Source organism: Frondihabitans sucicola (assembly GCF_030296615.1).
GTDB classification, from domain to species: Bacteria; Actinomycetota; Actinomycetes; order Actinomycetales; family Microbacteriaceae; genus Frondihabitans; species Frondihabitans sucicola.
Map to the genome: position 1 here is coordinate 1,975,651 of NZ_AP027732.1, position 55,853 is coordinate 2,031,503.

At 69.1% G+C, this 55,853-nt stretch carries 51 protein-coding genes, 1 tRNA gene and 8 pseudogenes (1 of these 60 running past the window's edge); 41 read left to right on the top strand and 19 right to left on the bottom strand.

The features are described 5' to 3' along the window. Positions 1–75: 75 nt before the first annotated feature. Positions 76–1,275 carry an aminotransferase class I/II-fold pyridoxal phosphate-dependent enzyme gene (locus tag QUE79_RS10185; protein ID WP_286346554.1) on the bottom strand — a complete coding sequence of 400 codons (1,200 nt, stop codon included), beginning with the start codon at positions 1,273–1,275 and terminating at the stop codon, positions 76–78. Between the two features lie 163 nt (positions 1,276–1,438). Between QUE79_RS10185 and QUE79_RS10190 the strand changes: the two genes are divergently transcribed. The 6 genes and pseudogenes from QUE79_RS10190 to QUE79_RS10215 all read left to right on the top strand — a co-directional run bounded on the left by QUE79_RS10190 (position 1,439) and on the right by QUE79_RS10215 (position 7,912). Then, positions 1,439–3,379 carry a trypsin-like peptidase domain-containing protein gene (locus QUE79_RS10190; protein ID WP_286346555.1) on the top strand — a complete coding sequence of 647 codons (1,941 nt, stop codon included), beginning with the start codon at positions 1,439–1,441 and terminating at the stop codon, positions 3,377–3,379. A gap of 74 nt (positions 3,380–3,453) precedes the next feature. Then, a complete protein-coding gene (locus tag QUE79_RS10195) occupies positions 3,454–4,497 on the top strand; it encodes a glycosyltransferase family 2 protein (protein ID WP_286346556.1) in 1,044 nt (347 codons plus the stop codon). A 64-nt stretch (positions 4,498–4,561) separates the two neighbouring features. Further along, a complete protein-coding gene (locus tag QUE79_RS10200; RefSeq protein WP_286346557.1) occupies positions 4,562–5,302 on the top strand; it encodes a CDP-alcohol phosphatidyltransferase family protein in 741 nt (246 codons plus the stop codon). Next, positions 5,299–6,181: pseudogene (locus tag QUE79_RS10205) on the top strand (glycosyltransferase family 2 protein). Before QUE79_RS10200 ends, QUE79_RS10205 begins: the two are co-directional and overlap by 4 nt. Before the next feature lie 46 nt (positions 6,182–6,227). After that, the gene (locus QUE79_RS10210; protein ID WP_286346558.1) at positions 6,228–7,517 is read left to right on the top strand and encodes a CDP-glycerol glycerophosphotransferase family protein; all 1,290 of its coding nucleotides are present in this window, start codon (positions 6,228–6,230) and stop codon (positions 7,515–7,517) included. A gap of 86 nt (positions 7,518–7,603) precedes the next feature. Next, positions 7,604–7,912, top strand: coding sequence for a helix-turn-helix domain-containing protein (locus tag QUE79_RS10215; RefSeq protein ID WP_286346559.1), 309 nt, complete (start codon positions 7,604–7,606; stop codon positions 7,910–7,912). Positions 7,913–8,037: 125 nt separating this feature from the next. Here QUE79_RS10215 and QUE79_RS10220 read toward each other — a convergent pair whose 3' ends face one another. From QUE79_RS10220 to QUE79_RS10240, 5 genes and pseudogenes are all read right to left on the bottom strand, one after another. Continuing rightward, a complete protein-coding gene (locus tag QUE79_RS10220) occupies positions 8,038–8,319 on the bottom strand; it encodes a hypothetical protein (RefSeq protein ID WP_286346560.1) in 282 nt (93 codons plus the stop codon). A 186-nt stretch (positions 8,320–8,505) separates the two neighbouring features. After that, the gene (locus QUE79_RS10225) at positions 8,506–9,342 is read right to left on the bottom strand and encodes a hypothetical protein (RefSeq protein WP_286346561.1); all 837 of its coding nucleotides are present in this window, start codon (positions 9,340–9,342) and stop codon (positions 8,506–8,508) included. Between the two features lie 10 nt (positions 9,343–9,352). Then, a complete protein-coding gene (locus tag QUE79_RS10230) occupies positions 9,353–10,114 on the bottom strand; it encodes an ABC transporter ATP-binding protein (protein ID WP_286346562.1) in 762 nt (253 codons plus the stop codon). Next, positions 10,114–10,871 (bottom strand): annotated as a pseudogene (locus tag QUE79_RS10235) (ABC transporter permease). Before QUE79_RS10235 ends, QUE79_RS10230 begins: the two are co-directional and overlap by 1 nt. Positions 10,872–10,998: 127 nt before the next feature. After that, the gene (locus QUE79_RS10240) at positions 10,999–11,691 is read right to left on the bottom strand and encodes a phosphocholine cytidylyltransferase family protein (protein WP_286346563.1); all 693 of its coding nucleotides are present in this window, start codon (positions 11,689–11,691) and stop codon (positions 10,999–11,001) included. A gap of 258 nt (positions 11,692–11,949) precedes the next feature. On the opposite strand from QUE79_RS10240, the gene QUE79_RS25490 reads away from it, so the two are divergent. The 3 genes from QUE79_RS25490 to QUE79_RS10255 are packed head-to-tail and all read left to right on the top strand — an operon-like array spanning position 11,950 to position 15,912. Then, positions 11,950–14,049 carry an ABC transporter ATP-binding protein gene (locus QUE79_RS25490; RefSeq protein ID WP_350271681.1) on the top strand — a complete coding sequence of 700 codons (2,100 nt, stop codon included), beginning with the start codon at positions 11,950–11,952 and terminating at the stop codon, positions 14,047–14,049. Further along, positions 14,025–15,590 (top strand): ABC transporter permease, encoded by a 1,566-nt coding sequence (locus QUE79_RS10250; RefSeq protein ID WP_286346564.1) that lies wholly within the window; start codon positions 14,025–14,027, stop codon positions 15,588–15,590. Before QUE79_RS25490 ends, QUE79_RS10250 begins: the two co-directional genes overlap by 25 nt. Before the next feature lie 46 nt (positions 15,591–15,636). Further along, positions 15,637–15,912, top strand: a complete 276-nt coding sequence (locus QUE79_RS10255) for a DUF3039 domain-containing protein (protein WP_286346565.1) — start codon at positions 15,637–15,639, stop codon at positions 15,910–15,912. 18 nt (positions 15,913–15,930) lie between these two features. Here QUE79_RS10255 and QUE79_RS10260 read toward each other — a convergent pair. After that, positions 15,931–17,180 (bottom strand): annotated as a pseudogene (locus tag QUE79_RS10260) (nicotinate phosphoribosyltransferase). Between the two features lie 124 nt (positions 17,181–17,304). Between QUE79_RS10260 and murI the strand changes: the two are divergent. From murI to QUE79_RS10275, 3 genes are read left to right on the top strand one after another with little or no spacing between them, the layout of a single operon-like run. Continuing rightward, entirely contained in the window at positions 17,305–18,156 is an 852-nt protein-coding gene (gene murI / locus QUE79_RS10265) for a glutamate racemase (protein ID WP_286346566.1), read from the top strand. A 47-nt stretch (positions 18,157–18,203) separates the two neighbouring features. Next, on the top strand, positions 18,204–18,938 hold the full coding sequence (gene rph, locus QUE79_RS10270) for a ribonuclease PH (protein WP_286346567.1): 735 nt from the start codon (positions 18,204–18,206) through the stop codon (positions 18,936–18,938). Then, entirely contained in the window at positions 18,935–19,564 is a 630-nt protein-coding gene (locus tag QUE79_RS10275) for a non-canonical purine NTP pyrophosphatase (RefSeq protein WP_286346568.1), read from the top strand. Before rph ends, QUE79_RS10275 begins: the two co-directional genes overlap by 4 nt. 129 nt (positions 19,565–19,693) lie before the next feature. On the opposite strand, the gene QUE79_RS10280 is transcribed toward QUE79_RS10275, so the two are convergent. Continuing rightward, positions 19,694–20,359: a DedA family protein gene (locus QUE79_RS10280; RefSeq protein ID WP_286346569.1), complete on the bottom strand. Its 666-nt coding sequence runs from the start codon at positions 20,357–20,359 to the stop codon at positions 19,694–19,696. A 248-nt stretch (positions 20,360–20,607) separates the two neighbouring features. Here QUE79_RS10280 and QUE79_RS10285 point away from each other — a divergent pair, with 248 nt between their 5' ends. Beyond that, positions 20,608–21,303 (top strand): hypothetical protein, encoded by a 696-nt coding sequence (locus QUE79_RS10285; protein ID WP_286346570.1) that lies wholly within the window; start codon positions 20,608–20,610, stop codon positions 21,301–21,303. 9 nt (positions 21,304–21,312) lie between these two features. Here QUE79_RS10285 and QUE79_RS10290 read toward each other — a convergent pair. Both QUE79_RS10290 and QUE79_RS10295 read right to left on the bottom strand, forming a co-directional pair. Continuing rightward, positions 21,313–21,397 (bottom strand) — tRNA-Leu (locus QUE79_RS10290). Positions 21,398–21,432: 35 nt separating this feature from the next. After that, positions 21,433–22,692, bottom strand: a complete 1,260-nt coding sequence (locus QUE79_RS10295) for an MFS transporter (protein WP_286346571.1) — start codon at positions 22,690–22,692, stop codon at positions 21,433–21,435. Between the two features lie 38 nt (positions 22,693–22,730). Between QUE79_RS10295 and mnmA the strand changes: the two genes are divergently transcribed. From mnmA to QUE79_RS10340, 9 genes and pseudogenes are all read left to right on the top strand, one after another. Further along, positions 22,731–23,852, top strand: coding sequence for a tRNA 2-thiouridine(34) synthase MnmA (gene mnmA, locus QUE79_RS10300; protein WP_286346572.1), 1,122 nt, complete (start codon positions 22,731–22,733; stop codon positions 23,850–23,852). An 8-nt stretch (positions 23,853–23,860) separates the two neighbouring features. Next, positions 23,861–26,188: an NAD-dependent DNA ligase LigA gene (gene ligA / locus QUE79_RS10305; protein ID WP_286346573.1), complete on the top strand. Its 2,328-nt coding sequence runs from the start codon at positions 23,861–23,863 to the stop codon at positions 26,186–26,188. A 181-nt stretch (positions 26,189–26,369) separates the two neighbouring features. Further along, positions 26,370–27,059, top strand: coding sequence for a hypothetical protein (locus QUE79_RS10310; RefSeq protein WP_286346574.1), 690 nt, complete (start codon positions 26,370–26,372; stop codon positions 27,057–27,059). Next, the gene (locus tag QUE79_RS10315; RefSeq protein ID WP_286346575.1) at positions 27,002–27,814 is read left to right on the top strand and encodes an alpha/beta hydrolase; all 813 of its coding nucleotides are present in this window, start codon (positions 27,002–27,004) and stop codon (positions 27,812–27,814) included. The genes QUE79_RS10310 and QUE79_RS10315 overlap by 58 nt, the downstream gene beginning before the upstream one ends. Positions 27,815–27,953: 139 nt before the next feature. Continuing rightward, positions 27,954–28,253 carry an Asp-tRNA(Asn)/Glu-tRNA(Gln) amidotransferase subunit GatC gene (gene gatC, locus QUE79_RS10320; RefSeq protein ID WP_286346576.1) on the top strand — a complete coding sequence of 100 codons (300 nt, stop codon included), beginning with the start codon at positions 27,954–27,956 and terminating at the stop codon, positions 28,251–28,253. Further along, positions 28,250–29,793: pseudogene (gatA, locus tag QUE79_RS10325) on the top strand (Asp-tRNA(Asn)/Glu-tRNA(Gln) amidotransferase subunit GatA). The gene gatC and the pseudogene gatA overlap by 4 nt, the downstream one beginning before the upstream one ends. After that, positions 29,793–31,293, top strand: a pseudogene (gene gatB, locus QUE79_RS10330) (Asp-tRNA(Asn)/Glu-tRNA(Gln) amidotransferase subunit GatB). Before gatA ends, gatB begins: the two co-directional pseudogenes overlap by 1 nt. Positions 31,294–31,309: 16 nt before the next feature. Next, complete coding sequence (locus QUE79_RS10335; protein WP_286346577.1) at positions 31,310–31,876, top strand: hypothetical protein; 567 nt, start codon at positions 31,310–31,312, stop codon at positions 31,874–31,876. Then, positions 31,863–32,711 (top strand): DUF3097 domain-containing protein, encoded by an 849-nt coding sequence (locus tag QUE79_RS10340; RefSeq protein ID WP_286346578.1) that lies wholly within the window; start codon positions 31,863–31,865, stop codon positions 32,709–32,711. The genes QUE79_RS10335 and QUE79_RS10340 overlap by 14 nt, the downstream gene beginning before the upstream one ends. A gap of 72 nt (positions 32,712–32,783) precedes the next feature. On the opposite strand, the gene QUE79_RS10345 is transcribed toward QUE79_RS10340, so the two are convergent. Further along, positions 32,784–33,794, bottom strand: coding sequence for an SGNH/GDSL hydrolase family protein (locus QUE79_RS10345; protein ID WP_286346579.1), 1,011 nt, complete (start codon positions 33,792–33,794; stop codon positions 32,784–32,786). A gap of 253 nt (positions 33,795–34,047) precedes the next feature. Here QUE79_RS10345 and QUE79_RS10350 point away from each other — a divergent pair, with 253 nt between their 5' ends. The 4 genes from QUE79_RS10350 to QUE79_RS10365 all read left to right on the top strand — a co-directional run bounded on the left by QUE79_RS10350 (position 34,048) and on the right by QUE79_RS10365 (position 36,396). Then, on the top strand, positions 34,048–34,467 hold the full coding sequence (locus QUE79_RS10350) for a VOC family protein (RefSeq protein ID WP_286346580.1): 420 nt from the start codon (positions 34,048–34,050) through the stop codon (positions 34,465–34,467). A 101-nt stretch (positions 34,468–34,568) separates the two neighbouring features. Further along, positions 34,569–35,150, top strand: coding sequence for a winged helix-turn-helix domain-containing protein (locus QUE79_RS10355; protein WP_286346581.1), 582 nt, complete (start codon positions 34,569–34,571; stop codon positions 35,148–35,150). Then, a complete protein-coding gene (locus QUE79_RS10360; RefSeq protein WP_286346582.1) occupies positions 35,150–36,202 on the top strand; it encodes an MFS transporter in 1,053 nt (350 codons plus the stop codon). Before QUE79_RS10355 ends, QUE79_RS10360 begins: the two co-directional genes overlap by 1 nt. Positions 36,203–36,252: 50 nt before the next feature. Next, positions 36,253–36,396, top strand: coding sequence for a hypothetical protein (locus QUE79_RS10365; protein ID WP_286346583.1), 144 nt, complete (start codon positions 36,253–36,255; stop codon positions 36,394–36,396). 44 nt (positions 36,397–36,440) lie between these two features. On the opposite strand, the gene QUE79_RS10370 is transcribed toward QUE79_RS10365, so the two are convergent. Then, positions 36,441–36,617, bottom strand: coding sequence for a hypothetical protein (locus QUE79_RS10370; protein ID WP_286346584.1), 177 nt, complete (start codon positions 36,615–36,617; stop codon positions 36,441–36,443). Between the two features lie 108 nt (positions 36,618–36,725). Between QUE79_RS10370 and QUE79_RS10375 the strand changes: the two genes are divergently transcribed. Continuing rightward, a complete protein-coding gene (locus QUE79_RS10375; RefSeq protein ID WP_350271682.1) occupies positions 36,726–37,280 on the top strand; it encodes a spermidine/putrescine ABC transporter substrate-binding protein in 555 nt (184 codons plus the stop codon). 106 nt (positions 37,281–37,386) lie between these two features. Beyond that, positions 37,387–37,779, top strand: coding sequence for a DUF3054 domain-containing protein (locus QUE79_RS10380; RefSeq protein WP_286346585.1), 393 nt, complete (start codon positions 37,387–37,389; stop codon positions 37,777–37,779). 43 nt (positions 37,780–37,822) lie between these two features. On the opposite strand, the gene QUE79_RS10385 is transcribed toward QUE79_RS10380, so the two are convergent. Further along, on the bottom strand, positions 37,823–38,143 hold the full coding sequence (locus tag QUE79_RS10385) for a DUF7882 family protein (protein WP_286346586.1): 321 nt from the start codon (positions 38,141–38,143) through the stop codon (positions 37,823–37,825). A gap of 175 nt (positions 38,144–38,318) precedes the next feature. On the opposite strand from QUE79_RS10385, the pseudogene QUE79_RS10390 reads away from it, so the two are divergent. From QUE79_RS10390 to QUE79_RS10405, 4 genes and pseudogenes are all read left to right on the top strand, one after another. Continuing rightward, positions 38,319–38,408 (top strand): annotated as a pseudogene (locus tag QUE79_RS10390) (oxidoreductase); the annotation flags it as partial. After that, positions 38,399–39,319, top strand: a complete 921-nt coding sequence (locus tag QUE79_RS10395) for an SDR family oxidoreductase (RefSeq protein ID WP_286346587.1) — start codon at positions 38,399–38,401, stop codon at positions 39,317–39,319. The pseudogene QUE79_RS10390 and the gene QUE79_RS10395, both read left to right, overlap by 10 nt. Next, entirely contained in the window at positions 39,316–40,785 is a 1,470-nt protein-coding gene (locus tag QUE79_RS10400) for a phytoene desaturase family protein (RefSeq protein WP_286346588.1), read from the top strand. Before QUE79_RS10395 ends, QUE79_RS10400 begins: the two co-directional genes overlap by 4 nt. Continuing rightward, on the top strand, positions 40,785–41,234 hold the full coding sequence (locus QUE79_RS10405) for an SRPBCC family protein (protein ID WP_286346589.1): 450 nt from the start codon (positions 40,785–40,787) through the stop codon (positions 41,232–41,234). Before QUE79_RS10400 ends, QUE79_RS10405 begins: the two co-directional genes overlap by 1 nt. 108 nt (positions 41,235–41,342) lie before the next feature. On the opposite strand, the pseudogene QUE79_RS10410 reads toward QUE79_RS10405, so the two are convergent. Continuing rightward, positions 41,343–43,024 (bottom strand): annotated as a pseudogene (locus QUE79_RS10410) (long-chain-fatty-acid--CoA ligase). A gap of 97 nt (positions 43,025–43,121) precedes the next feature. Here QUE79_RS10410 and QUE79_RS10415 point away from each other — a divergent pair. The 3 genes and pseudogenes from QUE79_RS10415 to QUE79_RS10425 all read left to right on the top strand — a co-directional run bounded on the left by QUE79_RS10415 (position 43,122) and on the right by QUE79_RS10425 (position 45,675). Next, positions 43,122–43,940, top strand: a complete 819-nt coding sequence (locus QUE79_RS10415) for an SDR family oxidoreductase (protein ID WP_286346590.1) — start codon at positions 43,122–43,124, stop codon at positions 43,938–43,940. Between the two features lie 207 nt (positions 43,941–44,147). Then, positions 44,148–44,920, top strand: a pseudogene (locus QUE79_RS10420) (oxygenase MpaB family protein). Further along, the gene (locus QUE79_RS10425; protein WP_286346591.1) at positions 44,917–45,675 is read left to right on the top strand and encodes an SDR family oxidoreductase; all 759 of its coding nucleotides are present in this window, start codon (positions 44,917–44,919) and stop codon (positions 45,673–45,675) included. Before QUE79_RS10420 ends, QUE79_RS10425 begins: the two are co-directional and overlap by 4 nt. 6 nt (positions 45,676–45,681) lie before the next feature. On the opposite strand, the gene QUE79_RS10430 is transcribed toward QUE79_RS10425, so the two are convergent. The 3 genes from QUE79_RS10430 to QUE79_RS10440 all read right to left on the bottom strand — a co-directional run bounded on the left by QUE79_RS10430 (position 45,682) and on the right by QUE79_RS10440 (position 48,620). After that, positions 45,682–46,170 (bottom strand): Rho termination factor N-terminal domain-containing protein, encoded by a 489-nt coding sequence (locus QUE79_RS10430; RefSeq protein ID WP_286346592.1) that lies wholly within the window; start codon positions 46,168–46,170, stop codon positions 45,682–45,684. Between the two features lie 100 nt (positions 46,171–46,270). Beyond that, positions 46,271–47,974, bottom strand: a complete 1,704-nt coding sequence (locus tag QUE79_RS10435; RefSeq protein ID WP_286346593.1) for a long-chain-fatty-acid--CoA ligase — start codon at positions 47,972–47,974, stop codon at positions 46,271–46,273. A gap of 88 nt (positions 47,975–48,062) precedes the next feature. Then, entirely contained in the window at positions 48,063–48,620 is a 558-nt protein-coding gene (locus tag QUE79_RS10440) for a TIGR03086 family metal-binding protein (RefSeq protein WP_286346594.1), read from the bottom strand. Positions 48,621–48,741: 121 nt separating this feature from the next. Between QUE79_RS10440 and QUE79_RS10445 the strand changes: the two genes are divergently transcribed. Continuing rightward, positions 48,742–49,077, top strand: a complete 336-nt coding sequence (locus QUE79_RS10445; protein WP_286346595.1) for a DUF6412 domain-containing protein — start codon at positions 48,742–48,744, stop codon at positions 49,075–49,077. 66 nt (positions 49,078–49,143) lie between these two features. Further along, on the top strand, positions 49,144–49,851 hold the full coding sequence (locus tag QUE79_RS10450; RefSeq protein ID WP_286346596.1) for a YidC/Oxa1 family membrane protein insertase: 708 nt from the start codon (positions 49,144–49,146) through the stop codon (positions 49,849–49,851). A gap of 132 nt (positions 49,852–49,983) precedes the next feature. On the opposite strand, the gene QUE79_RS10455 is transcribed toward QUE79_RS10450, so the two are convergent. Together QUE79_RS10455 and QUE79_RS10460 are read right to left on the bottom strand one after the other, a co-directional pair. Next, positions 49,984–50,541: a YceI family protein gene (locus tag QUE79_RS10455; protein WP_286346597.1), complete on the bottom strand. Its 558-nt coding sequence runs from the start codon at positions 50,539–50,541 to the stop codon at positions 49,984–49,986. 140 nt (positions 50,542–50,681) lie between these two features. Beyond that, positions 50,682–51,686, bottom strand: a complete 1,005-nt coding sequence (locus QUE79_RS10460) for an aldo/keto reductase family protein (RefSeq protein ID WP_286346598.1) — start codon at positions 51,684–51,686, stop codon at positions 50,682–50,684. 124 nt (positions 51,687–51,810) lie between these two features. Between QUE79_RS10460 and QUE79_RS10465 the strand changes: the two genes are divergently transcribed. The 4 genes from QUE79_RS10465 to QUE79_RS10480 form a co-directional block, all read left to right on the top strand. Next, positions 51,811–52,890: a glycosyltransferase family 2 protein gene (locus QUE79_RS10465; RefSeq protein WP_286346599.1), complete on the top strand. Its 1,080-nt coding sequence runs from the start codon at positions 51,811–51,813 to the stop codon at positions 52,888–52,890. Then, positions 52,815–53,324, top strand: coding sequence for a hypothetical protein (locus QUE79_RS10470; protein WP_286346600.1), 510 nt, complete (start codon positions 52,815–52,817; stop codon positions 53,322–53,324). Before QUE79_RS10465 ends, QUE79_RS10470 begins: the two co-directional genes overlap by 76 nt. Continuing rightward, positions 53,321–55,312 (top strand): ArnT family glycosyltransferase, encoded by a 1,992-nt coding sequence (locus QUE79_RS10475; protein WP_286346601.1) that lies wholly within the window; start codon positions 53,321–53,323, stop codon positions 55,310–55,312. Before QUE79_RS10470 ends, QUE79_RS10475 begins: the two co-directional genes overlap by 4 nt. Positions 55,313–55,410: 98 nt before the next feature. Next, positions 55,411–55,853 carry the 5' portion of a DUF4397 domain-containing protein gene (locus tag QUE79_RS10480; protein WP_286346602.1) on the top strand. Its footprint extends 409 nt past the window's final position, so 443 of the gene's 852 nt are visible here — the first part of the coding sequence; it begins with the start codon at positions 55,411–55,413; its stop codon lies off the right edge, out of view.

Sequence of the window (55,853 nt, forward strand, 5' to 3'; positions counted from 1 at the left end):
GGCGGGCGGGCAGGCAGGCAGGCAGACAGACAGGCGGGCGGGGCGCGACAGGCAGACGCGCGACCGGGCGGCCGCCTACGGGCGCAGGGCGGCCAGCTGCGCCGACGCCTGCTCGAGGACCTCGATGCGCTTGCAGAAGGCGAAGCGCACGCGCGACGACAGCTCGGCGGCGAGGTCGGGGTGGCAGAAGGCGCTGATGGGCACGCCGACCACACCGGCGAGCTCGGGCAGGCGCCGGCACAGATCGACGGCGTCGTCGAAGCCGAGCGGCGCGGCGTCGGCGACGACGAAGTACGAGCCGGCCGGATGCGAGACCTCGAAACCCGCCGCGGTGAGACCGGCGCTCAACAGATCGCGCTTCTGCTGCAGCGTGGCAGCAATGCCCTGGAAGTAGCTGTCGGGAAGCCCGAGGCCGACGGCGATCGCCGGCTGGAAGGGTGCACCGTTCACGAAGGTCAGGAACTGCTTGACGGCCAGGATCTGGGTCACGAGTTCGGCCGGAGCGGTCAACCAGCCGATCTTCCATCCGGTTGTGGAGAACGTCTTGCCGCCCGACGAGATGGTGACCGTCCGGGATCCTGCGCCCGGAAGCGTTGCGATGGGCGTGTGGGCCCGACCGTCGAACAGGAGGTGCTCGTAGACCTCGTCCGAGACGATGACGGCGTCGTGCTGCTCGGCGAGTTCGACGATCAGCGCCTTCGTCTCGGGGGAGAGGACGGTGCCGGTCGGGTTGTGCGGATCATTGAGCAGGATCACCCGCGTGCGGTCGGTGATCGCGCGCCGGAGTTCGTCGTGATCGACGGCGAAGTCGGGCCCGCGCAGTGCGACCGTGCGGTGTTCGCCGCGTGCCAGGCCGATGACGGCGCCGTAGGAGTCGTAGAACGGCTCGAGGGTGACCACCTCGTCGCCGGCGTCGACGAGCGCCAGGAGCGTCGCGGCGAGGGCCTCGGTCGCTCCGGCGGTGACCAAGACCTCGCTGCCCGGGTCGGGACGGAGACCGTAGAAGCGCTCCTGATGGGTCGCGACGGCCTCGAGCAGGATCGGCATGCCTCGCCCGGGCGGGTACTGGTTGACGCCATCCGTGATGGCCTTCTTGGCGGCTTCGAGGACTTCGACGGGGCCGTCCTCGTCAGGGAACCCCTGCCCGAGGTTGATGGACGACGTCGACGTGGCGAGCGCCGACATCTCGGCGAAGATCGTCGGCGCCAGTCGGCCGGCCGGGTCGAGGAGCATGGCGCCGCGGGCGGCGCGCTCCCAAGGGGCGAGTGTCGTCATGGTGTCCTCGTGCGCTGGGGGTGTTCGTCCACCGTAACCCTCCCCTCTCGGCTGGCCCTTACGGTGCCCGCCTATGATGTGACACCAGATCGCTCACCGGTTCACCGTGCCTCCATTCGGATTCACGGCGCGCACAGGTGAGGCTTGAAAGGAGCACTCGCGGATGACAGAGACCCCTGGCCGTGACGTCAACCCGGACGACGTCAATCCGGACGACGCCAACCCCGAAGGCGTCGACGCGGATGGCGTGAAGCCCGCTGACGAGACCTCCGGCGACGGGAGCCGAGTCGACGAGCCCCGCTCCGACGAGCCCCGCCAGGGCGCCGTCCACGGCGACTGGCAGGCGCCCCACGCGAGCGCCCGGCAGACCGGCAAGCAGCCCGCGGCCGAACCGGCCGCCGAGCAGCCCCCGGCCGGACCCTCGGCCGAGCACTCCTCCGTCGAGCCCACGGTCGACCAGCCCGCTTCTGCCGAGCACGAGACCGCCGAGTACCCCTCCGACTCGCAGCCGACCCAGGAGTACCCCTCCGACTCGCAGCCGACCCAGGAGTACCCCTCCGAGGCGCCGCGCGGCTCCGATGCCGCCTCTTCGGGCTGGGGAGTCCCTCCGGTCGGCGCTCCTCCGCTCCCGGGTGAGGCGCCCACGCCGCTCGCCGATGCGCACTCGGGCGATGTTCCCCCGACCGATGCCGCGTCGCACAGCGGTCTGCACCGCGCCCCCGCCTCGCTCGACCACGCCGCCTACGCCGGCGCGAACTCGGCGGCCTTCGGTAGCCTCGGCCGACCCGATTCCGGAGACGCCGCTTCCGCGACTCCGGAGGGCACCGGCTTCACCGGCGGCCCGTCCGGCTACAGCTACGACTCGAGCAACGCCGCCGCTGCCGGCGGCTGGTCCGCTCCCGTCGCGCCCCGCCCCCGCAAGCGCGGCCTCGGCGCACTCGTCGCCGTCGCCGTCGTCGCCGCCGTGATCGGTGCCCTCGTCGCCACCGGCGGCTACGCGCTTCTCGGCTCGCGCCCGAGCACGGCCGAGGGCGGCACCCCGAGCAACCTCACGATCGGCCACTACGACGACGCGACCGTCGTGACGGCCGTCGCAGCCAAGGCGACCCCGTCCGTCGTGACGATCGACGTCGCGTCCGGAACCTCCGAGGGCACGGGGTCCGGCGTGGTCCTGACCTCGGACGGCTACATCGTGACCAACACCCACGTCGTGACCCTCGACGGCGCCAGCGCGACCGGCACGGTGCGGGTCACGACGTCCAGCGGTCGCATCTATGCGGGCAAGATCATCGGCACCGACCCGCTGGTCGACCTCGCCGTGATCAAGATCGACGCGACGGGGATGACCCCCATCGAGTTCGCGAACTCGTCGAAGCTCAACGTCGGCGACACGGCGGTGGCCATTGGCGCACCGCTGGGTCTGTCCAACACGGTGACCGACGGCATCGTCTCGACGCTCGACCGCAGCATCTCGGTCGCGTCCTCGGCGGCGCCCAGCACGGGCGGCGATTCGAGCGACTCGCAGGACAACAACGGCCAGGGCCCGTTCAGCTTCGACAACGGTTCGGGCCCGTCGAGCGGCACCAGCAACCTGATCTCCCTTCCCGTGATCCAGACCGACGCCTCGATCAACCCGGGTAACTCGGGTGGTGCTCTGCTCGACTCCAAGGGCAAGCTCATCGGCATCAACGTCGCGATCGCGAGTGCGAGCGCGTCGAGTGACTCGGGGGCGCAGTCGGGCAGTATCGGCGTCGGTTTCTCGATCCCCGCCAACCTCGTCAAGCGCGTTGCCAACGACATCAAAGACACCGGCTCGGCGACCCACGGGCTGCTCGGAGCCTCCGTCGGCGACGCCACGAGCGACACGACCGCGAGCCACACCGGGGCGCTCATCAAGTCGCTCACCTCCAGTGGCGCGGCCGAGAAGGCCGGGCTGAGGGCTGGTGACGTCGTGACGCAGTTCGACGGCAACTCCGTCACGGGCGCGACCGACCTCACCGCTCAGGTGCGAACGCTGGCCGGAGGCGACACCGGGTCGCTCACGTACATCCGCGACGGCAACACCAAGACGACCACGGTGACCCTGGGCACCCTGAAAGGCTGAGTCGTCCTGGTAAGCTCGTCCGGATCTCCGCGGACGGCAGTCGGCCCACCGCGCACCCGACGCCACAGGATCAGATGAGCTCACAAGACAGCCGTACCGTCGGTGTGTCCTATGTGATGCCCGTCCTCAACGAGGTGCGCGAAATCCGGTCCGCCGTCGAGAGCCTGATCGCTCAAGATCACGAGGGCCCGTTCGAAGTCATCCTCGCTCTGGGGCCCAGCGTCGACGGCACCAACGAGGTCGTCGCCGAGATGGCGGCCGAAGACAGCAGGATCCGCAGCATCCCCAACCCGGTCGGGTCGACTCCGGCCGGTCTCAACGTCGCAATCCTGGCCTCGCGGTACCCCGTGACGGTGCGCGTCGATGCGCACTCGGTCCTGCCGCCCGACTACACGCGGATCGCCGTCGAGACGCTCCTGCGGAGCGGGGCGGACAACGTCGGAGGCATCATGCGCGCCGAGGGCCGCACCCCCTTCGAGAAGGCCGTGGCGCGCGCCTACGGCAGCCGCGTGGGGCTCGGTGGCACCCCGCACCACGTCGGCGGCAAGGAGGGCCCCGCCGAGACGGCCTACCTCGGCGTCTTCCAGCGGCACCGCCTGATCGAGGTCGGGCTGTTCGACGAGAACATCAAGCGCGGGCAAGACTGGGAGCTCAACCGTCGCCTGCGCAGCACCGGCGGCACCGTGTGGTTCACGCCGCACCTCACCGTCACCTACCGTCCGCGCCCCAGTCTCCGGAAGCTCGTGCGGCAGTTCGTCGCCACGGGCATCTGGCGAGGCGAACTGGTTCGCCGGTTCGCGTTCGCCAACTCCCTGCGCTACCTCGTGCCCCCGGTCATGGTGCTCGGTGTGGTGATCGGCCTCGTCGTCGGTCTGATCGGTGTCGTGGGCGCCATGCTCGGCACGGCCCTCGCCTGGCTGCTGATCGGCTTCGTGATCCCCGCGGTCTACGTCGTCTTCGTGGTCGCGGCGACGCTCGTCTCCGCCCGCGACGAGGGCGTCCGAACGCGGCTGTGGTTTCTCGTAGTCTTGCCCTGCATCCATTTCGGATGGGGGATCGGCTTCGTCGCCGGGTTCTCGAAGCTGACCAAGAACATCACCGCGCACGTCGGAAGGTAAGAATGCCGTCGCCCACGCGTCCCTCGTCGATCGCCGAGCTGAAGCGCGTTGCGCAACCCCCGAGGTGCGCAGCCGCGCCAACGCCGAGCACTGGACCGCCTCGCTCTACCTGCGCAACCTCTCGCCGTATCTCACCTGGGTCTTCCTCAAGACGAGCATCACGGCGAACGGGGTGACCGGCTTCATGATCCTGGCCGGCTGGGCCACCGCCTTCTCGCTCCTCATTCCCGGCCTCGTCGGCCCGGCGCTCGCTCTCGTGCTCGGCCAGCTGCAGATGCTCATCGACTGCTGCGATGGTGAGGTCGCGCGCTGGCGCGGCACGTCGTCTCCGGCCGGCGTCTTCCTCGACAAGGTCGGGCACTACACGACCGAAGCGCTGATCCCCGTCATGCTCGGAATCCGGGCTGCAGGGTTCCCGTTCCAGGCCCCTGCCGACTTCCTCTGGACCACGCTGGGTCTCGCCCTCGCCCTCATCATCGTGCTGAACAAGGCGCTCAACGACATGGTCCACGTCGCTCGGGCGAACGCGGGGCTGACGAAACTCGAAGACAAACGCGGCGGCGCGACCGTGCCGAGCGGTCGTCTCCTCGCGCGGCTGCGAAGCGCCTCCCGATTCGTGCCGTTCCACCGGCTCTATCACTCGGTGGAACTCACCATCATCATCTTCGCGATCTCATTGCTCGGGCTCGCGATCGGTCAGGTGTCTGCGGATCGCATCCTCGTCTCGGTCCTGCTGCCGCTGTCGTTCCTGGCCCTCGTCGGCCACTTCATCGCCATCATGTCGTCGAAGAGGGTGCGCTCCTGAGCCCGTCCGCTTCGAGGCGACCCTCGATCGGCGTGGTCAGTCTCACCCAGGGGCGCCGGCCGGCCGAGCTCCGCGTCGGCCTCGAGTCGCTCCTGGCCCAGGAGGGCGTCGATCTCGACATCGTCTGCGTCGGCAACGGAGCCGACCCGGGAGAACTGCCGGCGGCCGTGCGTCGACTGGTGCTGCCGGACAACGCGGGAATCCCGGCCGGCCGCAACCGCGGTGCCGAGATCGTCGAAGGCGACTACATCTTCTTCCTCGACGACGATGCGGCCGTGCCCTCGTCGACGTTCTTGAAAGACGCGGTCAGGATGCTCGTGGAGACCGGTGACATCGGCCTCCTTCAGCCGCGGGTCACCGATCCCGCCGGGGCTGCGGATCCGCGGCGCTGGACGCCGCGCCTCCGCAAAGGCAGCCCGACCGACTCGAGTGATGTCTTCTCGGTCTGGGAGGGCGCCACCCTGCTGCCGCGCGACGTGTTCGACGCCTGTGGGGGTGGGGGAGCCGTACTTCTACGCCCATGAGGGCATCGAGCTCGCGTGGCGCGTGTGGGCGCAGGGAAAACGGGTCTGGTACGCCGGTGACCTGATCGCGAACCACCCGGCCATCGATCCTGCCCGCCACAGCCAGTACTACCGACTGAACGCCCGGAACCGTGTCTGGCTGGCCAAGCGCAATCTGCCGTGGCCGCTCGTTCCGCTCTATGTCGGCTCGTGGACGGGCGTGCAGGTGCTGCGGTGGGCCCGGCATCCCGATCGCCTCAGACCGTGGTTCGAGGGCTTCCGGGAAGGCTGGGCCACGTCGCCCGGCGGTCGCCACTCGATGGGATGGAGCACCGTGGTCCGTATGACCCGAGCAGGTCGGCCACCGCTGCTCTGACTCTGTTCTTCCGTCACCTCACCCCAGCTGGAAAGGACAACACGCCGTGTCCCTCACCCGTGACCTCGGCCTCGCCTTCGGCCTCGTGCGCCGTGCCTGGATCTCGCGCGGCAGGCGCCGCGCTCTCGCCGCTCGCGATACCAGCGGGAAGTCGCCGATGCCGGGGTCGGTGCAGGTGGCGGTCTACTTCGCTGACGGGCCCGTGAATCTCTACCAGATCAGGCAGTGGTACGCGCCGCTGGCCCACCTGGCCGAGACGCACCCCGTCGCGATCGTGGTGCGCAGCCCGGCGACGATGCTCGCCCTGCTCGACGAGTCGCCCGTCCCGGTGGTCTACGCGCGCCAGGTCGTCGACCTCGAGGCTTTCGTCGAGTCGCATCCCCTCGCGATGACCCTCTACGTCAACCAGAACTCGCGGAACTTCCAGATGATGCGGTACGGACGCATGTGGCACGTCTTCGTCAATCACGGCGAGAGCGACAAGATGTACATGACGACCAACCAGTTCAAGGCGTACGACTACGCGTTCGTGGCGGGAAAGGCCGCGCTGCAGCGGCTCGGCGCGAAACTGTGGGACTACGACCTCGACAAGCGCGCCATCATGATCGGTCGTCCTCAAGCGGACCACTTCGCCGGCCGGCTGCCCTACGAACCCGACGAACGTGTCGTGGTGCTCTACGCCCCCACCTGGGAGGGAGACCGCCCGGCAGCTGCCTACGGGTCGATCGCCAGTCATGCGGCTCTCGTGCCGGCTCTCCTCGCGACGGGCAAGCACCGCGTGATCTATCGGCCGCACCCGCGCAGCGGCGTCGTCGACCCTGTCTACAAGGCCGCTCACGAAGCGACGGTGCGGGCGATCGCGGAGGCCAATCGACGGGACCCGAAGGCCTCTCACGTCTACGACGACGGCCCCGATCTCGGCTGGCAGCTCGCCGCAGCCGACGTCGCCGTCACCGACATCTCGGCGATGGTCTACGACCGTCTCGCCACCGGAAGGCCGCTCCTGATCGCCCGACCGTCGTCGCCCGACGCCGACGTCGACGAGACGGGCTACCTGGGGGCGGCGGAGTGGCTGCCGGCCGAACAGGCCGGCAACATCGTCGAGCACGTGTCGCGGGTTCTGGAAGACGAGGAGGCGCGCGCTCGCCTCGACTTCTGGGCGGAGCATCACTTCGGAGATACGACGCCCGGAGTGGCGACCCGTCGTTTCGAGGCGGCAGTGGACCTCCTGGTCGACCGCTGGGCCGAATTCGAGCGCCTTTCTCCGGTCGAGTCGGAGCCGGTCGGCGGCGTCGTCGACGATGACAAGCCCATCGTGGACGACACAGACCTCTAGGCTGATCAGGTCTCTACGCCCAGGGTTTAAATCACCCCGGTCCGTGGAATCTGGACGTATGTCATGGGGCGGCACAACCATGAGGTATGCCGCAACCCACCTCCGAGGCCGCTCGACTCTTCGGGGAGCGCGTGCGTGCCGAGCGGTTGCGGCTCGGCCTCAGCCAGGACGAGGTCGCGCACCTCGCGGGGATGAACGTCTCGAACTACGGCAAGATCGAGCGCGGCATCGGCAACCCGGTCTTGCACACGATCGTGCGCCTGGGCGCTGTGCTCGGAAGCGACCCGGCGGCGTTCGTCACCGGGATCGGCGCGGACACGCTTCCGCCGGTGCTCGAGACTTTCAGCGCCGTGGACTACGTGCGCGAGCAGCGCAGGAGACGGAGCAGCAGGTAGCTCGGCCCTCTGCCCGAGACCGCGCCGCCTCCCTCCCGGCCCCGGAGGCCCCGGAGGCCGCGGTGGCCGCGGAGGCCCCGGAGGCCGCGGAGGCCGCGGACGCCCCGGAGGCCTCGGCGGCATCATCAGAAGCTGAAGCGCCACAGGTACTCCTCGCCGTCCGGCCGCAACCAGCTGACCACGGCCACCGTGCCGAGGCTGAGATCGACCCCGACGACGGTCACCGTGACGGACGCCCCGGGTGTCAGCAGCGGGACGAAGACGGGCACGAGATGCCCGGGCCCGAGGAGGCTGACGCGCAGCCCGCGGACATTTTCGTCGCCGACGTGGACGAGGCGATAGAGGCGGGGCGCGTGCTGACGATCGATCCAGAAGGGGACGGCGTAGGCCGGTGGGTGACTGCTCATGGCGACGAACTTAGGAGGGGCGTCCGACGTCGCGATCGCGAGGCTGTGAGGGAGCGTTTTTCTGTGGAGAACGTACCGATTCTGGCCGATTGTGGAAAGAGTGCGAAGGGTCTCAGCTCGTCCGGACCCGAGTCGCCGACCCGCCGCCGTCGACCCTGGTCGCCGCCTCTGGCCCGAGTCGGCGCCTCAGCGCCGAGACTTCTTTGCCGGCAACTCCAGCGGGAACCGTGCCGGCGCCTGCCCGAAGGCGGTTCGCGAGCTCGTGACGACCTTGCGGCCGAGCGTGTGGTTGCCGACCCCGCCGATCACCGCACCGATGCCGAAGGGGATCGCTCGTCCGACGATCGTGGCACCCTGTGACTTGACGAAGCGGCTGACGAACTGTTTGCGCACGAGATCCGAGACCCCGGACATCGCCGCCTTCGGAAGCCGCTGGGCGACGAGGTCACCCCAGAAGGCCTGGCGGGCCGGACCTTTGCCGATGGCCTCTCCGGCGAGCTGTTTGACGAGATCGGCGCCGGGTCCGCCGAGCATCATCGCCATGACGATGGTGCGCGCGCGCTCGGGGTCGGTGACCGCGATTCCGTGCACCTCGGTGACGGACTGCGCGTAGAGGGCGCTCGCCTCGAGGAAGTAGGCGGTCTCCGCGCCGGAGAGCGCGAGCGAGATGCCGATCCCGATGCCGGGAATGACGGCGCTGGCACCGACGGCGGCACCGCCTGTGGTCACCGCTGCCAGGTACTCGCGCTCGAGGGTGCGGAGGATCTGGGCGGGCGTGTGGTCGGGGTGCCGACGGCGCAGCATCCTGACGTGCGACTCGACGACGGGGTGCTGGACCGTGAGCACCCGGTTGAGGCTCCTCTGCCAGCGCGGGCTCTCGGTGTCGTGGGTCAGAGCACTGCCGACCTCGCGCAGTTCATCGCCCCGCACGGGGAGCGCTCGCTCGAGTGCGGTGGTACCGCTCGCCTCGGAAGGGGAATCGGAGGAGTCGTCGACCGGAGTCGGGTGCTTGTCGCGTCGCATCCTGCGGACACTACGCCTTCGTCTTGGGAGCCAGGTCGGCGTTGTATCGGTCGAGTGCTTGATCGATCGGGCCGTCGAACACCAGGGAGCCCTTGTTCAGGTACAGGCCGCGCGTGCAGAACCGTCGCAGGTCTTTCTCGTTGTGCGAGACGAAGAAGAGGGTGCGACCGCCGGCCAGCATCTCCTCGATGCGTCCGTAGCACTTCTCGCGGAACGATCGGTCGCCCACGGCGAGCACCTCGTCGACCAGGATGATCGGTTCGTCGAGTCGTGAGATCACCGCGAACGCGATCCTGACCTTCATGCCGCTGGACAGGTGCTTGTACGGCGTATCGACGAAGGCGGCGATCTCGGCGAAGTCGATGATCTCGTCGAAGCCCGCGTCGATCTCGGCGCGACTCATGCCGTGCAGGCCCGCCGTCAGATAGACGTTGTCGCGGACGCTCAGGTCGCCGACGAAACCGCCGGTGATCTCGATCAGGGGAGCGACGCCCTCGTGGACGGAGATCTTGCCCTCGTCGGGCAGCACGACCTCTGCCACGAGCTTGAGGAGGGTCGATTTGCCCTGGCCGTTGCGACCGACGACACCGATCGCCTCGCCGGGCTGCACGTCGAAGGACACGTTGCGCAGCGCCCAGAACTCGCCCGGCCGCGTGCGTCGACTGCTGTCGGCGAAGAGGTCTTTGAACGAGCGCCGGGCGCGGCGATTGCGGCGGAACCGGATGCCCGCGTCGGCCACGCGGATGACGGGAGGGACAGCGGAGACGACCATCAGATCTCCTTCAGCACGGCGCGCTCGCAGGCGCGGAAGACGAGGATCCCGACCGCGAGCACGATGAAGCAGAGGACACCGCCGATGACGACCTCGTCGAAGCGCAGCTGATCCGGGAAGAAGGCGGCCCGGTAGAGGCCGAAGATGCCGCTCAAGGGGTTGAAGGCCGCGGCGAAGTGCAGCGACTCGGGCAGGTTCTTGGTGCCGTAGATGATCGGCGACGCATAGAAGAGGAAGCGCAGGATCAGCTTCACCGCCCTCTCGAGGTCGCGGAAGAACACGACAAGCGGCGCGATGATCAGCCCGAGGCCCGTGATGAGGACCCCTTGCAGCACGATGGCGAGAGGAAGTAGACGACCTGCCAGTGCACGTGCGCTCCCGTGACGAGGGCGAAGAATGCCAGCACGGGCAGGCTGAACAGGAACTCGATGCCCTTCGACGCCACGATCCGATTCACCCAGATGGTGCGGGGGATCTTCGTCGAGCGGACCAGCTTGGCGTCGGACGTGAACGCCTTGGTGGCGTCGGAGACGGCGCCGTTGAACCACTGCCACGCGAGGATTCCGCTCAGCAGGAAGACGATGTAGGGCGTCTCGCCCACATCACGGTGGAAGACCTTCGTGAAGACGAAGTAGTAGATCGCGCTCATGAGGAGCGGATCGAGGATCGACCAGAGATAGCCGAGGGCGCTCGTCGAGTAGCGGACCTTGAGGTCGCGACTCGTCAGCAGCCAGAGCACCTGACGGTACCGTCGCACTCCCGTGGCACGGGGCCGCCGGGCGCTATCGGTTCTGACGGAAACTGCGGTCACGGGTGTCCTCTACGTTCAGGGACATCCGGCCGATCGGGCTCGAGGTACCGGGCCCGCTGCAGGTCGCTCGGTATCAGACGAAGAGGTTCGCCCGCTCGAGGTCTTCGGCGAAGTCGACCTCGACGGCGTAGAGATCGGAGATGTCCACCGGTACGAAGCGTAGGCCATTCTGCTCGATGCCCAGCTCGATGCCGCGCTCGAAGTAGTCCTGGTTGTCGACTCGGCCCAGCTGGCGGACGAGCGTCTGCTTGTCGGCCTTCGACACGTAGTTGATGCCGACGGCTTCACCCAGGCCGTGCTTGACCTGCTTGGAGAGTTCGTCGATGAAGCCCTCGGCGTCGACGGTGTACTTGACCTCTTCGTCGGAGACGCTGGAGGTGTTGACCGACACGAACGACTGCTCGGACGCGATGAAGGGAGCGGCGCGTTTGAGGGCGGCAGGATCGAAGACCACGTCGCCGTTCATCCAGACGACACCGCTCGAGCCGGTCGCCTTGAGGGCGCGCATGAGGCTCTTCGAGGTGTTGGTCTGGTCGTACTGCTCGTTGTAGACGAAGCTCGCGGTGGGGAAGGCCTCGACGATGTGCTCGTACTTGTAGCCGACGACGACGGTGATCTTCACGTCGGCACCGAACGCTTCGCGGATGTTCTCCATCTGCTGCTGCATGATGGTGCGGCCGTCGGCCAGCTCGGTCAGGCATTTGGGCAGCGAACGGCCGAGGCGGGTGCCCATGCCTGCGGCCAGGATCACGATCTGCGTGCTCACGGTTGTCTCCTTGTGGATTGGTCCGTGTCGGGGAACTACATCGTTTGTTCACCGGCCGTTGGTCTTCCTCTGGAAGACTGACGACCGACCTCGACGGACGTTATGGGTCTCGGACACGTCACTGTGCGGGTCCAGCCTACGGGAAGTCCCCGAATCGGGGGACGAATCCACAGCTAGTCGTTGTCTTTTCGTGACATGGCGTTCGTGACATGCGGTCGCGGTCGAGGGCTCCCGGAAGACGGTTGGTACGGTTGGGCGATGACCGAAGCCGAGCGTACCGGTGGGCACGAGCCCACGCGGGTAGACCAACTCGGAAGGCCGGTCGGCGACGACGCCGAGCCGACGACGGCTACCCGGGAGGAACAACTCGTGGCAGCGCAGCAGGGGGACGATTTGAGCAACACCGACGGAGCGCGAGCCTCGATCGACGGGCCGGAAGCACCGGATGGCGCGGTGACCGATCGACCTGCCGTCGGGGGACAAGAGCCCGAGGGCGAGTCCTCCCCTTCGTCGACGCCGCCCAAGGCCTCCGCTCGATCCGGAACCGCCCGGGCAGTGACGCCGAAGTCGGCGACGCCGAAGTCGGCCGCTGCCAAGGCGGCCGCCGCCAAGACGACGTCCTCCGCCAAGAAGACGACGCCCGCGAGATCGACGGCGGCAAAAAAGCCCGCGACGACGCGGTCGACCACGACCGCTCGAAGCAACCCCGCCCGAACCACGGCGGCGGCGAAGGCCGCAGAAGAGACACGCGCCGATCTGGCCGCGACCGATGTCGAGACGCCCGTCGGCGAGACCCAGGCGCCGCCCCTGTCGGGCGACGACGCCGCAGCGACGACTCCGGCGCCGAAGACGGCTGCGACCCGCAAACCCCCGGCTCCGCGACGCCGGACGTCTCCGGCGTCGGCCACCACGACCGGTGCGGCAGACACGAAGGGCGCAGGATCCCGCCCCGCGTCGTCCCGCACTCCGACCACGCAGCCCGCAGCGCGCCGAACCGCCGCGGCGAAGGCCGCCGAAGCCACCGTCCCAGAGCCCGTCGAGGCCGAGGCGCCCGAGGCGGAGGCGCCCGAGGCGGAGGCCTCCGTGCGTGAGGTGCCCGAGGCGAAACCAGAGGCGCACGAGTCAGAGGCGACCGAAGCTCCTCCGGGGGCCGAGCTCCGCGACCCGTCCTCCGAGCCCGCCGAATCCTCCTCCGAGCCCGCCGAATCCTCCTCCGGGGGCGACGGTACCGGTGCCGGCACGACAGCGCGGCTGTCGTCCTGGTGGAAGTCGGCGCGCTCGAAGGTCCAGGAACGCCTCGACGAAGCGCGCGCGTCCGCCGCGGTCTCGCCGCCGTCCACGACTCGGGAGCGGGTCGCTGGGCCGGCCTCTCCGGTCGAACCCGAGCCCGAGCGCGCGGCGCAGCCCGAGCCCGAGGAACGATCCGAGCGCGCGGCGCAGCCCGAGCCCGCGGCACGACCCGAGCGCGCGGAGCAGCCAGAGCCCCCGGCAGAGCCCGAGCCCCCGGCGCAGTCCGAGCCAGCGCCCCAGACGCCGGTCAGAGCCACGGCGCCGAAGAGCGAACCCACCGATTCCGAGGTGCCGGCCGACGCTCCCGTCGTCCTCTCCATCTCGGGCCTGGTCAAGCGCTACGGGTCGACCACGGCCGTGGAGAACGTCAACCTCGACGTCAGAGCCGGGTCCTTCTACGGGATCGTGGGGCCGAACGGCGCCGGCAAGACGACGACGCTGTCCATCGCCACCGGCCTGCTGCGCCCGGACGCCGGGACGGTCACCATCCTCGGAACAGACGTCTGGAGCACGAAGGACGCCGCGAAGGCCAAGCGCTCGCTCGGTGTCCTTCCCGACCGCCTTCGACTCTTCGACAAGCTCACGGGCGCCCAGTATCTCTACTACGCGGGGCTGCTCCGCGGCCTCGACGGTGCCACCGCGCGCAAGCGGTCCGCCGACCTCGCCAACGCCTTCGGTCTCCACGACGCTCTCGGGCGCCTCGTCAGCGACTACTCGGTCGGCATGACGAAGAAGGTCGCCCTGGCTGCGGCGATCATCCACTCTCCCCGCGTCCTGGTGCTCGACGAGCCGTTCGAGTCGGTCGACCCGGTCTCCGCCGCGACCGTCACCGAGATCCTGCAGCGCTACGTGCGAGGCGGAGGAACAGTGCTGCTCTCGAGCCACAGCATGGATCTCGTCGAGCGGATCTGCGATTCGGTCGCCGTGATCGTCGACGGGCACGTTCTCGCGCAGGGCACGGTCAACGAGGTTCGCGCCGGGCGCTCCCTGCAGGAGCGCTTCGTCGAGCTCGCCGGCGGGGGAGCCGCAACGGAGGGGATGGAATGGTTGCACACCTTCTCCGACTGAGGCTCTTCTCGATCGCGAATCGCGTGCGGTTCGGCCTTCGCCCCGCGTTCTGGACCGTCGTGGTCCTGCTCGTCGTGCTCGTGGCGTCGACCGTCGTCGCTCAGCTTGCGAGCGAATTGCGCTTCGACGCTCTCGGCGAGGTCCAGGCGCTGGTGGTCGGCGGCGGCTCGCTTCTGCTGGTGGCCTTCTTCGTGGCGCCGTTCACGCAGTCGAGGCCGGCCTGGAGCGATCCGCGGCGCCTGTTCGGGTACGGGTTCACGACCGATGCCGCAGCGTCGGGGCTCGCGCTCGCCGGAGCGATCGGCCTTCCCGCCCTCTCGCTCGTGATCCTGGCCACCGGCTACGTCCGCTCGTGGAGCGAGGGCACGGCCGTCGCCTGGCTGGCGGTCCTGGCGGCGGTCCTGGCCGGTGTGACCGCGCTCCTGTTGGCGCTCGTGGCGTCCACGCTCAACTCGATGATCACGACGCGGCGTTCGAGAGACCTGTTGGTCGCCGGCGCCGTCCTGGTCGCGATCCTGCTCGTCCCGCTGGTGATCGACCTGGTCCGGGTGCTCCTTCCCGGTGGCTACCGCGGCTCGGGCTTCGCGACGTCGGCTCTCGCCTGGACTCCGTTCGGTGCCGCTCTCGCCCTGCCGGGCCACGCCGCTGCCGGTCAGACCGGGCGCGTCGTCCTCGAACTCCTGATCGCCCTCGTCTCGGTCGCCCTGCTCTGGTGGGCGTGGCGGTCGCTGGTGCAGCGGGCCCTGCATCAGCCGCCCGCGCCCGCCGTCGACAACGACCGCGTGGCGCTCGGCTGGTTCGACTTCACTCGGGGAACCCCGGCCGGGGCCGTGGCTGCACGAAGCCTCACCTACTGGGCTCGGGACGCCCGCTACCGGTGGTCACTCGTGATCCTGCCGTTCCTGCCCCTGCTCGTGGTCCCGCTGGGGATTGCGGGGGTCAACTGGAGTCTTCTTGCCCTCGTCCCGGTGCCGGCGATGTGCCTGCTGCTCGGCTTCCTCCCGCACAACGACGTCGCCTACGACAACACCGCGCTCTGGCTGCACATCGCCACCAACACCAAGGGCCTGCCCGACCGATTGGGCCGGTTGGCGCCGCCGCTCGTCATCGGCATCCCGCTGAGCGTCATCGGTTCGCTGGTGGCGGTGTGGCTCCACGGCGACTTCGCTGCCTTCGGCGCGGAGTTCGGCGTGTGCCTGTCGCTGCTGCTGTGCGGTCTCGGCCTGTCCAGCGTGGTCTCCGCTGCGCTGCCCTACGCCGCGGTGCGCCCGGGAGACGACCCGTTCCAGCAGCCCCAGTCGACCGGGTCCGCCTCCGGGTGGTCGCAGTCGCTGATGTTCGGCGGGGCTCTGCTGCTGTCGGTCCCGACCGGCTGGCTCGCCGTGCTGGCGACCGTCGGCGGCCGCGCCGATCTCACGATGGCGGCGCTGATGACGGGGATCGTGACCGGCGTCGTGATCCTGCTCGCCGGTCTCCTCGTCGGAAGCAGGATCTTCGCGCGCCGCGCACCGGAACTCCTCGCGTTCGCCCTCCGCAGCTGATCGCCCGAGGCCTGGCGCTCGGGTCCACGCGGCGTACCATGGATCCATGAGTGACACAGGTTTCGGAGGCGACGTCCAGGGCGGCGGCACGGATGTTCTCGATCGCGAGCTCGAGAAGCTCCTCACCGAGGAGAACATCGATCCCGGCGACCACGAGCGGTTCTCGCACTACGTGCCGAAGAACAAGATCATGGAGTCGGCGCTGAGCGGCAAGCCCGTCAAGGCGCTGTGCGGCAAGAAATGGACCCCGGGTCGCGACCCGGAGAAGTTCCCGGTCTGCCCGACTTGCAAAGAGATCTACGAGAAGATGAAGGCGGAGTAACTCGCTCTTCTCGCGGGCTCACTCGTAGCGGGTCGGGATGATCGGCTCGCCACGCCCCAGGCTGAAAGCCGCCGGGGGCAGTTCTCCGACGGCGGCGGCACGGTGCTCACGTGCCGCGAGCACCCCTCCGGCCCGGTCCAGCGCTCGTCGACGACTCCGTCGGTGACCAGCTGAACGAGGAGGGTGCGCTCCGAGGGTCCGACGTCGTGATTGCCGACCCGAACGATCTCCTCGGAGGCTGTTCCGGCGCGGCGAGCTCGGACCGCGAATTTCCGGCCGCCGACGGTCGCCTTCTCGGCGGATTTCTTCCCGACGGACACCCACTCGCCGTGGTCGTCGTGGTGGGCGACGAGCTTGAAGACCATCGATGCGGCGGGATGCCCAGAACCCGTGACCACGGAGGTCCCGACGCCGTAGCTGTCGACCGGAGCCGCGCGAAGCGCCGCGATGGTGAATTCGTCCAGGTCGTTCGTCACGGTGATCTTCGTGTTCGTCGCCCCGAGCGAGTCGAGTTGGGCGCGCACCTGCGCGACGAGCTGAGGAAGGTCGCCCGAGTCGATCCTGACCGATCCCAGCTCGGGCCCGGCCACCTTCACCGCGGTCTCGACGGCGGCGGGGATGTCGTAGGTGTCGACCAGCAGCGTCGTGTCGGCTCCCAAGGCGTCGACCTGGGAGCGGAACGCGGCCTCCTCGGTGTCGTACAGCAGCGTGAAGGCGTGCGCTGCGGTCCCCATCGTCGGGATGCCCCAGCGGCGCCCGGCCTCGAGATTGCTCGTCGCGCCGAAGCCCGCGATGAAGGCGGCGCGTGCCGCGGCGACGGCGCTCCACTCACCCGTGCGGCGGGAGCCCATCTCGGCGAGCGGGCGGCCGTCGGCGGCGGCGACCATGCGGGCGGCGGCGCTGGCGACGGCGGAGTCGTAGTTGAAGACGCTGAGTGCGAGGGTCTCGAGGAGCACGGCCTCGGCGAAAGTCGATTCCAGGATCAGCAGGGGCGAGTTCGGGAAGTACACCTCGCCCTCCCGGTAGCCCCAGATGTTCCCCGAGAACCGGTAGTCGGCCAGCCAGTCGATCGTGGCCCGGTCGACCACCCGGGCCTCCTCGAGCCAGGTCAGCTCGGGTTCGCCGAAGCGGAAACGCCTGAGCTCGTCCAGGAAGCGGCCCGTGCCGGCGACGATGCCGTAGCGGCGCCCGGGAGGGAGCCGGCGGGTGAACACCTCGAAGATGCTCTGCCGGAGAGCGGTGCCGTCGCGGAGACCCGCGTCGAGCATGGTGAGTTCGTACCTGTCGGTCAGGAGCACGCTGGTCACGCGCCCAGCCTAGGCCGTGTCCCGCCCGGGAGTGTCGGCCAGGTGCCCAGCCTCCGCGACCACCGGCCCGGTAGGGTTGACCATCGTGACGGACGCACCCATCGGAGTCTTCGACTCGGGAGTCGGCGGCCTGACGGTGTCGCGAGCGATCATCGATCAGCTGCCCCGCGAGTCGATCCTGTACGTCGGTGACACCGAGCACATGCCCTACGGCCCGAAGCCGATCGCCGAGGTGCGCGAGTATGCGCTGGCGGTCATGGACGACCTCGTCGCCCAGGGCGTCAAACTGCTCGTGATCGCGTGCAACACCGCATCCGCGGCCGTTCTCCGCGACGCGCGCGAGCGGTACACGGGTCCGCACGGCATTCCCGTGGTCGAGGTGATCCAGCCCGCCGTCCGTGCGGCCATGAAGGCGACCCGCACGAAACGCGTCGGGGTGATCGGCACCGCCGGCACGGTCAACTCGAGGGCGTACGAAGACGCGTTCGCCGCCGCCCCCGATCTCGCCCTGTTCACGACGGCCTGCCCTCGCTTCGTCGAGTTCGTCGAGAACGGCGACACGTCGAGCCCCGAGCTGCGCGCGGTCGCCGAGAGGTATCTCGCGCCTCTCCGGGCGGCGCGAATCGACACGCTCGTGCTCGGCTGCACGCACTATCCGCTGATGTCGGCGGCCATCCAGTACGTCATGGGTCCCGACGTCCGGTTGGTGTCGAGCGCCGAAGAGACGGCGGCCGACGTCTACTCGACTCTCGTCGCGCACGACCTCGTGCGCGACTCCACGGCGGCTCCCGCCTACGACTTCCAGGCGACGGGATCCGACCAGGCCGGCTTCGTGCACCTCGCGAAGCGGTTCCTCGGCCCCGAGGTGTCGACCGTGAGCCACCTCGAGACGGGCACCATCGATCTTCCCGCGGGGTTCGCCCGCGGGCCGCGCTGAGCACCAGCACCAACGCTAGGCCAGCATCCACGTATGAGGAGAGCCCCATGACGATCCGCGCCGACGGCCGACAGGCCGACGACCTCCGCGAGGTCACCATCGAGAAGGGCTGGAGCGCTCAGGCCGAGGGCAGCGCCCTGGTCAGCTTCGGCAGCACCAAGGTGCTCTGCACCGCGTCGTTCACGAACGGCGTCCCCCGCTGGCTGACCGGCAAGGGCAAGGGCTGGGTCACGGCGGAGTACGCCATGCTGCCTCGGGCGACGAACTCCCGGAACGACCGCGAGAGCGTCAAGGGCAAGATAGGCGGCCGCACCCACGAGATCTCCCGCCTCATCGGCCGAAGCCTTCGCGCCGTCGTCGACATGAAGGCCCTGGGTGAGAACACGATCGTGCTCGACTGCGACGTCCTCCAGGCCGACGGCGGAACACGGACCGCCGCGATCACGGGAGCCTACGTCGCGCTGGCGCAGGCCATCGAGTGGGGCCGGGAGAAGAAGTTCATCGGCCAGAAGGCTTCGCCGCTGCTCGACAGCGTCTCGGCGGTGTCGGTGGGCATCATCGACGGAGAACCGATGCTCGACCTGGCATACGTCGAAGACGTGCGTGCCGAGACCGATATGAACGTCGTCGTGACCGGCGGCGGGAAGTTCGTCGAGGTCCAGGGCACCGCGGAGGGCGCGCCGTTCGACCGTGCTGAGCTCGACGCGCTTCTCGATCTGGCCCTCGGCGGAGCCGTTGATCTGGCGGCCATCCAGCGGTCCACTCTGGCGGCCTCCAGATGACACGGGTCGTTCTCGCCACGCACAACGCCCACAAGGTCGAAGAGCTCAAGCGAATCCTGGGTGACGCTCTCGAAGGCATCGAGCTGGTCACCTACGACGGGCCGGAGCCGGTCGAAGACGGCGACACGTTCGAGGCCAACGCCCTGATCAAGGCACGGGCCGCTGCCGAGTTCACCGGGTTGCCGTCGATCGCCGACGACTCCGGCATCGCTGTCGACGCGCTCGGCGGAGCCCCGGGTATCCACTCGGCGCGCTACGCCGGTACCCGAGACGACGGCGACAACCTGCGCCTGCTGCTCACCAATCTCGGCGGCGCGACCGATCGTCGCGCGCAGTTCGTCTGTGCTGCGGCTCTCGTCGTGCCGCCACCCGTGGGCGCGGTCGGACCCGACGGGCCGGCGTCGGCCTCCGAGAGCGAGGAGTCGGTCGAGATCGCCAGCTGGCCGGGCACCGTCCTCGCGGAGCCGGCAGGATCCGGCGGTTTCGGCTACGACCCGATCTTCCGCCCCGCCGACGCCGACCGCTCGGCAGCCGAGCTCACCGCCGCCGAGAAAGACGCCACGAGCCACCGCTCGCAGGCCTTCCGCGCGCTGGCTCCCCGCATCACGGCGCTGGCGGGGAGCTAAGGCGTGCCCCTCACGTCTCCTCCGGCCCATGCGGAGACACAGCCCAGAGCCCGATAGCCACCTCGAGAACGCCGTCGGCATCCCTTCGCGGAGGGATGCCGACGGCGTTCTCGATTTCGCGGCGACAGGCTACGGCTGCGCGGGCGATGACGTGGGCGTGGCGCCCGTCGCCGGCGCCGAAGCCGTTTCTTGAGGCGTCTCGCCCGAGTCTGACGCGCGCTTGGCCTTGCGGCTGGTGCGCCAGACCTGCAGCAGAGCCGGCACCACCGACACGACGACGGCCGCGAGAAGGATGAGGTCGATGTAGTTCTCGACGAAGCGGGCGACGGGCGGGATGTGCCCGATGCCGAAGCCGAGCATGGTGATTCCGAAACCCCAGGCGACCGCGCCGATGGCGTTGTACAGGGAGTACTTGCGGTACTTCATGTGGGCGACGCCGGCGGCGATCGGTGTGAAGGTGCGGACGACCGGGACGAATCGGGCAAGGATCACCGCGAAGGCGCCGAAGCGGTCGAAGAAGGCGTTCGTGCGCTGGACGTTCTCGGACGAGAAGAGGCCGCTCTCTTTTCGCTCGAAGATGCGTGGCCCGATCTTGTGCCCGATGAGATAGCCGAGTTCACCGCCGAGGAACGCTGCCAGAGCGATGCAGAGGGCGATGAGCCAGATGGGCAGGCCGAGCCCGTAGCTGTCTTTGGCGGCGATGACGCCGGCGAGGACGAGGAGAGTGTCACCCGGGAAGATGAAGCCGACGAGCAGACCCGTCTCGGCGAAGATGATCGCGCAGATGCCGAGCACGGCCCAGGGCCCGAACGCGTGGATGAGGGCCTCTGGGTCGAGGAAGGGATCGTGGACAGCGGCAGCATGGGAGGTTCTCCTGTGATCGATTCGCAGCTGTCGAGAAGAAAGCCTGGGATCGAATTCAGCTTAACGGAGGGAACCCGCCCGTGGGCTGGGCCTTCGCAGGTCGAGACCCAGGTGCTACGCCCGGTCAGCCTGCAGGATGAAGCGCTCCGTCGTAGGCTGCTGCCGACGAGGGGGTCAGGATGCAGGACGAACAGGATCCAGGAGCGAGGGACGCCGCGCGGCGTCGGCTGGTCGAGCGGGCTTTCGCCCCCGACGCGACACCGAGCGACCGTCAGGCGCTGGCGGAGTTCGACCGTGCCTCGCCGACCTCGGCGGCTCGACCGGCGGACGTGGCCGACGCCCCGGGTGTCGAGCCCGGTCCCGTGGACGACGAGCAGGCCCCTGAACGAGAGAGACGACGCCGGCGACGCACGATCCTCGTCGCCGTGGGCGCGGCCGCACTCTGCGGCGTCGGGGGACTCGCCGCGGGCCTGTCCGTCTCCGGCCGGCCGGAGGCCGCAGCGCCGCCGGCCGACTCGAACCTCACCTCGGTCGAGAAGGTGCTGCCGGCGTTCGTCGCGCCCGATTTCAGCGGCCAGCAGATCGCGGTCGACATCCCGTCCGGCCCGATCCCGTCCAACCTGGTGCGGTCGTCCTTCCGGAGTGCCGGGTTGAGTGACAACGATTCCTCGCCGGGAGATGAGCTGCAGGTCTACGTGGCGAAGGACACCACCAACTACGACTGCCTCGTCGTCGTGCACACGGGTCAACTGTCGTCGGTCTGCGTCTCCGGCAGGTATTTTCCCGCCAGCGGCCTGACCCTCGCCTGGAACGCCGAGAAGGGAACGGACATCGTCTCGTGGCTTCCCGACGGGACGATGAGCCTGTCGAACTGACCGGCCCCCTGGTGCGGGAGAAGGGACTTGAACCCTCACGCTCGAAAGCACAGGAACCTAAATCCTGCGTGTCTGCCAATTTCACCACTCCCGCGGCCTGGACAGTTTAGCCAGCCGTGATCCTGCGCTCTATCGCTTCAGGTGCGGCTGGTGGGGCGAGTAGCGCGGTACGTACCTGAGCAGGATCCCGGCGCCGACGAAACCGAGGACACCCATGACTCCCGAGGCGAGGGAGATCGACACGACGGCGGTGATGCCGGCGATGAGCAGTGGCGCGGCGGCGCTGCCGAAGTCGCCGGTGAAGCGCCAGGCCCCGAGGAACGGCGCCGGGTTCGCCTTGTCGGCGAGATCGGCGCCCAGGGTCATCAGGATGCCCGAGCCGATCCCGTTCGCGACCGACATGAACATCGCGACGCCGATGAACCAGGTGACGTTGTGTGGCAGCGCGTGCGTGAACGACAGGACGAGGTACGAGATGCCGAGCCCCACCATGCAGGGCATGGCGCTCCACATCCGGCCCCAGCGATCCATGATCTGGCCGCTCGTGTAGAAGAGGCCGAAGTCGATCGCGCCCGCGATTCCGATGATCAGAGCCGTCTGTGACGAACCGACGCCGATCGACACGGCCCAGAGCGGCAGGATCACCTGACGGCCCGCTCGCATGGCGCCGATGAGGGCCGCCCCGCTGCCGAGCTTCACCAGGACGCCGCGGTACTTCCAGAGCGTCGGGAAGAGGCCGTGCGCCTCGTCGGCCACCTCCGACTCTCCCGCGGAGCGGGGAGCCGTCGGATGCGTCACCGATCGCGACTGCCCGGCGCCGGGGTCCTTCAGAAAGATGAGGACGGCCGCCGCCGCGAGGCAGCCCGCGATGTGGATCCAGAAGGCCGACTGGACGGACCCCGTCAGGTGGATCAGGCCGGCGGACAGGAAGGGACCCACGAAGTAGCCGAACCGGAAGACGCCGCCGAGGCTCGACAGGGCCCTGGCGCGGATCTCCGGCGGGACGAACGAGGTCATGTACGCGTGCCTGGCGAGAGCGAAGACCGCCGTCGAGAGTCCGATGAGGAACACGCCGAGTGCCAGGATCCATACGTTGGGTGCCGCGACGCTCACCAGGAGGCCGACGACGCTGACGAGCGCCGCCCCGATCATGGCCGGGCGCTCGCCGACGCGGGAGACCAGCCAGCCGCTCGGGATGTCGCCGAACAGCTCGCCGACGAGGATCAACGAGGCGACGAACGCGGAGATCGCGAGAGAGGCACCCAGGTTGTCGCTGGCGACCGGGATGATCGGAATGATCGCGCCCTCGCCGATCGCGAAGAGAGCGGCGGGCAGGAACGCGGAGAGTGCGACGGACCGCATCGAGAAGGAGGCGGCGGGGGAGCTCATCAGTTCGAGCCTAAACCTCGGCGCTTACACTGGTGGACATGAAGGTTCTGGCAGCGATGAGCGGCGGCGTCGACTCCGCCGTGGCGGCCGCGCGCGCCGTCGACGCCGGTCACGACGTCGTCGGGGTGCATCTCGCGCTGAGCAGGATGCCCGGCACACTCCGCACCGGCAGCCGCGGCTGCTGCACCATCGAAGACTCCATGGACGCCCAGCGGGCGGCCAACATGATCGGCATCCCCTACTACGTCTGGGATTTCTCGGAGCGGTTCAAGCTCGACGTCGTCGACGACTTCGTCGCCGAGTATCAGGCGGGTCGCACCCCGAACCCCTGCATGCGCTGCAACGAGAAGATCAAGTTCGCGGCGCTGCTCGAGAAGGCGATGGCCCTCGGCTTCGACGCCGTGGCGACCGGTCACTACGCGTCGATCGTGACCGACGCCGACGGCAACAAAGAACTCCACCGCGCCGCGGCCTGGGCGAAAGACCAGTCGTACGTGCTCGGCGTGCTCACCAAAGAGCAGATCGACCACTCGATGTTCCCTCTCGGCGCGACACCGTCCAAGGCGGAGGTGCGGGCGGAGGCCGCCGCGCGCGGCTTCACCGTGGCGCAGAAGCCCGACAGCCACGACATCTGCTTCATCCCCGACGGCGACACCCGCGGTTGGCTCGCGGATCGTGTCGGCGCCGAGCAGGGCGAGATCCTCGATCGAACGGGTGCGGTGATCGGTCAGCACGAAGGTGCGCACGCGTTCACCGTCGGCCAGCGCAAGGGTCTCAACATCGGCTTCCCGTCCGACGACGGCAAGCCGCGCTTCGTTCTCGAGGTTCGTCCCAAGGACAACGCCGTCGTCGTCGGCCCGAAAGAGGCTCTCGACATCGCAGAGATCGCAGGATCGAAATTCTCCTGGGCCGGTCTCGCCCCTCTCGATCCGACCGAGGCGTTCGAGTGCCAGGTGCAGATCCGGGCGCACGCCGACCCGGTCGACGCCATCGCGCGAGTGACGGTGGTAGACGGTACAACTGAACTAGTCATCACTCCGCACGAGCCGCTGAACGGCGTCGCACCCGGGCAGACCGCCGTGGTCTACGTCGGCACGCGCGTGCTGGGGCAGTGCACGATCGACAAGACGATTTCAGCCGTTCCCGTTCCCGTCCCCTAGGAGCCCCCATGACCACCTCCGGCGAGACGACGTCGACGACCCTGGAGGAGGCCCGCGACGAGGCTCAGACGCTGACCTCCCGCATCCTGGAGCTTCGAGACCAGTACTACGAGGGCAACGGCTCGACCGTCGCCGACTCCGAATACGATGCGATGATCCGGCGTCTCGAGGCGCTCGAGCACGAACACCCCGAGCTGCAGAAACCCGACAGCCCGACCCAGACGGTGGGCGGTCGTGCCGAGACGACGCAGTTCGCTCCGGTGGAGCACGCCGAGCGCATGCTCAGTCTCGACAACGTCTTCAGCTTCGACGAGCTCGCCGAGTGGGCGGGCAAGGTCGAGCGAGACGCGGGGGCCGAGCGCGTTCGGTTCCTGACCGAGTTGAAGATCGACGGGTTGGCGATCAATCTCCGCTACGAGAACGGCGTCCTCGTCACAGCGGCAACACGCGGCGACGGCGTCGTCGGCGAAGACGTCACGGGCAACGTGCTCACCATGGGCACCATCCCGTCGAGGCTGAAGGGCGACGGCCACCCGCCTCTCGTGGAGGTGCGCGGCGAGATCTTCTTCCCCGTGGCCGAGTTCGACGCCCTCAATGCCGCCCAGGCCGAGGCGGGCGAGCGGCTCTTCGCCAACCCGCGCAACGCCGCCGCCGGGTCGCTCCGTCAGAAAGAAGAAGGCAAGAGCCCCGACAAGCTCGTCCTCATGAAGAAGCGGCTGCGGGGGCTCCGCATGCTCGTGCATGGCATCGGCGCCTGGCCGGTCAGAGCGCTCGAGGCCGACACCGGGGTCACCAGCCAGTCCGAGGTGTACGGGCTGCTCGAGAAGTGGGGTCTGCCCATCTCGACGCACTTCCGGGTGTTCGACACCGTCGAAGAGGTCGACGCCTTCATCGCGAAGTACGGCGAGCAGCGCGCCTCGGTCGAGCACCAGATCGACGGCATCGTCATCAAGGTCGACGACCTCGGCCTCCACGAAGAACTCGGGTCCACCAGCCGCGCTCCGCGCTGGGCGACGGCCTTCAAGTACCCGCCGGAAGAGGTCAACACCAAGCTCCTCGACATCGTGGTCAGCGTCGGCCGCACGGGCCGTGCCACGCCGTTCGCCGTGATGGAGAAGGTCGAGGTCGCCGGTTCCGAGGTGCGACAGGCCACGCTCCACAACCAGCAGGTTGTCAAGGCCAAGGGCGTGCTGATCGGCGACACGGTCGTGCTCCGTAAGGCGGGCGACGTGATCCCCGAAGTGCTCGGCCCGGTGGTCGAACTCCGCGACGGGACCGAGCGCGAGTTCGTCATGCCCGAGAACTGCCCGGAGTGCGGCACGAGGCTGGCGCCGGCGAAGGAGGGCGACATCGACCTCCGCTGCCCGAATTCACGAAGCTGTCCGGCGCAGGTCCGCGGGCGCGTCGAGCACATCGCCTCGCGCGGCTCGCTCGACGTCGAGGGCCTGGGTGAGGTGGCCGCAGCCGCCCTGACGCAGCCCGAAGAGCCGAAACGGCCGCCGCTCGACACCGAGGCGGGCCTGTTCGACCTCACGATGCGCGACATCTTCCCCGTGCGCGTCTTCGTGCGCGACTCCGAGACGGGGATGGTGAAGCTCGAGGCGGACGACCGCCCCAAGCTCGTCTCGCCGTTCAAGAGACTGCGCAAGGTGGCCACCGACGGTCCGTTCGATCCCGACTCGACCGAGTTCGCCGGCGACGAGACGTCCGTGCCGTCCAAGACGGCACTCGAGATGCTGGCGAACCTCGAGAAGGCGAAGACGAGCCCCCTGTGGCGCATCCTGGTCGGCCTCAGCATCCGGCACGTCGGTCCCGTGGCGGCGCGCGCCCTGGCCGACTACTTCGGTTCCCTCGACGCGATCCGTGCCGCGAGCCGCGACGAGCTCGCCGCCGTCGACGGCGTGGGGGGCATCATCGCCGACGCTCTGATCGCCTGGTTCGACGTCGACTGGCACCGAGACATCATCGATCGCTGGACATCCGCGGGTGTGCAGTTCACCACGCCCGGTCACCCCGGGCCGGGGGCGGCCGTGGCGGCGGGCGGTGTCCTGGCCGGGCTCACCGTCGTCGCCACCGGATCCCTGGAGGGATTCAGTCGAGAAGGCGCGCAGGAGGCGATCCTGGCCGCCGGCGGAAAGGCGGGCAACAGCGTCAGCAAGAAGACCGATTTCGTCGCCGCCGGTCCGGGGGCCGGATCGAAGCTCACCAAAGCCGAAACCCTCGGGGTACGAATCATCGACGCGGCCGAGTTCGCCCTGCTCCTCACAGAGGGCCCTTCGGCCCTGGAAGCCACGGGTGACACCCCCAGTGAGGGGGCAGCGGCTGACCCCAATTAGGGGGACACTCCCGCAAGAAATCGGCCTCAGGCTGGTCAACAGGACAAACGCTTCCCTAAACTGTGTGCTAGCGCATCGATCTCGTCTGTAGGGGTACGGGATACGGGTGCGCTAGTAGGGGAACCCCGACGTGCTGTTAATTGCCGCAGCCATCCTGTATTCCTCGGTTCACGTGCTTGGCGTGGCCGGGACGCCCGCCGTGCCCGCGCACGTGGCCTCCGAAGTGACGACGTCCTCGGCTCCTTCGGCGATCTCGCAACCGGTCGCCATCCCGTCCCTGTCCGCCCCTGTCGAGGGCGACCCCGGCTCGTCTCCCGCGCTGACGGCGTGCGGCGCCTCGCGCGGCAGGGCCACGGCTCTCACCGGGACGGGGCGCGTCCGCGCCGCCGACTGCCTCGCCGAGCTCGCCGACGTCGGCACCGGCCCTCTCGCGCGTTTCGCCGATTCGTTCGACACCGACGACGCCTCCGCCGTGACCTTCGCGACCTCGCTGGGGGAGCGGGGCTCCGCAGCGGAGACCCGCGCCTGGTGGACAAGCCTCTCCGAGGAGCGGCGGACGGCGTTGACCAGGCTGATGCCGTCGGTGGTCGGTAACCTCGAGGGGGTCCCGTACCAGGATCGCGACATCGCCAACCGGATCACCCTCGCGACGACGATCGCAGCTCTCGAGAAGCAGGCCGACGAGCACGGTTCCGGGATCGTCGGGGTCGATGTCGACGCTCGGCGGCTCACCATGCTCCAGCAGGTCGAGATCGCCCTCGACCGCGGGCGAGAGGAGACGACGCGCGCCGCAGTCTCCTGTCGCTCGACACCGTGTTCCCGGGCAAGGCCGCGGTCTCCGTCGGCGACGTCGACACCGCCGACAACGTGACGATGATGGTTCCCGGGATGCTCTACACGGTCTCGAACCAGATCACCTGGTGGACCGACCGGGCGGCCGATCTTCACTCGGAACAGGACTTCTGGTCGAACACCCTCGCCACCGACGCCACGACCCGATCGGCGTCCAACGCCACGATCGCCTGGATGGGCTACCGCACTCCCGACCTCACCAACGTCCTCGGGCTCTCGCTGGCGAAGGTCGGCGCCGTTCACCTCGAGGACGCCGTCCAGGGGCTGGCGGCGGCACGCATCGGCACCGAGCCGCACGTCACGCTCATCGCCCACTCGTACGGCTCCACGACCGCGACGATCGCGCTGACCTCCGGAAAGATCCACGTCGACTCGTTCGTCGTGCTCGGCTCGCCGGGCAGCGTCGTCTCCAAGGCGAACAAACTCGCCGTCACGCGTGGCAACGTCTTCGCCGCGGCGGCCGCGCTCGACCCGGTCGCGGGCAGCGGGGTCTTCGGGGCCGATCCCGGCTCGACGCTCTTCGGCGCGACGCTGCTCAACGTCGGCGGCGGCACCGATCCCTACACCGAACAGCACCTCTCCGCCGTTCTCACGCACAACCGGTACTTCACGCCCGGCAGTCGGTCGATGCGCAACCTCGCGCTGATCGGGATCGGACGCGCGTCGCTCGCGGGCGGACGGGTTCCCCAGCCGGACACGCCCCAGCTGGCGAACCAACCGAGCCTGGCCTTCGTACGGCCTCAGGACGTCTACCGCGAGTCGCTGAGCGCCTGAGCGGGTGCCGCAGGATCGGCTGTCGAACCGGCGCGATCCTGCCCGGGTTCTCCCCAGGTCTGGGAGCGCCCGGCCCGAGCACAGGCAGCACCCGAATAGACTCTCGGGGTACCCCCGACAGAACACGTGACGGAGCAGCATGTCTGAAATCACGCGCGAGCAGGTGGAGCACCTCGCCGGTCTCGCCCGCATCGCTCTCACCCCCGACGAGATCGACAAGCTCACCGGTGAGCTGGGCCACATCGTCGACAGCATCGCGAAGGTCACCGAGGCCGTCTCGGCCGACGTCCCTGCGACGAGTCACCCGATCCCGCTGGCGAACGTGTTCCGCGACGACGTCGTCGGCGAGACGCTGACCCAGGAGCAGGCCCTGAGGGGCGCCCCCGAGCACGACGGAACCCGCTTCAAGGTGAGCGCGATCCTGGGAGAAGAGCAGTGAGCGACGATCTGATCCACCTGTCCGCAGCCGACTTGTCGGCGAAGCTCGCCTCGGGCGAGGTCTCCGCCGTCGAGGCGACGAAGGGCCACCTCGACCGGATCGCCGGCGTCGACGGCGACGTGCACGCGTTCCTGCACGTCAACGCCGCGGCCCTCGAGACCGCCGCGTCGATCGACGCGAGGCGAGCCGCGGGCGACGAGCTGGGCCCGCTCGCCGGCGTCCCCATCGCCATCAAAGACGTCCTCTGCACGATCGACATGCCGTCGACGTCGGGGTCCAAGATCCTCGAGGGCTGGGTGCCGCCCTACGACGCCACCGTCGTCGCGAAGCTTCGCGCGGCCGGGCTCGTCCCCCTGGGCAAGACCAACATGGACGAGTTCGCGATGGGCTCCTCGACCGAGTTCTCCGCCTTCGGCCCGACTCACAACCCCTGGAACCTCGACCGCATCCCCGGCGGGTCCGGCGGAGGCTCCGCTGCGGCCGTCGCGGCCTTCGAGGCGCCGCTCGCCCTCGGCAGCGACACCGGTGGGTCGATCCGCCAGCCCGGTGCCGTCACCGGCACGGTCGGGGTCAAGCCGACCTACGGCTCCGTCAGCCGCTACGGTGCCATCGCCCTTGCCTCCAGCCTCGACCAGGTCGGCCCGGTCAGCCGCACCGTGCTCGACGCCGGCCTGCTGCACGACGTCATCAAGGGCCACGACAAGCGCGACTCCACCTCTCTGGCCGATGAGTGGCCGTCCTTCGCCGACGCCGCGCGCCGAGGCCTCGCTCCCGGGTCGCTGCACGGTGTCAAGGTCGGCATCGTCAAAGAGCTGAACGGCGACGGCTTCCAGTCGGGCGTCAAGCAGCGATTCTCCGAGGCTGTCGCCCTGCTGACCGGTGCCGGTGCCGAGATCGTCGAGGTCTCCGCTCCGAGCTTCGAGTACGCGATCAGCGCCTATTACCTGATCCTGCCCGCCGAAGCCTCGTCCAACCTCGCGAAGTTCGACTCCGTGCGCTTCGGGCTGCGGGTCAACCCCGAGGGGGCGGCACGGTCGAGCAGGTCATGGCGGCCACTCGCGAGCAGGGCTTCGGCCCCGAGGTCAAGCGCCGGATCATCCTCGGCACCTACGCGCTGAGCGCCGGCTACTACGACGCCTACTACGGCAGCGCGCAGAAGGTCCGCACCCTGGTGCAGCGCGACTTCGCCCGCTTGTTCGACGAGGTCGACGTTCTCATCTCACCGTCGGCGCCTACCACGGCGTTCCCGATCGGCGAGAAGATCGACGACCCGTTGGCCATGTACCTCAACGATCTGACCACCATTCCGGCGAACCTCGCCGGTATCCCCGGCATCTCGATCCCGATGGGACTGGCCGAGGAGGACGGTCTCCCGACCGGCATCCAGCTGATGGCTCCGGCCCGGGCAGACGAGCGCCTCTACACCTACGGCGCCGCGCTCGAGCAGCTCTTCGAACAGGGCTGGGGTCACACGCTCATCTCGCGGGCGCCGAGTCTCAGCGTCTCCGAACAGTCCGCCGCAACCGAGGGAGTCGTCTGATGGCCGCCCGCCCAGAACTGATGGACTACGACAAGGCGCTCGAGCTGTTCGAGCCCGTCGTCGGCTTCGAGGTCCACGTCGAGCTGTCGACCAAGACCAAGATGTTCTCCGACGCCCCGAACGAGTTCGGGGCGAGCCCAACACGAACATCACGCCCGTCGACCTCGGTCTGCCGGGGTCGCTCCCCGTCGTCAACGGGCAGGCCGTGAAGTACGCGATCAGCCTGGGGCTCGCCCTCGGCTGCTCCATCGCTCCGTCGTCGCGTTTCGCGCGCAAGAACTACTTCTACCCCGACCTGGCGAAGAACTACCAGATCAGCCAGTCCGACGAGCCGATCGCCTTCGAAGGCAGCGTCGAGGTCGAACTGCCGAACGGCGACACGTTCACCGTGCCCGTCGAACGCGCGCACATGGAGGAAGACGCCGGAAAACTCACGCACGTCGGAGGCTCGACCGGCCGCATCCAGGGCGCTGAGTACTCCCTGGTCGATTACAACCGTGCCGGTGTTCCCCTGGTCGAGATCGTGACCCACCCGATCATCGGCGCCGAAGCGCTGGCGCCCGAGCTCGGAGCCGCCTACGTCGAGACGATCCGCGACATCGTGCGCGGCCTCGGCATCAGCGAGGCGCGGATGGAGCGCGGCAACCTCCGCTGCGACGCCAACATCTCCCTGCGCCCCCGCGGCCAGGAGAAACTCGGCACCCGCACCGAGACGAAGAACGTCAACTCCTTCCGCGCGGTCGAGCGGGCCATCCGCTACGAGATCCAGCGGCAGGCGGCGATCCTCGCCAAGGGGGAACGATCACTCAGGAGACGCGGCACTGGCACGAAGACACCGGCCGCACGTCGGCCGGGCGTCCGAAGAGCGACGCCGACGACTACCGCTACTTCCCCGAGCCCGACCTGTTGCCCGTCCAGCCGTCGCTCGAGCTGATCGACGAGCTCCGGGCCGCTCTGCCCGAGTCGCCGGCCGTCATGCGTCGCCGTCTCAAGGGCGAGTGGGGCTTCACCGACCTCGAGTTCCAGGACGTCAAGAACGCGGGTCTCCTCGGCGAGATCGTCGAGACCGTGAAGGCCGGATCGACGCCGCAGGCCGCTCGCAAGTGGTGGACCGGCGAGATCGCGCGCCTCGCCAACGTTGCCGACGTCGACGCCTCGTCGCTCGTCACTCCCGGTCAGGTCGCCGAGCTCATCGCGCTGATCGACTCCGGAGAGCTGACGGACCGGCTTGCGCGTCAGGTCCTCGAGGGGGTCATCGCCGACGAGGGAACGCCCGCCGAGGTCGTCGAGAAGCGCGGCCTGAAGGTGGTCTCCGACGACGGTGCGCTCATCGCGGCCATCGACGAGGCCCTCGCCCAGCAACCCGACGTCCTCGAGAAGATCCGCGACGGCAAGGTCCAGGCCGCCGGTGCGGTCATCGGCGCCGTCATGAAGGCCATGAAGGGTCAGGCCGACGCGGCTCGAGTGCGCGAGCTGGTCCTCGAGCGAGCGCAGGCCTGATCTGGGTTCCGGCACCGTGAACGCCCAATCGACGCGAGGGGTCGCGTGGTGGCTCTCGCCCCTGCGTCCGCTCCTGATCGGCATGGCCGCCCTCGCCGTGGCGACCCTCGTCGCGTCGAAGACCCTTCCGGTCCACACCGTCGTGATCTGGGCCGCCGCCGGCAAGCGAGGGCTTGCGGCGTCCCGCAGCGACTTCGAGGTCGGCGTCATCATCATCGGGCTGGTCGTGTTCGGGGTCTGGGTGATCGCGGGGCTCTTCCTCACCGTGATGCCGCTCCGACACGTCCTCGTGCCGCATGCCGTCTACTGGAAGGCCGCCGGGCACGGCAGCGAGATGCGGCACCGCTACGCGACCTATCTGTCGCGGGCGATCGGCTTCACCTATTGGTTCATCGCCGTCGAGGTGGTGGTGGCCGTCGTGTCGCAGAAGAACGGTTCCCTCGAGGTCCCGTGGCTGCCCGTGGTCGTGTCGCTGCTCTTCATCGTGATCCTCCTCGTCTTCGCCGTCTGGGTCTTCGCCGACGGCTTCCGGCCACCGCCGCGGCCGGCCCCGAGAAAGGTGGCCGGCAGTGCCGGGCGCTGACGATCGCTACAGCCGCGACGTCCTCGCCGGCGACTGGAAGAAGGCGGGTCAGAAGCCTCCGCTCCGCCTCGTCGACGCCGTGCGCGAGCTGGTCGTCGAAGAGACGGTGTCGGGCTTCACGGGTGCCATCGTGCGGGTGGAGGCCCAGACGATCGAGCTCGTCGATTGGAAGGACCGCGTCCGGGCTTTCCCTCTGACGTCGTCGTTCGCCATCGACGGCGAGCCCGTGCGACTCCAGGTGCCGCGGGCGGCTCCGACGGGGCGGCTGCGTTCGGCCTCCGGCTCGTTCGCGGTCACCGACGCCCGAGCCCGCACCGCCCTCCCGAGCCGTATCTTCGTCGAGGGCCGGCACGACGCCGAACTCGTCGAGAAGGTCTGGGGCCACGATCTGCGCGTCGAGGGAGTGGCCGTCGAGTACCTCGAGGGCGTCGACAACCTGGCCGACGTGCTGAAGGAATTCAAGCCGGGCCCGTCGCGGAAGGTCGGCGTCCTCGTCGACCACCTGGTGAAGGGGTCGAAAGAGAGTCGGATCGCCGACGCCATCGCCTCGTCACCGCTCGGTGAGAACGTGCTCGTGGTCGGTCATCCGTACGTCGACGTCTGGCAGTCGGTGAAACCCGCCCGGCTGGGGTTGACCGAGTGGCCGACCGTCCCGCGCTCGATCGAGTGGAAGCACGGAATCTGCGAGGCCCTGGGGTGGCCGCACGACGAGCAGGCCGATATCGCTCGTGCCTGGCAGCGCATCCTGGGCCGGGTACGGACCTTCGCCGACCTCGAGCCCTCGTTCCTCGGGCGGGTCGAAGAGCTGATCGACTTCGTGACGACTCCCGCGTAGGCGGGCCAGCGGAGCACGGTGTTGTGCGTTCTGCGGGCCGACGGCACCGATGCGGGGCCCGCTTCCTCGTCGCTAGGGTTCGCGTCGTCGACGGAGGCCTCGACGGGCCACGAGGAGGATCACGACGAGCGCTGCGACCACGCCGGCCAGCACGAGCCAGATCAGGTCGATCGAGAAGCCGCTCGAGGCCGCCTGCGACGTCGGCTTCGAGGTCGCCGCGAACGACGAGCTGATGGCGGAGGCGGTGCGGTCGGCGAGGAACTCGGCGCCGCGCTCGTTGGGGTGCAGGGCGCCGGCTTCGAGGAGATCTTCCGGAAACCGTCCGACGCCGAGAGGGTGACGCCGTCGATGTACGACCCACGGGTGGCGCACGCCGAGTGCGCTCTCGACGCGCCGAGCGTCTCGACGTAGTCGAACCCGGCCCGGGCGCTGGCCTCTCGCATGACCCGGTCGAGGCGCGCCTGGACCCCGGCCAGGTAGGTCACATCGGTGTCGGTGAACGGGAAGCCGTCGCGGGGGAATCCCTCCGTGATGCTCTTGGAGTCGATCACGGGGCGGAAGCACCCCGCCGGTGGCGTGTGCGGCATCCGGGAAGATCGCCGGATACCCCACGACGAACACTCTCGCATTCGGTGCCTTCGCTGCGACGTCGGCGAAGGCCTTCCTGAGCCCCTTCGCGACCGTTGTGTCGATGGCGTCGCCGAGGGTGTCGTGCCCGTTCGCGTCGAGGGTCTGCTTGCACGTGCGGGTCGTCGCCTTCGCGTCGAACACGGGGCCGTCCGCGCCGAGCGCGATGCACGATGACGCCGTGCTGAACAGATCGGCGTCGTTGCCTCCGATCGAGATCGTCACGACCCTGGTGCGGCTTCCGAGGGCATCGACTTGCGGGGCTGCCCCGAGCTGCTCGGTGTCGACCACGTTCGCCGTCGTCGCGCCGGAACAGCTGACGTCGGTCAGATCGAGGCCCAGGCGCTCGGCGACGCGGTGCGGATAGTCGTCGGACGACTGCGAACATGCCGCGACGGGTTCGCCGGTCGGGTCGGGCAGGCCGAATCCGGCAGCGTAGGAGTCGCCGAGCGCCACGTAGGCGAGGCCCTCCGTCGGTGCCGCGATGGACGTGGCCGCGGCGGAGGTGGTCGGGGTGGACGTCGCCGCGGCCGCAGCGGGAAGCGAGCCCCCAGTGCAGCGGCGCCGGCGGCCAGAAGGGCGAGGGCGCGCAGGATCAGCAGGATTCCTCCCGCGGTGTTCTTGGCATCCCTCAATCGTACGGGGAGCCTTGTGGCTGCCTCGCCCGCGCGCCACACTGGGCGCACGGATGTCGATCAAGGAGGCTCGCATGTCGATCACACTCAACCCGTACCTGAATTTCCGCGGCCGAGCTCGCGAGGCGCTGGAGTTCTACGCCTCCGTTCTCGGCGGCGAACCCACGCTCACCACCTTCGCCGAGGGTGGCATGGGGGAGCAGTTCCCCGGTGAGGAGTCGTCCATCATGCACGGTCAGCTCATCACGCCGATCGGCCTCACGCTGATGTGCGCGGACGCGCCGTCGGCCATGTCGCTGACCGTCGGCGACAGCGTCTCCGTCTCGCTCTCCGGCGACGACGAGGCGGAGCTGACGACGTACTGGGAGGGGCTCACCGAGGGCGGAACCGTCACCATGCCGTTCGACGTGGCGCCGTGGGGTGACCGCTTCGGAATGTTCAAGGACCGCTTCGGCGTCGACTGGATGATCAACTCGATCGCGCCGGCGGCGTAGCGCCTCGACCTGCTGCCTGCCAGGCCGGCTCCTGACGAGTGCACAAGGACTCTTGCGCAAGACATATTGCGCAATGACTCTTGTGGAGTTAGCGTGGTGGCATGCCAGCCCGCAAACGCACCACGGTCCGCCTCGACGACGCTGCACGCATGCGCGTGCTCGCGCACCCCACTCGCCTCGAGCTCCTCGGGCTGCTGCGCGAACGCGGTCCGCAGACGGCGGCACTCCTCGGCGACGTGGTCGACGAGGCACCCGGCACGGTCAGCTATCACCTCGGCAAGCTCGCCGGGGCCGGGCTCATCGAAGAGGCTCAGGATCAGGGCAGCGACGGCCGCGAGCGCTGGTGGCGCGCCGCGCACGAGTCGACCAGCGTCGATCCTGCGAAACTCGTCGGCGATCCTGAGAAGTTCGCCTCGGCGGTCGCCCTCGAGAGAGCGTTCTCGCAGGCCTGGGCCCTCTCGTACGACCGATTCATCGACTCGCTGCCGCAGCAGCCGCCCGAGTGGGCCGCCGCGGCACTCGCCACCGACCGGACGCTGCGCCTGACCGTCTCGCAGGCGGCCGCGCTTCGCGACGAGCTCCTCGAACTGGGCGACCGCTGGCAGGAGGTCACCGACGCGAACGACGGCGATCCCTCCGCCGAGCGCGTCATGCTCACCACGACCACGTATCGGCGCCCGTGATGCGTCGACGTGCCCTCGGCTCCCTCGTCGCGCTGCTGACGGCCCATACTCTGTCGCAGACCGGCAACGTCGTCACGCTCTTCGCCGTGCCGTTCGCGGTTCTCGCGACGGGCGGCGGAGCGGTCCAGGTCGGTGTCGCTTCCTTCGTCGCGACCGTCCCCGTCGTCCTCGGCGGCCCGCTCGGCGGGGTCCTGGTCGGGCGGATCGGGTACAAGCGCTCCAGCATCCTGGCCGACGTCGTCAACGGCGTGGCAGTCCTGGCGATCCCCGTACTCGCTCTCACGGTCGGGCTGCCCTTCTGGGGTCTCCTGGGGCTCGTGTTCGTCGGTGGTCTGCTCGACACGCCGGGCCAGACATCGCGGCGCGTGATGGTGCCCGACATCTCGGCGCTCGCCGGGGTCCGGCTCGAACGCTCGGTGGGCTTCGTCGATGCAGCGACTCGCCTGTCGGGTCTCATCGGGGCGCCGCTGGCAGGCCTCCTCGTCGCCGCGTTCGGCCCCTTCCAGGCGCTGTACGCCACGGCGGCGGGCTTCGCGTTCTCGGCCGTCGTGACCGTGTTGTTCGTCGCCGTGCCACCCGGTCCGGTCACCGGTGAAGACGAGCCGCAGGAGGGGTACTGGGGCGATCTGCGGACGGGGTTCCGCGCCGTCGTCCGCGACCCGCTGCTTCGCCTCCTGATCGGGATGATCCTGATCACGAACCTGCTGGACGCGGCTCGGAGCAACACGCTCCTGCCGCTCTACGCCGACCAGCGTCTCGGCGGTGCGGGCGCGCTGGGTTGGATCGTGGCGTCGTTCGGCGGGAGCGCCCTGATCGGCTCGGTGCTGTTCGGATTCGTGGCGCATCGAGTTCCGAGGCGCGTGACGTTCTCCGTCTGCTTCGTCCTCGCCGGCGGGCCGTCGCTGGTGGTGTTCGCGCTCGGGCTCTCCGTCCCGTGGCTGGTGGCCGGCTCGATCGTCTCGGGGCTGGCCGCGGGATCCTCAACCCGATCCTCGGCGCCGTCGAGTTCGAGCGGATCCCGTCGCACCTCCGGGCTCGTGTCTTCGGCCTGATCACCGCCGCGGCCTGGGCAGGCGTGCCGATCGGCGGTCTTCTCGGGGGCTTGGGCGCGTCCGCCATCGGCGTCACCACGACCTTCGGCGTCATCGCGGTCATCTATGTGGGCGTGTGTCTGGCGCCGCTATCCGGTGGCCGCTGGCGCCTGATGGAGAAGGCCGCGATCGACCAGGATCGCGTGGCCGCCTGACCTCGGACGCCGGCGATCGAGCCGCCCTCGTCGCCCCGCGAGCTTCAACGGAGCGGGAAGTTGCCGCCCAGGAGGTCGTTCACCTCGGTCTCGGCTAAGTCGTTGGAGGGATCGGTCAGGTCGTGATCGGTCTCCTCGACCTCGTCGGGGGAGTCGCCGTGCTCGGCCGCCGGGTCCGGGTGGGACTCGACACCCTCGACGTCGTTCTCGTGGTCGCTCATCGTGAACCTTCTTCCCGCGGGCGTCGGTGACGCCTTCGACCTGCAAGCTACGCCGCCCGGGCGGCGCGGGGCCCAGGAATCCGGCGAGTTCCCGGCCTAAAATGAGGCATGGCCGATTCGATCGAGGGGCGCGTGCGCGGGTCGGTCGACGCGTTCCTGCGCTGGTTGCCCCGCTGGCGGATCGGCACCTCGAAGGCGCGAACCCGCGTCTGCAGGCTGTGCCTCGGGTCACCCGTCGCGACCGCGGCCGGCTTCGACCACGATGTGCCGCACGCCGTCCAACACGCCCTCCTCAGTCGCATGCGGGTGATCGTCGACGAAGCCGTCGACGAGTACACCGCGCGAAACCTCCCTCTGGTCAGCCGAGAGCTGTCCAAGACGACGACGCACGATCACGTCGGCTACCGGCCCGACGAAGGGCTCGCCCTCGAGTTCCAGGGCCTCGAGACCGATCCTGAGCCCGAGCCCGGGCAACCGTTCCTCTTCACTCTCGCCGAGCTGGCCGAGGCGGACCGGGCTCAGGCGCAGGCGCCCGAGGTCATCAGCGACCCTGCACCCCCTCCTCCTATTCCGACGAAGCGAAGGCAGCATTGCGCACCGAACTCGAACTGGCCGACGATCACGCGAGGCAGGTCGGCACGGCCGTGTGTCTCGCCCTGGTAGAGCACAGGCGTCGCATCGCCGACGCCATCGACCGTCTGGTCGAACCTCAGATCGACGAGCTCCTGGCCGAGCTCTCGCAGGCCCTCGAGAATCCGAGGTCGCGCTGATGATCCCCAGGTCCCTCTTCTCGAAGACCCCGTGGTGGGCGTTCCTCTTCGACCTGGTGCTGGTGCTCGCGTTCGTGCTGATCGGTCGTCGCAGTCACGACGAGTCCGACGCGCTGACCGGCATCCTGACCACGGCCTGGCCGTTCGTGTCGGGGCTCGTGATCGGCTGGCTCAGCCTCATCGGCGTTCGCTGGCCGTTCGTCACCCTGCCCTCGGGCGCCGTGATCCTGGTGGCGACAGTGTTCCTCGGGATGCTGCTGCGTCACGGCAGCGGGCAGGGGGTGGCCGTCAGCTTCGTGATCGTCGCGACCGTCGTGCTCGGGGTGTTCCTCGTCGGCTGGCGGGCGCTCGCGATCTTGCTCGCGAAGCGTCGGGTGGCGCGTCGGGCCTAAGGTGTGCCTCTCGATTCACCGCGGGTCGTGTGAGAGACAGGCGCTATGGCTTCGCGCTGTTGTCGAGGGCGGGTTCGTCGGAGAGCACCAGGCCCGATGAGCTGTTGGCACTGGTCGTGAGTTCGGCGAGCCAGCTGCGGCTGATCGAGGGGACCCGGCCGCCGCTGTACTTGAAGTAGAGCGGGATGCTGGCGTCCATCCAGAGGCTCGAGCGGCCGTCACCGACCTTCTGCGGATCCCGCCACGAGAAGAAGAACGACTCGCGTCGGCGGAGCTTCGTCGCGATGACGATCTGGAGGTGCTCCAGCGTGCGGTCTTCGAATTCGATCTCGATGGCGTTCGAGCCGTAGATCAGGGATCCCATTTCACTCCTCGGGTGTCCGTCGCTCGATTCGGGTCTTCGGAATCGGGCGGGCCAGTTGAGATTACCCTGCGCCGCGCCCCGCCGGGCGACGAGGGCACGGACGCGCACAGCAGGCCGCGACTACCGTGGGTGATCCTGCCCGCTGCATCCAGGCAGGATGATCCCGAGGAGCCCCATGTCTCAGAGAATTGCCGTCGTGACGGGCGGAACCGCCGGTCTGGGGCGCGCCATCGTCCGAGAGCTCGCCGCCCGCGGGTGGGACGTCGCGATCCTCGCCCGGGGCGAGGACGGCCTGGCCGGCGCAGTGCGGGACGTCGCCGACGCCGGGGGCTCGCACTCGGGATCCCGACCGACGTCGCGGACAACGATCAGGTCGAGGCGGCCGCGGCGCGGGTCGAGAGCGAGCTGGGTCCGATCGACCTCTGGGTCAACGACGCCATGGTCGGCGTCTTCGGCGAGTTCCTGACCACCGACCCCGGTGACTTCGAGCGAGCGACCCAGGTCAACTACTTCGGCTTCGTGAACGGCACGCGCGCGGCGCTCAAGCGCATGGTGCCTCGCGACAGCGGCCACATCATCCAGATCGGTTCGGCGCTCGCGCACCGCGGCATCCCGCTTCAGGCCGCGTACTGCGCCTCCAAGCACGCCATCACGGGTTTCACCGAGTCGGTCACGACCGAGCTGATCCACAACAAGAGCAAGGTGCGGGTCTCGCAGGTGGACATGCCCGCGATGAACACGATCCAGTTCAACTGGGTGAAGTCGCAGCTGCCGCATCACCCGCAGCCCGTGCCGACCATCTTCCAACCCGAGACGTGCGCCCGCGCGGTCGCCGACGTCGCCGATCACCCGCGCCGCCGGAGCTGGATCGGCGAGCCGACGGTCATGACCGTGCTCGGCAACCGCTTCGTCGCCCCCTTCCTCGACGTCTACCTCGCCAAGACCGGTTACTCCGGGCAGCAGGCTCCCGACAAGACCGAGCCGATGCTGCCGACGAACCTCTACGAGCCGGTCGCCGGCGACCAGGGCTCCCGCGGCATCTTCAGCGATCAGGCCAAGGAGACGAGCCCGCAGATCTGGTACACGCAGCATCGCGGAGTCAGCTACGCAGCTGCTGCCGGAGCGCTCGTCGGCGGGATCGCGGCTCTCGCCGCGGGGCTGAAGGCCAAGCGGTGAGCGACGACGCGATCGTCGTCGGCGCCGGGCCCAACGGGCTCGCCGCAGCGGTCGTGTTCGCTCGCGCGGGCCTGTCGGTGCGCGTCCTCGAGCGCAGCGGCACCATCGGCGGCGGCGCACGGACCGCCGAGCTGACCCTCCCGGGCTTCCGTCACGACGTCTGCTCGGCAGTCCACCCCATGGGCGCGGTCTCCGGCTTCTTCCGGCGTTTCGGCCTGGAGAGCAGGATCACGATGCTGACGCCGGAGATCTCCTACGCGCATCCGCTTCCCGGAGGGCGCGCGGGCATCGCGTTTCGCGATCTCGACCGCACGGTGGCGCGGCTCGGCAGAGACGGTGCCGCGTACGACTCCCTGCTGCGCGACCTGGTGGCCCGCGACGATGAAGTGGCCCAGTTCACGCTGTCGTCGATCCTGCAGGTTCCGCGGTTCCCCGCGACGACGGCCCTCTTCGGGCTGGCCATGATCGACCAGGGGATGCCCTGGTGGAACGAGCGCTGGCGCGGCGAGGAGGCTCCGGCGATGCTCGCCGGGGTGATGGCGCACGCGATCCGGCCGATGCCGAGCCTGTCGGCCGCGGCGGCGGGCCTGGCCCTCGCGGTTCACGCGCACGCGCGCGGCTGGCCCGTGCCGCAGGGCGGCAGCCAGAGCATCGTCGATGCGATGGCCGACGACATCCGGGCGCACGGCGGCGTCATCGAGACGGGCGTCGAGGTGACTTCGCTCGACGAGGTCCGCGGTGCTCGCGCGGCGGTGTTCGATGTCAGCGCCCGGTCGATGGCCGACATCGGCGGCGACCGCTTCCCGGCGTGGTACTCGCGGGCGCTGCGACGCTTCCGATACGGCAACGCCGCATCGAAGGTCGACTTCGCCCTGTCCGAGCCGGTGCCGTGGCTGAACGCCGACGTCTCGGCGTCGCCGACGGTGCACCTCGGCGGCAGCCGCCGACAGGTCGCGGCCGCCGAGCGCGACGTCGCCCGGGGTCGTCACGCGACGAACCCGTTCGTGCTGGCCGTCCAGCAGAGCGTCATCGATCCCTCCAGGGCTCCCGAGGGCAAAGCGACGCTGTGGGCCTACACCCACGTGCCGCGCGACTCCGACATCGATCAGACCGAGGTCATCACCACCGAGATCGAGAAGTATGCGCCCGGCTTCCGCGACACGATCCTGGCGTCGTCCTCGCGGACGGCGAGAGATCTGGAGAACTACGACCCGAACTACATCGGCGGAGACATCGCCAGCGGGGCTCCCAGCGTGGCCCAGCTCATCGCGCGACCGGTCGTCGACGTCGAACCGTGGCGCACGCCGGCTCCCGGGGTCTACCTCGGCTCGTCGTCGGCCCCGCCCGGGCCGAGTGTGCACGGACTCGGCGGGGCGTACGCGGCCCGCAGCGCCCTGCGTCACGAATTCGGCATCGACACCCTGCCCGACCTCTCACCCTCCCGACCGCACGAAGAAAGAACCTGATGTCCACGACGCACCGCTTCATCGAGGCCACGCCCGACCGCGTGTTCGACGTTCTCGCCGACGGGTGGCTGTTTCCGAGCTGGGTCGTCGGCGCGTCGCGGATCCGCGACGTCGACGACGCGTGGCCGGCGATCGACTCCAAGATCCACCACTCCTTCGGCGTCTGGCCGATCGTGATCGACGACACGACCTCGATCACCGAGTGGAACCGGCCCTTCCGGGCGGAGTTCATCGCCCGGGGTTGGCCGCTGGGCGAGGCCGACGTGACCGTCGACGTCCAGGATCGCTCCGGAGGCTGCTTCGTGACGATGACCGAGTTCGCGGTCTCCGGGCCGGGCACGCTCGTGCCGCCGCTGCTCATGGAGCCGGTGCTGAACATCCGCAACCGGGAGGCCCTGCAGCGCTTGGCCTGGCTCGCGGAGGGCGGGGCCGCAGCCCCTGGCGCCTGACGTCGTCGCCAGCCGGGCGAGACGAGAGGGCCGAAATGCCCCCTTCCGTGACCGGAGTGTGCATTTCGGCCCTCTCGCGTGACGCGACCGGGCCCGCGCGGCCCGCCGCTACTTCTTCGCCAGCAACTGCTCTTTCACCTGGCGGCGGATGACCTTTCCGATGAGGCTCTTCGGGAGGTCGTTCACGATGACGATGCGGCGCGGCACCTTGTAGGCGGCGAGGTTCTCTCGGGCGTACTCCCGCAGACCGGCCTCGTCGAGGGTGACGCCCTTGTCGACGACCACCGCGGCCGTGACCTGCTCGTTCGACGACGAGCCCAGCCCGACGACGGCCACGTCGGCGACGCCCTCGAACCGGCGGAGGGTGTCTTCGACCTCGGAGGGCGAGACGTTGAAGCCTCCCGTGATGATGAGGTCTTTGATGCGGTCGACGATCGAGAAGTAGCCGTCTTCGGAGATCGTGACGATGTCGCCGGTGCGGTACCAGCCGTCGGCGAACGCTTCGGCGGTGTCGTCGGGGCGACCGTAGTACCCCTGGAAGACCTGCGGCCCCTTGACGACGAGTTCGCCGCGCTCGCCCGGAGCGACTTCGACGGTCGGGTTGTCAGGGTCGACGGCGCGTGCCTCGGTCGATGGGAACGGCATGCCGACGGTGCCGGCGCGCCGACCGTTCGAGACCGGGTTCGCCATCAGCACGGGCGACGTCTCACTGAGCCCGTAGCCCTCGATCAGCCAGCCGCCCGAGCGCTCCTCCCACGGGTCGACGACCGCCGCCGAGAGCGGCATCGCCCCCGAGATGGCGATGTCGATGCCTTTGAGGAGACCCCGGCATCGTCGGCGGCGCGCTGGAGGCGCTGGTAGATGGGCGGCACCGCGGGAAGGAAGGTCGGCGGGTGCTTCTTCATCGCGGCCAGGACGAGCGACGGCTCGAACGCCGGGAACAACACCAGGCGCGCGCCCATCCGCATGGCGAAGGTGAGGCAGAGGGTCAGCCCGTAGGCGTGGAACATCGGCAGGATCGCGTAGACGACGCTGGAGCCCTCCTTGATCTGCGGGATCCAGGCCTGGCACTGCGCGGCGTTCGAGAGCAGGTTGCCGTGGGTGAGCATGGCACCCTTGGGACTGCCGGTGGTGCCGGACGTGTACTGGATCAACGCCAGGTCTTCGGTCTCGGGGCGGGGGTGCTTCGGATCGATGCGCGGCGATCCTGCGATCTTCTCCCACGGGGTCGTCCCCGAGACGGTCGTCGTCAGGCGCTCGCGCGACTCGCGAGCCCGCTTGACCGGGAGCCGCAGCTGGATGCGCGTCATCAACGGCATGGCCCTCGTCACGTCGATCGAGACGATGCCGTCGATCGGCACGTCGGCCGGGAAGGCCTGGATGGTCTTCACCACTTTGTCCCAGGCGATGGCGAACCGGGCGCCGTGGTCTTCGAACTGGTGGCGCAGCTCGCGCGGCGTGTAGAGCGGGTTGTGCTCGACGACGATCGCACCGAGGCGCAGGATCGCGTAGAACGCCACGACGTGCTGCGGGCAGTTCGGCAGGATCAGCGCGACCGTGTCGCCTTTCTTCACCCCGAGCTCGCGGAGGCCTTCGGCGGCCCGCTGGATCTGTTCCACCATGCTCTCGTAGGTGGTCTCGGCACCGAAGTACTCGAGGGCGGTCGCCTTCGGGTACTTCTCGGCCGTCACACGAACGAGGTCGATGAGTGACCCCTTGGCTGGTTCGATGTCGTGCGGGATGCCGGGGGCGTAGGAATCAAGCCAGGGACGAGCGCTGTCGATGGTCACCCCACCACTCTAGGAGATTCCCCGGGGAAGTCCTGGAAGGTGCCGGGCCTCCCGGGAGTTGACTGACCACGGATCATCCGTCGAAAGGACACACATTTTGAGCAAGGTCTGGTTCATCACAGGAGCATCGAAAGGCTTCGGCCGCGAGTGGACGGAAGCCGCCCTCGAGCGCGGCGACAGCGTCGCGGCGACGGCTCGCAAGCCCGAGACGCTCGACGACCTCACCGAGAAGTACCGCGACACGTTCCTTCCACTGCAGCTCGACGTCGACGATCGTGACGCCGACTTCGCCGCGGTGAAGGCGGCGCACGAGAAGTTCGGTCGCCTCGACGTCGTCATCAACAACGCCGGCTACGGCCACTTCGGCACCATCGAGGAGCTCAGCGAGCAGGACGTCCGCGCCCAGCTCGAGACGAATCTCTTCGGGGCGCTCTGGATCACGCAGGCGGCGCTGCCGTTCTTGCGCGAGCAGGGCTCCGGTCACGTCATCAACGTCTCGAGCATCGGCGGGATCACCGCGTTCCCCGGAATCGGCGCGTACCACATGTCGAAGTGGGCCCTCGAAGCCCTCGGCCAGTCGCTCTCGCAGGAGGTGGCCGGTTTCGGCATCAAGGTCACGACCATCGAGCCGGGCGGATTCTCGACCGACTGGGCCGGCCCGTCGGCCAAACACAGCGACGAGCTCGACGCGTACGCACCCCTGCGCGAAGCGCGACAGAAGCAGCAGTCGGGTGCCAAGCGCGGCACACCGGAAGCGACTCGCGGCCCGATCCTCAGGATCGTGGACTCCGAGAACCCGCCGCTGCGCATCTTCTTCGGGGAGACGCCTCTGGCGACCGCTACGAAAGACTACGAGTCGCGGCTCGCGACCTGGAACGAGTGGCAGCCCGTCTCGCTGGAGGCGCAGGGGGAGTAGGGCCCCGTTCCCAGGTGGCTGGCATTCACTGGGTGGATGCCAGCCACTGCTTTTCTCTCCGGGATCACCGAGCCGATCCGGTCCCGTCTGCAGTTCACCTTCAACGGGCAGCGCACCGGTACTCCCGCCTGGGTCAGCGACCTGGCCACGGGCGAGGACCCCGGCTTCTTCGGGCCGGGCTCGGCCGTCTGGGCCGTGCACGGCGGCATGTCGACGATCCCGGCGGGCGTGCGCGCGCTCCTGGTCCAGGCCCTGCACCCCGGTGCCCTCGCCGGAGTCCACGATCACTCGCGCTACCGCGAGGACCCCTCGGTCGTCTCGCCGGAACCATCCGCTGGATCTTCACCGTCTCGTACGGCAGCCGCGAGGCAGCGACCCAGGCCTCGAACTGGGTGCTGCGTCTGCACGAGAAGGTGACCGGCAGCTACCAGGATCAGCACGGGGTCACGCACGACTACGCGGCCAACGACGCCGACCTGCTCTCGTGGGTGCACCTGGCCTTCGCCGACTCGTTCCTCGCGACGGCTCTCGCCTGGGGAACACCGATTCCCGGCGGGGCGGACGCCTACGTGCGCGAGTGGGCCGTTGCCGGCGAGCTGATGGGGGTGCAGGATCCCCCGCGCTCCTACAACGAGATGCGCGCCCACCTCGACGCCTTCGACGTGGACGGTGTGCTCGAGCGGTCCGCTCGCACGGAGGAGGTCGTGCGGTTCCTCAAGCGGCCGCCGCTCTTCCCGGTGCTGAGAGCCGGCTACCCGGTGCTCTTCGACGGCGCCGTCGGCACTCTGACGCCCCGGCACCGCGAGCTCCTCGGCCTGCGATCGCCGCACGTCGGCCCGGTGCCGCTCCCGACGCGCCCGGCGACGGCCGTCATGCTCGCCGGGATCGGCGCTCTGCTCGGAGCCGAGCCCGCTGCGGCGAAAGCCGCTCGCGCCCGGCGCGCGCGCCTCGGTATCGTCGACCCGGAGGATTCGCGATGACAGCACAGACGGGCGTGGCCGTGGTGACGGGCGGCGGCAGCGGCATCGGCCGGTCGGCCGCACTGGCGTTGGCCGGCGCCGGGTGGACGGTCGTCGTCGCCGGGCGTCGACAGGACGCGCTCGACGCTGTCGTGGCCGAGGCGTTCGAGTTCGACGGGAAGGTCGACGCGATCCGGGCGGACGTCTCGGTCGAGGACGACGTCCGCGACCTGTTCGACACGACCGTCGATCGGCACGGGCGGCTCGACCTGCTTTTCAACAACGCCGGAGTCGGGGCGCCTCCGACCGACCTCGACTCCATCTCCCTCGACACCTGGAACCAGGTCATGGCCGTCACCGTGACCGGGTCGTTCCTGTGCGCCCGCGAAGCCTTCCGAGTGATGAGGGCGCAGGATCCCCAGGGCGGCAGGATCATCAACAACGGCTCGATCTCGGCGTACTCGCCCAGGCCTCTCTCGGCGCCCTACACCGTCGCCAAGCACGCGGTCTCGGGCCTGACGAAGCAGATCCAGCTCGACGGCCGGCCCTTCGGCATCGCCTGCGGTCAGCTCGACATCGGCAACGCGGCGACGAGCATGGGCGGTGGCGCGGCGAACGGCGCACAGCAGGCGGACGGCACGGTGCGGCCCGAACCCACGATGGACGTCGCAGACACGGGCCGCGCGGTCCTGTACATGGCGAGCCTGCCCGCCGGCACGAACGTGCCGAGCCTGACGGTCATGCCGACGGCGATGCCGTTCGTCGGTCGCGGCTGACCCTGCTCAGGCCTGCTGCAGCTTCTCCACGAGGGTGGCCTTCGACAGGCGTGAGTAGCCGACGATCTTCTTCTCGCGGGCGAGGGAGCGCAGCTGGATCATCGTGAGCGACGACAGGTCGGCCGACTTCGCCGTGCCGCGCTTCGTCGGGACGTCGACGGTCACGGCGTGTGGCAGCGGGAGGGCGGAGTTCCCGGCGGGCGCGACCGGCGCGGAAGGAACCTTCGCCAGCTTCTCGGTCGCGGCGACCTTCTTCGCCGCCGACTTCTTCGCGGCGGCGGTCTTCTTCTCGATGGCCTGCTTGGCGTCGGCCAGCTGAGCCTTCTCGAGCTTGGCCTTCGCCGTGGTCTTCTTCAGATCGGTGCGCAGGTCTGCCGCCTTCGAACGGCTCTTCTTGCTGGCTTTCTCGGCCTTCTCCTGCGCCTCGGCGACGGCTTCCTTGGCCTTCTTCAGAGCCTTCTTCGCGGTCGTCTCGAGCTTCTTCTGGCTTGCCATGGGTCGGGGCCCTTCCTAGGACTGCGTAAATCGGATTCCCCAGTGTTCCACGCCAAGGTTAACGACCCCGGTTTCCGATGCTGCGGCGCTCTTCGCGAGGTCACGATGCGGCGATGAGCGACTCCCGCACCTTTCTCCTCAGCGTCTTTCCGATGAGGTTCTTCGGCAGCTCGTCGACCACGACGAAGCGCTTGGGCACCTTGTAGGCGGCCAGGTGCTCCTTGCAGTGAGCCCGGGCCGCCGCCTCGTCGAAACGGGCGCCGGCTTTCAGCACCACGGCCGCGGCGACGTCTTCTCCGCCGGCCTCGCGCGGGATGCCGACGACGGCCACCTCGGCGACTCCGGCGATGCCGAGGACGGCCTCCTCCACCTCCGACGGCGCCACGTTGAACCCGCCGGTCACGATGAGTTCCTTGATGCGGTCGACGATCGTGACGAAGCCGTCGGCGCTCATGGCCACGATGTCGCCCGTGCGGAACCAGCCGCCCTCGAGGAAGACGAGCGCCGTCTCGTCCGGCCGGCGCCAGTACCCCTGGAAGATCTGCGGGCCGCGGAGCAGCAACTCGCCCGGCTCGCCCGGGGCGACCTCGTTCTCGGGGTGCTCGCGGTCCACCACCCTGGCCTCGGTCGACGGGAACGGCACACCCACGGTGCCGGGTCGACGCGACGGGCCCACCGGGTTGCCCAGCGCCACCGGCGACGTCTCCGTGAGCCCGAACCCTTCGACGAGGAGCCCGCCGGACACCTCTTCCCAGGCGTGGACGACCGACGCGGGGAGATTCATGGCACCCGAGATCGCGAAGCGAACGGCCGACAGGTCGACCTTCCGCTTCGTGGCGGCCTCGGCGAGGCGCTGGTAGATCGGCGGCACGGCCGGGAGGAAGGTCGGCGGATGCTTCTTCGCGGCGGCGAGCACGAGATCGACGTCGAACTTCGGGAACAGCACCAGTCGCGCGCCGATCCGCATGGCGAACGTGAGGCAGAGGGTGAGTCCGTACGCGTGGAAGAACGGCAGCACGCCGTAGATCGTCTCGCTCCCGTCCGCGAGGCCGGGAACCCAGGCGCGCCCCTGCTCGACGTTGCTCCGCAGGTTCCGGTGGCTCAGGATCGCGCCCTTCGGCGCGCCGGTCGTGCCGCTGGTGTACTGCAGCAGCGCCGTGTCGTCGAGGGACGGGCGCTCGTGGTCGGCGAGGAGGAGCCGTGAGCGGACGACGTCGCGCCACGCGACGACGTGGAGGCCGCGGTGCCTGGTGACCTTCGTGGTCAGGGCGGACCTGGCATCCTGCGCTCGCTTCAGCGGCAGCCGCAGGGCGAACCTCTTGCTCGCGGGCATCTCCCGGGTGATGTCGACGCTGACGATGGAGGTGAAGCGGATGTCTTTGGGCATCTCGGCGAGGCGATCGACGAGCTTGTCCCAGGCGATGGCGACGGTGGCGCCGTGGTCCTCGAACAGGTGGCGCAGCTCTCGATCGGTGTACAGCGGGTTGTGTTCGACGACGACCGCTCCCAGGCGGAGGATCGCGTAGAACGCGATCACGTGCTGCGGGCAGTTGGGCAGGAGGAGCGCCACGCGGTCGCCGTGCCCGACGCCGAGCCGGCGCAGGCCCTCGGCGACGCGCTCGATGCGATCGTGCAGGACGTCGTAGCTGGTTCCGCGCCCGAAGAACTCCAGCGCGGTGTGCGAGCGATACTGCTGGGCGGCCTCGTCGATGAGGTCGACCAGAGTGCCGGTGACGGGTTCGATCTCGGCGGGGACGTCGTCCGCGTAGCTCGCGAGCCAGGGATGTTCGTGGTCGTCTGACATGGGCACAGCCAACCACGACGGGCTGGCCGAGCCCTGCGGCGCGCCACGCCCCTGTCGGTTCGGCCGGGCGGGACGTCGCAGCGGAGTGTCAGCCCGCGTCGCGCCCCGTCAGCGCCAGGAGACGGATGCGCAGAGGGGCGTCGTTCGGCACCGCGACGGCCGGTGCGTAGAGTCCGCTGGCCTCGAGCTGCCCGGCCTGCGGTTCGAAGACCGCCCACACGGCGTCGACCAGGTCTTCGTCGAGCTCCTCGCTGGTGCCGGTGGCGCGGGCGAGGTCCCACGTGTGGATGGTGATGTCGCCGACCTGCTCGGCGAGATACTCGGAGGCCGACACGGTGTCGTAGGACAGGTGCACACGCGCGTCGAGATCCGCCGACTCCCAGGCCTCGAGAGCGGCGACGGAGTAGCGGTTCCACTCGGCGGGCAGATCGTCACCGAGGGGCGCCATGGCCAGCTTCGCCTCGGCCGTCGTGCGTCCGGCGAGCAGCTCGGGCACCCACTGCAGGTCTTCGGTGACGTGCGTCACGAGGTCGCGGACGTTCCAGTCGGTGTCGGGTGTCGGCGCTTCCCAGTCGACGACGGCCGCGACGCGCGCCGTGAACTCGGTGTGCGCGGTGCGCAGGAGGGCGATCCAGTTGTCGGTCATGGGGGATCCTCTCGGACGTGCTCGGGCTTGGGTCAACCCTGGCGCGTGACGCGTTGTTCCCGGAGCCCGTTCGCCGACAGCGTGACGCGCTCCGAACGGGGAGTCGGCTACGGTGAACGACATGAGCAGCCTGTTCGACGGTCTCCTGCGCGTGATCGCGCTCGCCGTCGAGCCCGTCGCGAGCGCCCCCGGGAACGCGTCGCTCCCGATCCTGCTCGGCATCGCGGGAGCCGCCGGCCTCACGGTTGTCGTCGCGGTCGGCGCGCTCGCGCTCGCCGTCCGGGCGATCGCGGCTTCCGCACGGTCGGCGAGTCCCGCCACGCTCCGGCGGGCCGACCAGGACGCCGATCTGCCGGTCGCGGTCACGCAGAGCGACCCGGACGCCGACGGTCACACGCGCTCTCGGGCACCGGGCCACCGGGTTCGATTCCCCGCACTCGTACCGACCGTCGTCTGACGGCAGACCTTCTCGGCGAGAGCGGGGCCGCACGCGTCCCCTCCCTCGACCTGAAAGAGCTCTGCCATGAATCCCTTCGACCTTCCTCCCGTCGCCGCTGCCCTCGACGGGCTCTACCACCTCGTGATGGCCCTCATCACGACGCTCGAGCCGTGGGCCGGTGCGTCCGCCGCGGCGCTGGCCATCGTCACGCTCACAGCGGCGGTGCGCCTGGTGCTCCTGCCGGTCGCCATCTCGCAGGTGCGAGCCGAGATCCAACGGCGCAGGATCGCGCCGCGCGTCGAAGCGCTCCGCACGCGTCACCGATCCGATCGCGAAGCCCTGACGAGGGCGCTCGGTCGGCTCTACACGTCCGAGAGGGTGTCGCCCGTCGCGGGCATCGGTCCGACGCTGCTTCAGGTGCCCGTCCTCGCCGGCGTCTACGCCCTGTTCTCGCACGCGACGATCGCCGGGCACGCCAACGCGCTGCTCGCCCACACCGTCTTCGGGGCTGCGCTCGGGGCGAACCTCGTGGCCGGGCTTCCTCATGTCGCTGCGTTCGTCGTGATCCTGCTGCTCCTCGCCGGCGTCGTCGAACTGACCCGCCGCGCCAACCTGCGCTTCGCGCCGCAGCCTGCGACCCCGGTTCCCGGAGCCGCCGCACTGGCCCGGGTGCTGCCGTTCGTGACCGTCGTGTTCGCCGCGCTCGCACCGTTCGCGGCGGCGCTCTATCTCGTGACGAGCGCCGCCTGGACCCTGGGGGAGCGCGCGATCCTGCGTCGTCGCCTCGCCTGAGCCCCCGGCGAACGGGCGCTTTACGCAGAACAGGCGAACTAGTTCGCCCGTTCTGCGTAAAAGCGCCCGTCCGCGGCGGGACGCACGAAGGGCCCGCGCCAGAGACGGCGCGGGCCCTTCGAGGAGCGGGTGCTACTTGGCGAGGACGAGCTGGATCTCGAAGTCGAGCGTGATCTCGTTGCCGAGCGTGAAGCCGCCGTTGTCGAGGGGCGCGTTGAACGACACGCCGTACTCGGTGCGGTCGATCTTGCCCTTGGCCGAGAAACCGGCCTTGGTCTGGCCGTAGCCGTCGGTGACGATGCCGCCGAACTCCGCCTTCAACTGGACGGGCTTGGTGACGCCCTTGAGGGTCAGCTCGCCGTCGATGACGAGGTCGTCGCCCTTCTCGGTGATGGAGGTCGACCTGAAGACGGCCTTGGGGTGCGCCTCGGTGTTGAAGAAGTCGTCGGAGTGCAGGTGGCCGTCGCGGTCGGCGTTGCCGGTCGAGATCGACGCGATGTCGATGGTGGCCTCGACGGTCGAGTCGACGATCGAGTCGCCGGTCACGAGGGTGACGTCGAAGGAGCTGAACGAGCCCTTGACCTTGCTGATGGCGAGGTGGCGAACCGAGAAGGTGACCTCGGAGTGCACGGGGTCGATGCCCCAGGTGCCCGCGACGTAGCCCGGAATGGTTTCGGTGGTGATGGCCATGGTTGTTCTCCCAAAGTTCGGTGATGGTCGGTGTCAGATCGATGACATGACATCGACCTACGGATAGATGCAATCGTATCTACTCGCGGGGTATTCCCGGACACGCGTAAAGTAATACGGCGTTAACGGACGGCGCTCGCTCAGGCGGGACGTGACTCCGGAGAGACCGTCTTCGCAGGATCCCGTTCGGCCAGGTGACCGATGGCGGCGTCGACTCTCCCAAGCGCATCCGCGGGCAGCGTCACCCCGGCCGCCTTGACGTTGTCGTACACCTGCGCGGGGCGTGAGGCACCGATGATGGCCGACGCGACGTTCTTGTTCTGCAGCACCCACGCGACCGCGAGCTGCGCCATCGAGAGACCGAGATCGGCGGCGACCGGCTCCAGGTCCGCGACACCGGTCAGGATCTCGTCGCGAAGGAACCGCTTGATCGTGTTGACGCCGCCCTTCTCGTCGGTGGCCCTCGATCCGGCCGGCACCGGCTGCCCCGCCTTGTACTTGCCGGTCAGCACGCCCTGGGCGATGGGGGACCAGACGATCTGCGAGATGCCGTATTGCTGGCTGGCGGGGACGACCTCCTGCTCGATGACCCGCCACAGCATCGAGTACTGCGGCTGATTCGAGATGAGCTGGATCCCGAGCTTCTGGGCCAGGTCGTGGCCGGCCTTCAGCTGCTCGGCGTTCCACTCGGACACGCCGATGTAGAGGGCCTTGCCCTGGCGGACCACGTCGGCGAACGCCTGCATGGTCTCTTCGAGGGGCGTCTCGCTGTCGTAGCGGTGCGCCTGGTAGAGGTCGACGTAGTCCGTTCCGAGTCGGCTGAGCGACCCGTCGATCGACGCGAGGATGTGCTTGCGGCTCAGCCCCACGTCGTTGTGTCCGCGGGGGCCGGTCGGCCAGTAGACCTTCGTGAAGATCTCGAGGGACTCGCGCCGCTGGCCCCGAAGGGCATCGCCGAGCACCTTCTCGGCGGCCGTGTTGGCGTACGCGTCTGCGGTGTCGAACGTCGAGATGCCGGAGTCGAGAGCGGCGTGGACACAAGCGGTGGCGGCGTCGTTCTCGACCTGGGACGCGTGCGTCAGCCAGTTGCCGTAGGTGAGCTCCGAGACCTTGAGGCCCGAATTGCCGAGGTATCTGAATTCCATGTCCTCACGCTACCGAGGCCCCGCCTGGCCCGCTATGTGAACAGCATGTGTCGGAACCCTGGCAATTGGGAGAAATTGCTGTCCCCCTCCCAAACCCCCACCCGCTGGCCCCCGAACGAGTCACATGACCTCGACTGACCCGAATCAAGCGACGTCCTTCGCTGCCGCTGGGGATCCCGCCCCACTGCTCACCCCGCAGGCACCGCAGAACGGTACCTTCGTCCCGAACCGGGGCGTCTCCACCACAGACGCCGGTTCCGCCTTCGGCCTCCACTTCCCGGCGTGGTCCCTCGCCGAATGGGTGGGGTACTCCGCTCTCGTCATCGTCTCCATCCTGCTCACCGCCGTCGCGGTGTCGACCCTCTGGTGGATGCTCCACGCCTGGCGCTCCAAGGACAACCTCAAGGGCACGTCGTTCAGCGACACGCCCCTGGCCGCTCGGCACACCTTCACCCTGCTCGTGCCGGGCCGCCACGAAGAGGAGGTCATGGGCCAGACCCTCGACCGGCTCGCCCTGCAGGATCATCCCGACTTCGAGATCATCGCGATCGTCGGGCACGACGACCCGGGCACCGAGAAGGTCGCCAGGGACGCCGCCGCGCGGCACCCCGACCTGATCCGGGTGGTCGTCGACGACTCGGTTCCCAAGAACAAGCCGAAGGCCCTCAACCTGGCTCTCCAGACGGCGAAGGGCGAGATCGTCGGCGTGTTCGACGCCGAGGACGAGGTGCACCCCCGGCTGCTCACGCTGGTCGACTCGAAGTTCTCCGAGACGAACGCCGACGTGGTCCAGGGCGGCGTGCAGCTGATGAACTTCCAGTCGTCGTGGTGGAGCCTCCGCAACGTGCTCGAGTACTACTTCTGGTTCCGCTCGCGCCTGCACTTCCACGCGAAGTCCAAGTTCATCCCGCTCGGTGGCAACACCGTGTTCGTAACCAAGCGGTGGCTCGACTGGTCGGAGGGCTGGGACGCCGGATGCCTCGCCGAAGACTGCGAGCTCGGCGTCCGGCTCTCGAGCGCGGGGGCCAACGTCGTCGTCGCGTACAGCCCCGAGGTCGTCACCCGCGAGGAGACCCCGGCTCGTTCACGTCGCTGCTCAAGCAGCGCACCCGCTGGAACCAGGGCTTCATGCAGGTCCTCGGCAAGGGCGAGTGGAAGCAGCTCCCGACCGTCAAGCAGCGCTTCTACGCCCGCTACCTGCTGACGATGCCGTTCATCCAGGCGATCACCGGCCTGCTCATCCCGATCTCGGTGATCCTGATCTTCACGATCAAGGTCCCGACGGGCATCGCCCTCATCACGTTCATCCCCGTCGCGCCGACCCTGGTGCTGCTCGCTGTGGAGATCACAGGCCTCGCCGAATTCGGCCGGACCTACGGGACGAAGGTGCGAGCCCTCGACTACTTCCGCCTGATCTGGGGGCTCATCCCGTATCAGATCTTCCTCGCGCTGGGCGCCGTGCGCGCCGTCTACCGCCAGCTGCGCGGCCAGAACGCGTGGGAGAAGACGGAGCACACCGGAGCCCACCGCGACGCCGAGGCGCCTCTCTCCACCGACACGAACGTCATCCCGATCGGCTCCGCCCGCCAAGGTCAGCCCGAACCCGCCTACCTCATGGCATCCGGAGATGAGCGATGACCGCGACGATCGAACGTCCCGTCGAGAAAACCCCGCCGCGTTCGCCGCAGACGCCCGACATCCAGCCGCCGGCCGGGCAGGAGCGCAGCTCGTGGCTCCGTCGGCACGGCACCACCCTGATGTTCCTCGTGCCGGTGCTGGCGATCGTCGGCGTCGTGCAGCGCATCAACATGACCGGTTCGCCGCAGCGCATCGACGACGAGGGAACGTACACGGCCCAGGCCTGGTCCATCGGCAACCTCGGCGAGCTCACGCATTACACCTACTGGTACGACCACCCGCCGCTCGGCTGGATCCAGATCGCCGGCTACACCGGCCTGACCGGAGCGTTCGGCCGCTACGCCCAGGCCGTCATGGCCGGGCGTGAGGCGATGATCTTCTTCGCTCTCGTCTCGGTTCTGCTCGTCTGGCTGCTGGCCCGGCGCATGGACCTGAGCCGACCGGCCGCCGCTGTCGCAGCCCTCGTGTTCGGCATCTCGCCCCTGGCCGTCCAGTTCCACCGCACCGTCTACCTCGACAACGTGGCGGTGCCGTGGCTCCTGCTCGCCTTCCTGCTCGCGCTGAGTCGGAAGAACCAGCTCGCAGGTTTCATCGGGGCCTCGTTCGCCTTCGGCATCGCGGTGCTCTCCAAGGAGACGTTCCTCCTGGCCCTGCCCTTCCTCGCGTGGGTCATGATCCGCAACTCGGAGAAGTCGACGCGCCGGTACACCCTGGCGACGTCCGGGGCGATCCTGGCGCTCGTCGGTCTCAGCTACGTCGTGTTCGCCGCCGTGCGCGGGGAACTCGTCCCCGGCAAGGGCCACACGAGCCTGATCAGCGGGCTCACCTTCCAGCTCGGGACGCGGACCGCGAGCGGCTCGATCTTCGACAGCCGGAGCCTGTTCTTCAAGGTCGTCGATCAGTGGTGGAACCTCGACCAGGTGTTCATCGTGATGACCGTCGTCGCCGCGATCGTCGCCCTGTTCCTCAAGCGGCTGCGCCCGCTGGCCGTGCTGGTGCTGTTCGCGGTGGCCATCATGTTCCGACCGAACAGCTACGTGCCGGTGCCCTACGTCATCATGCTGCTCCCGTTCGGCGCGCTTCTGATCGCCGGTGTCGGCGACACCGCCGTGAAGGCGTACCGAGCCCGTCGCGCCGGCCGGATGACCACGTCGCTGAGTCGGGTCGGAGCCACGGCGTGGCTGGTCGTCTCGGCGCTCGCCGTCGCCGCGATCGTCCCGCTCTGGACGGTCCAGCTCCGAGGCTTCCTGCAGACCGACCTCGACGCTCCGATGGTCAGCGCCGAGCAGTGGGTGGACGACAACGTGCCGCACGACTCGCGTCTGCTCGTCGACGACTCCATGTGGGTCGACCTCGTGAAGGACGGTTTCGCCCGCGACAACGTCATCTGGTTCTACAAGATCGACACGGACGGCGCCGTCGAGGCGCAGTCGCCGAACGGCTGGAAGGACAGCGACTACATCGTCACGACCGACTCGGTGCGGACCTCCGCCGGGGGCAGCAAGCAGGTCCAGGACGCTCTGAAGAACTCGACCGTGGTCGCCACCTTCGGTTCGGCCAACCAGATGGTCGACGTCCGCCAGATCCACCCGCAGGGAGAGGCCGCGGCCAAGACCGCGGCGACGAAGGAGAAGGCGGCGCTGACCACGGCGGGCCTCCAGCTTTCGCAGAACCCCGACCTCACCGGCTCGGCGGCACTCAAGAAGCAGCTCGCGGCCGGCCAGCTCAACGCTCGGGCGAGTGTCGTTCTCGGGCAACTACTTGCCACCGGCCCCGTCTCGGTCAAGGATCTGAAACCACTCCCCGGAGAGAACGGGCTGGCCTTCCGTCAGCTGGTCGTCACGAAGAGCGCCGGCGAACCCGGTGCCCAGCTCACGACCTGGCTGAAGTCGGTCGGCTCGACCTACGCCCCGTCGACGGTCACCCAGGCCGGCGGCACCACCACGATCGTCTTCCCGGCGATCGAGCGGAACGGGCTGGTGGGCTGACGCCCACCGCGCCCCGCTGCGCCCACCCGAAACACCCGAACCCGAAACACCCGAACCGGCGCCACTGAGAAGTGCCGCCCGCACGGAAAGGAACCACCATGGCTTCCGCCATCGAAACCCGAACCACCCGCCGGCCCGTCCCGAAGCGCCTCGCGATCCTGCTCGCCGTCGTCGCTGCCGCGATCCTGGCGCTCGGCGCCGCGTTCTTCCAAGCACCCGCCGCGAACGCCGCAGGATCCGCCACCGGCTGGGTGCGCGTCGGTCACCTCTCGCCCGACACCAAGAGCGTCGACGTGCGCCTCACCTCGCTCAAGGGCGGCCAGGTCGTCTACGAACTCGACAACGTCACCTACGGGCAGGTCAGCTCCTACAAGCAGCTGCCCGTCGGCACCTACTCGGTCTCGATGACGTCGGCCGGTGCGTCGGCCACGTCGAAGCCCGTGATCAGCGCCTCGATCACCGTCGCCTCGGGCAAACCGATCACCGTCGTCGCCTACGGCAAGAACGCCGATCTCAAGACGACCGTCTTCGAGGACGACCT

What these genes read in the sequence shown, in the direction of transcription:
- QUE79_RS10185 (WP_286346554.1), bottom strand. Translation starts at nt 1,275, where the DNA reads ATGACGACACTCGCCCCTTGGGAGCGCGCCGCCCGCGGCGCCATGCTC.
- QUE79_RS10190 (WP_286346555.1), top strand. Translation starts at nt 1,439, where the DNA reads ATGACAGAGACCCCTGGCCGTGACGTCAACCCGGACGACGTCAATCCG.
- QUE79_RS10195 (WP_286346556.1), top strand. Translation starts at nt 3,454, where the DNA reads ATGAGCTCACAAGACAGCCGTACCGTCGGTGTGTCCTATGTGATGCCC.
- QUE79_RS10215 (WP_286346559.1), top strand. Translation starts at nt 7,604, where the DNA reads ATGCCGCAACCCACCTCCGAGGCCGCTCGACTCTTCGGGGAGCGCGTG.
- QUE79_RS10220 (WP_286346560.1), bottom strand. Translation starts at nt 8,319, where the DNA reads ATGAGCAGTCACCCACCGGCCTACGCCGTCCCCTTCTGGATCGATCGT.
- QUE79_RS10225 (WP_286346561.1), bottom strand. Translation starts at nt 9,342, where the DNA reads ATGCGACGCGACAAGCACCCGACTCCGGTCGACGACTCCTCCGATTCC.
- QUE79_RS10230 (WP_286346562.1), bottom strand. Translation starts at nt 10,114, where the DNA reads ATGGTCGTCTCCGCTGTCCCTCCCGTCATCCGCGTGGCCGACGCGGGC.
- QUE79_RS25490 (WP_350271681.1), top strand. Translation starts at nt 11,950, where the DNA reads ATGACCGAAGCCGAGCGTACCGGTGGGCACGAGCCCACGCGGGTAGAC.
- QUE79_RS10250 (WP_286346564.1), top strand. Translation starts at nt 14,025, where the DNA reads ATGGTTGCACACCTTCTCCGACTGAGGCTCTTCTCGATCGCGAATCGC.
- QUE79_RS10255 (WP_286346565.1), top strand. Translation starts at nt 15,637, where the DNA reads ATGAGTGACACAGGTTTCGGAGGCGACGTCCAGGGCGGCGGCACGGAT.
- rph (WP_286346567.1), top strand. Translation starts at nt 18,204, where the DNA reads ATGACGATCCGCGCCGACGGCCGACAGGCCGACGACCTCCGCGAGGTC.
- QUE79_RS10275 (WP_286346568.1), top strand. Translation starts at nt 18,935, where the DNA reads ATGACACGGGTCGTTCTCGCCACGCACAACGCCCACAAGGTCGAAGAG.
- QUE79_RS10285 (WP_286346570.1), top strand. Translation starts at nt 20,608, where the DNA reads ATGCAGGACGAACAGGATCCAGGAGCGAGGGACGCCGCGCGGCGTCGG.
- QUE79_RS10295 (WP_286346571.1), bottom strand. Translation starts at nt 22,692, where the DNA reads ATGAGCTCCCCCGCCGCCTCCTTCTCGATGCGGTCCGTCGCACTCTCC.
- mnmA (WP_286346572.1), top strand. Translation starts at nt 22,731, where the DNA reads ATGAAGGTTCTGGCAGCGATGAGCGGCGGCGTCGACTCCGCCGTGGCG.
- ligA (WP_286346573.1), top strand. Translation starts at nt 23,861, where the DNA reads ATGACCACCTCCGGCGAGACGACGTCGACGACCCTGGAGGAGGCCCGC.
- gatC (WP_286346576.1), top strand. Translation starts at nt 27,954, where the DNA reads ATGTCTGAAATCACGCGCGAGCAGGTGGAGCACCTCGCCGGTCTCGCC.
- QUE79_RS10350 (WP_286346580.1), top strand. Translation starts at nt 34,048, where the DNA reads ATGTCGATCACACTCAACCCGTACCTGAATTTCCGCGGCCGAGCTCGC.
- QUE79_RS10355 (WP_286346581.1), top strand. Translation starts at nt 34,569, where the DNA reads ATGCCAGCCCGCAAACGCACCACGGTCCGCCTCGACGACGCTGCACGC.
- QUE79_RS10360 (WP_286346582.1), top strand. Translation starts at nt 35,150, where the DNA reads ATGCGTCGACGTGCCCTCGGCTCCCTCGTCGCGCTGCTGACGGCCCAT.
- QUE79_RS10370 (WP_286346584.1), bottom strand. Translation starts at nt 36,617, where the DNA reads ATGAGCGACCACGAGAACGACGTCGAGGGTGTCGAGTCCCACCCGGAC.
- QUE79_RS10375 (WP_350271682.1), top strand. Translation starts at nt 36,726, where the DNA reads ATGGCCGATTCGATCGAGGGGCGCGTGCGCGGGTCGGTCGACGCGTTC.
- QUE79_RS10380 (WP_286346585.1), top strand. Translation starts at nt 37,387, where the DNA reads ATGATCCCCAGGTCCCTCTTCTCGAAGACCCCGTGGTGGGCGTTCCTC.
- QUE79_RS10385 (WP_286346586.1), bottom strand. Translation starts at nt 38,143, where the DNA reads ATGGGATCCCTGATCTACGGCTCGAACGCCATCGAGATCGAATTCGAA.
- QUE79_RS10405 (WP_286346589.1), top strand. Translation starts at nt 40,785, where the DNA reads ATGTCCACGACGCACCGCTTCATCGAGGCCACGCCCGACCGCGTGTTC.
- QUE79_RS10425 (WP_286346591.1), top strand. Translation starts at nt 44,917, where the DNA reads ATGACAGCACAGACGGGCGTGGCCGTGGTGACGGGCGGCGGCAGCGGC.
- QUE79_RS10430 (WP_286346592.1), bottom strand. Translation starts at nt 46,170, where the DNA reads ATGGCAAGCCAGAAGAAGCTCGAGACGACCGCGAAGAAGGCTCTGAAG.
- QUE79_RS10435 (WP_286346593.1), bottom strand. Translation starts at nt 47,974, where the DNA reads ATGTCAGACGACCACGAACATCCCTGGCTCGCGAGCTACGCGGACGAC.
- QUE79_RS10440 (WP_286346594.1), bottom strand. Translation starts at nt 48,620, where the DNA reads ATGACCGACAACTGGATCGCCCTCCTGCGCACCGCGCACACCGAGTTC.
- QUE79_RS10445 (WP_286346595.1), top strand. Translation starts at nt 48,742, where the DNA reads ATGAGCAGCCTGTTCGACGGTCTCCTGCGCGTGATCGCGCTCGCCGTC.
- QUE79_RS10450 (WP_286346596.1), top strand. Translation starts at nt 49,144, where the DNA reads ATGAATCCCTTCGACCTTCCTCCCGTCGCCGCTGCCCTCGACGGGCTC.
- QUE79_RS10455 (WP_286346597.1), bottom strand. Translation starts at nt 50,541, where the DNA reads ATGGCCATCACCACCGAAACCATTCCGGGCTACGTCGCGGGCACCTGG.
- QUE79_RS10460 (WP_286346598.1), bottom strand. Translation starts at nt 51,686, where the DNA reads ATGGAATTCAGATACCTCGGCAATTCGGGCCTCAAGGTCTCGGAGCTC.
- QUE79_RS10465 (WP_286346599.1), top strand. Translation starts at nt 51,811, where the DNA reads ATGACCTCGACTGACCCGAATCAAGCGACGTCCTTCGCTGCCGCTGGG.
- QUE79_RS10470 (WP_286346600.1), top strand. Translation starts at nt 52,815, where the DNA reads ATGCAGGTCCTCGGCAAGGGCGAGTGGAAGCAGCTCCCGACCGTCAAG.
- QUE79_RS10475 (WP_286346601.1), top strand. Translation starts at nt 53,321, where the DNA reads ATGACCGCGACGATCGAACGTCCCGTCGAGAAAACCCCGCCGCGTTCG.